Consider the following 57,671-nt stretch of genomic DNA (forward strand, 5'->3'; position numbering starts at 1 on the left):
TGATGCTCACTGGCCAGATGTCGGTGTCGCTGTTGTTGGTGATCGTGTACTCGAACCGGATGATATCCCCCGGGTACACTGGCTTCCCATTTCCCGGGGCTGCGCCTGTGGTCAGGTCCGTCACTGTCCCCGTCGCAGTGAAACACCCCCTCACACCCGGCAACTTATCGCAACGTGTCACCGACGAGGGCCCGAAACGAACCCCTGCCGATGCCGGCGCCGCACCCGCGACCGCCACCAGGACGGCGAGACCAACGACGACCAAACCAGCCCCTACCCGGCCCCGCACGCCCCGGTGGCGGGTAACGCCGGGCAAATTGCTATGCGCCGCGAACCAACCCATCCACTCACTCCGATCACTCCACTCACCCACACAAACCGCCACTGGCTGTAACAAGACAAAGACAGCCGCCCACCCAAATATGACGGAACGGGTGGCGAAAGGCCCCGGTCTGCCGGGTGAAGTTCGGGTGTGAAGCGGATGCTCTGTCGTTGAGGCGGGCCTGCGGAAGGCGGTTCGCAGAAGGCCGACGATGAGCCTCCCTTCACGCATGGCACGGTCTCCGATGCGGACCTGCACCAGACCTGTACGCAACAAACCCGGCTGACGCTAACCGATATATGCGAACTTGCCGAGATGGCCTCCGTTCGTGTTAGGTTCCGATTCGCCAACTTGAGGGGTAGCTAGGTGAGTGACGACGTAATCGATGGCCTTGCGTCATCTGGGCGCCTGATGAAAACGGACACGAGCGGCGTCCGCTCGGGGCGGCGCAGTCCTGGAAACTGTGAGCGGAAGAGATGACAGGTGATCGGCCCGACCCTTTGTCAGACTTCGTTTCAGTCGCATGCGGCGATGCGAACCCAGCACTCTTCTTCTCTGAGCGTCCAAGCAAGATCGCTCAAGCAAAGGCGTTGTGCGGAACTTGTGCTACACGTTTGGCGTGCTTGGCATGGGCGTTGGGCAACAACGAACGATTCGGGGTCTGGGGCGGCCTGTCGGTAGAGGAGCGAGATCGCCATACCAGGGAACTGGTCGACCGGGGCAGGGCCTTGGACACTCTGCGGGATAGGAGATCTGCCCGCGACTCAAGCATCCGGCACTTGAAGGAGTCAGGGCTTTCAACCAACGCGTTGGCATCAAGATACGGTCTCAGCGAACGCACGATTCTCCGCATCTCGACGGCGGAGTTGACGCAATAGGACAACTCATGTCCTCCCCGGGCACCGGCAAGGCGCGGCCACCCGGCTCAGTCGTGGGCCTGTTGCCCTCAGCGCGAACCCTCTTCGAGCTTGCGAAGTTCGGACCGCAAACGAGGAACCCGTTCTGAAGCGACGTCACGTACTTTTGGGGCTACGAGGGGAGGAAGTTCCCTGGCCGACGGTAACTGCGTCACGGCATCCACGATAAAGCTGTTCACCCAGTCCCGTGGGGGTGAGTCCGCCGTCCAGGGCTCTGGTCGCCATGAGGGATCCGCCAGTGGATCGAATCCGAACCGGGTGACCCGTTCCTCAGCTGCAGCTTTGCCAGCCTGGTCATTCAAATACTTCCAACGTTCGAGCTCTCCCAGCTTGGCATGGTCCTCGTCGCGCCATTCGGGATGCCGCAGTGAGAGAACCTTCCCCCAAACAATGAGGACAAGCCCGAGGGCAAGAGGGACTACCGGCCATTCGAGACCGAACCAAGGGTGGCCTCTGCCGAAGAGCGCCCCAACACCCATGATTAGGAAGAGGATCGCTGCCACGACGACCAACACAACCGCGCCTAGGTACACCGACGATGTGGCGCGAAAGGCAAACGTGGGCTTGCCGTCCAAGTGGACGCCTGTCGCGAACCGCCGTTGCTCGTCTTCGGTGATGGCGTCGAATGCTCGTTGACGTTCGGCCTTCCAGACCGCTTCGAACTCCGATGTCTTCCGGTCGTACGCATCAGCGTGGTCGAGCGCACGAACCATCCACGCGTTGAAAGCTTCTCCGTCGGGCGTCTGTCTCCACAACGCGAACGTCGCGCGCCGTTGCTCCTGAAGTGCTTGCTCTTGCAGATCTCGCGTTTGTCGTTGAGCTGAGGCGGATTCTTCCGCGGCGCGGGCCGCTCGCTGTAGCTGATGCGCTCCTTCGCGTTGCCATTCGGTGGCGCGGGCGGCTTCATGCATGGTTCGCTCGGCCGCTTCGCGCGTCTTGCGGATGTTTCGATGATGCTCGGATTCGACCACGGCTGCCCCTGGATTGCCATCGGAGAGTTGCTCTTGCTAGTCATCAATAGCATATGAAACTTTCGGCTGGTGGACTCACATCCAGGGAAGGTGAAGCGTTGACATGTGCCCGGTTCCGACGAGATTCTCCGCCGCCTTGCCGTGCACGTACACCGGATTCGTCTTGAACGTGGGTTGTCCCAGGAGAACTTCGCGCACGAGCTCGAGCTGCATCGGGCCTACTTGGGCTCAATCGAGCGAGCGGAACAGAACGTCACGCTCAAGACTCTTGCCGTCCTCGCGCATCGACTGGGAGTGGACCCCGTGGAGTTGCTGAAGCCGATCGGCTGACCCGGCATTTCAGCGTTGCGGTTGCGGGGTGTTGAGCGCTCGCCTGGAGCTGTGACTTAGGGGGGGCTGCAAACGCCGGGGATGCGACCAGGGCTGGCCGCTTGCTGAGAGCTGCACCGTGCGTGTGGTGAAGGCGGACTCACCTGAATCTCCATTGATCCCTTCGGACGCCTCCGCGTCGATCGCTCGGGTCAAGACCGCAACTTCATCTGGTCATTGCGCAGGCGGCGCAGTCGTTCTACCGAGAGTACGACTCTTGCGCGCTGAAACCGCTGTCCTTGAGCGCGCCTTGACCCAACGTCTTGAGGAATGACGCGAGGCGTACCGCCAAACTCCATCTGCACAATACGGCCATCGAGTGCGATGGCAGCGCCATGGCGGGACGAGACCGGGCTGCTGGGAATCGGCGGATCCCGATCCCGGCGAACACGATCAGGTAGGCGCCGATCGGGACGATGGTGCACCGTCGTCGCTCGTCCACGCGGCCGTGCTCTGCACCGCGGTGAACAGCGTCATCAGGGCGCCGACAGGTGTCCACTTCGCGTTGTTCGTGAACGTGTCGCCGAAAACACCGGAGACGCCGAGGGTGCGGAGCAGGATCAGCACGAATGTAGCGCATGCGCCCCACGGCGTTGACCGCGCCGGAGAACCGCCTGCGCGAGCCCGAGGAACCAGTGAGACCCGACCTAGACCCGATCAAGTTCGCATGGATTCGAACAGAAGCAATGTCGCTCAGCCGAGATCCGCTGAGCGAGAGGCGAGTTAGACGCGGGTGGTGGGCGGGTGAGAAATTGCCGTAACGCAAAACTGGAGAAGATTCTGACTAAAGATCAGTTCACGATTGGGGAGCACTCATCTGCGTTCCGGTTCTGCCTAAGCGGGGGAATGAGTGGTCGTCAACTGTGAAAGGGCCTAGGAATGATGATAGCGAAAGCCAGTTCGGTTCCACCGCAGTCTGACCTTAGGTTCCGTGTTGACCACGTCGGCTTTCGTTCAGTTGTAGCGATGGCAGCGACGGCTGGCGTGGCAGCGGCGGCAGCAACGATCACCTGCACGGTGCTCGCCTATCTTCTCTTCCGCGCCACCGGGCTTCTTCAGGCGCTCGATCAACTGTTCACCACGCTTAGCGGTGAACCCGCAGATCTCATGAGCGACAGATCCTTGTTTGTGTTCGTTGGGATCGGAGCCCTCACCGGAGCAGGCGAACTCGCGGCTGCTCTTGTCTGCGGTGTCATTGGTTGGGTCGCACTGCGGTTCTTTGGGTCATCAACAGGCGGACTTCCTGTGCGATTCGCGCGCTACGGCAGTAGTCGAGAGAAGATCTGAACACCGAAGCGGTAGGAAAGCGAGAACATCAAATGCAGAGAGCGGACCCGGGACGGGGTCCGCTCTCTGCTGCGGTCAGGCGATCTGGAACGCCATCGCACCGCATTAGGCACACGAGACAAAAAAACTAGTGTGCCCGCGGTTGCAACTGCTCTGGGTAACAGGCAACGCGCTTGGTAAGACTCCACCAGACCGCGGTAGGCGTCTGGCTGACTTGATGCAACATCGCCGGTCAGCTAGTTCTCGGATCACCTCTAGATCACCCGCGCAGATCCCCCATGTCACCGGTGCGGACCCGTAGGGTCGCGGAGTGAGCCAGTGCAACCTCGGGGGAGGCGTGCTGGCCATGCTTAGGCGAGACGCTGAGGCTCACCAGTCAGAGGGAGCGTTCGCTTTGTCTGCAGCGCACTAAGCAGGATGGGGAGGAACCTGAATGGTGGATGATGATGATCCGTATGATCCGAACGAAGCTCTGTTTGAGCTCAACTCGGCCATTGATGCCGGCGACGGTGATCGAATTGGCGTGGTTGCCGAGAAGTATGTCTGGGTGTTGACGACCCACCACTATGATCGGCTTCTTGACGCGTTCGAGACAATGCCGATAAGGGTGCTCGAGCGGCATGACGTTCTAAAGCTTGTTCATCCGATGGCGGCTGCGATGTCGCGAGCAAATCCTCAGGTCGTACCAGGTCAGAGCATTCTCGATCTCGAGAGCATGACCGATCGTGAGCTTGACGAATATCAGTTTACGCAAACGATATCGAGACGGTTGAACGGAGATATACACGCGGCAACTGAGATAGCTGCTCGATTGGATGAGCGGCTAGTCTCGTCAAAGCGTCCGGCGGCTCCTCGCGGGGCATGGCCTGTTCCCCAGTATCGCTTTCAAATCGGTCTCACATATCTTCTGAATGGGCAGATCGACCGGGCGCTGTCTTGCTTCAGCACTGCTCGACAACTTGCAGAGTTGGACACGGAGAACCACGTTCAGCGGGATGCGTCGGCAAAGGCAGCGATCGCACATGCGTTCCGTGGCTCCATCGAGCAAGCTGAACGGGAGCTGCATCGTTCCAGATCGCTCCCGTTGGCGCCTTTGTTCTTCGCTGGTTCCATGGAAACCTCTGAGAAGATCGCTGATTCTCTCATTCAGGTCGAGAAGATGTCGCCGATCGCGGATAGTGTCGTTGATGCTCTTGAGCCGCTAGACACGCCAGACGAGCTTTGGCCGTTTGTCGCGCTCGCTCGCGCCCGCCTTGATCTTGCTCGCTCGCGACCGGCTGACGCACTAGATTCTCTGACAATTGCTTTCGATACGCATAGGTGGCAAGCGGGAACAATCGCCGATGACATACGGATCGCACTTACGGCTGATGCTTTTCTTGCTCTGGGGGAGCCGGGCGCCGCAGGGGAGATCTGTAGTGAGATGACTGCCGCGATGCAGCTGAGTCGGCTTTCTGATATCCGCGTTATGATCCACAGCGGTGATCTTGCGAGAGCGGCTCGCAGTTGCAGGGCGTTAAGTAGTGCTCGCGATGTTGGCACTGCAGTGCGGATGGAAGCGATGACACTGCTTGCTTGGATTAGCGTTGAAATCGACGGTTCAGTTGACGAAAGTGCGGCCCGCATGATCGCTCAAATCGCGGACGGGGCACAACATCAACGTATATTCACGACAGTTCCGGCAACGTTGATCGATTCGGTAGCGGCTGCGCTTCCCGAGAACTTGGCAATAGACTTTCGATCAAGCGTGGCTGGGACCAGGTTCGGCCATGAACTCCCGAGTAGGCCTAAATTCACGCCTAGTGAGGCGAAGTTGTTGGCGGTGATAGGGCAGTACGAGACTACTGCGCAGATCGCGAATGTGCTGTTTCTGTCTCCAAACACGGTGAAGACGCAGTTGGCCTCGATCTACCGAAAACTGGGTGTCAACAACCGAAGTGACGCCGTTGCAACGGCAACACGGATGAACCTAATTCCCGTTGTTTAGAAGATCTGCAAAGCCGCGAAGGAGTAGGTGAAGTACGGTTGGGGCTCAACTCGAGCTTTGACTTGCGTTTGGCTTGCTGAGATAGTAGTGAATCCGCGTAACCAAGGTAAAAGGACAGGGCATGGACATGAACGAGACATCGGCCTTTATCATCCTGTGCGAGATGTGCCGTGATGTTTGATGCCAAGTTCTGTCCTCCGAGGAAGCGCGCCGGGCATGTATCTCGGTCTCGATGCATCGCCAGAGCGAATGCATCAGGCGCGCAGATCGTGACAGTTGTAGCTCCTGTTGGTTTCGGCAAGTCAACTCTGCTTTCAGAGTGGTATGAGTCCGAACCTCATTCGCGTGGCTGGGTTCGCCTTGAGCCCGTGGATGACGACCCAGCGGGCCTACTCAGCATCCTCGTATCAGTGTTCGTGGGAGCGACAGGCTCCGCGATGCAATCGTCGTCTCTCTTGATTGACGGCGCTTCGGATCCACTCGGCGTTGGAGCGCCCTTGCTCGCGGCCGCATTCAGGCGAGCGGATCAGAGCTTCTCCATCTTTGTGGACGACGTTCACGTTCTCAGGGATCCAGGCTGCGCTGATCTACTTGATATCATCTTGGATTCGGTCCCTGAAGGATCCAAGTTTGTTCTCGCAAGTGAGAGTGAGCTGGCCTTTTTGAGCCGGCAAAGACACGAGGGGCGCACGTTCGACATGCGCTTCTTTGACTTGCAACTTGACAGGGCGGGTGCGCGAGTAGTTGCCGAGAGCCATGGCCTTGTCGTTTCTGAGGGAATCCTTGACGGGTGGGTGTCCCAGTGCAACGGTTGGCCCGCGGGCATCTTTCTACGTGCGCTGCTCGAGGCGAAGGGGCAGGCGAGCGACCCCGAGGACGGTGGGGGAGAGGTTGCAGGCTATCTCTTCCGCTCGTATCTGGAGGGTTTGCCTGAAGGCTGTCAGATGTTCCTCATGCGTACAGCTGTCCTCACGAAGCTGTACACCGACGTATGCGACTTTTTGTTGGAGTCAACAGAATCGTCGAGGTGGTTGAAGGAGGCCAGCGAACGCGGCTTTTTCGTTACTCCAGTGTGCGGTGAAGACGAGGTCTTCCAGTGCCAGGATGCGTTTCGTACGTTCCTTCTCGAAGAGCTCATGTTCAACGACCCACAATCGGCGGACAAGCTCCATCTTCGCGCTGCCGGCTGGTTCGCTGCACGAGCGGAGTACGCCGTCGCGATCGAGCACGCCCTGCAGGCTGGTGAGGATGTGTTCGCTGCGAGGCTCGTAGCGAAGACTGCGCTGCGTGCGTACCAACGCGGCGAGGTCGCGCGGCTCGAACGGTGGCTCGCGCGTCTGAGCGATCGAGTTCTGCGAGAGTCACCGTGGACAACGGTGGTTGCGGTCTGGGTGGCGATCCTTGAAGGAGATGTCGACAATGCACGGCGGCGGGCGACCATTCTCTCGGAAGTGGTGGGAGACTCGACGGGGATCGAAGTGGCCGCGCTCCGCTCTCAGCGGGCGATGCTAAGGGCAGCAACACGTATCGAATCGATTGAAGCGGGGCTTGAAGCCGCGGCCTTCGCTGCTGCCTATGAACCTGAGACAAGCGCTTGGCGTGACCAGGCGATCCATCTGCACGGCGTGATGTTGCAGCTATCCGGTGATTCGGATGCGGCTCAATTGGCGTTTGAGAAAGCACTTTCGGTCGCCGGCCGCATGGACAACGCCTACGTCGTTCTTCTCGCATCATCTGATCTTTCGATGCTCGCCATCGCTCGTGAGGATTGGGACGCTGCTCGAGACCATGTCGCAGTAGCTATCGGGACAGTGGCGAGCCATGACATGAATGGCTATGGCCTGAGCGCACTTCCGATGGCGATCGCTGCTCGGATCGCCGTTCAGCGAGGCGCGCACGCGGACGAGCTCATCCAGCACAGCATGCGCGTACGCGAGCGAACGACCTTTCTACTGCCTGTTCTGGCGGTGCAGGTCAGGCTCCATCTCGCGTACGCGCTCATCGGTCTAGGCAATGTAGCCGCTGCGCACGCGATGCTCGACGAGATCGTCGGAATCCTGCAATACCGGCCTCAACTCGGCACACTTCGAGACGACGTCAGAACGCTGATGGACGTTCTGGTGGAATGCACGCCAGACGATGGTGGAGCACCGCTAGATCCCCAAGAGCTCCGCCTCATGCCTTACCTCCAGACGCATCTCACACTCGATCAAATCGCCGGCCGTCTCCGCCTTTCTCGTACCGCCGTGAGCACGCAGATGGCATCCATCTATAGGAAGTTGGACGTCAGGACGCGTTCTTCAGCCGTCGAAAAGGCCAAACAGCACGGGATGCTTGGCGGTTGAACCACGCTCGACCAGCCCCGTATGGCAGCAACCAATCGGGCAGAGACGGGTGACAATCGGGTGACATTTCGCACGCGCCAGCTGGCCGCACCGGACGTGGCTAACGTTGATCGCTGTGAGTCCCCAGGACTGTCGTGGGTGTACGCATCTTCGCGTTTCGCACCATGCTGCCAACACGGTTCCAGCTAGGCACAACACCGAGCGATTCATGGACCTGCCGCCAAGCGGCATGCAGGGACCTCATCGAGACGACATGGGCCACAGCTAAGGAGTGACGTTCTTGGGTGAGCACTCAAATCTCTTGATCACATCCCTTGAGCATGCAAGCGCCACCGAGCCTCTACGTGCTGCGCGGGTACTGTCATGGCGAAGTTCGCCGACGGGGACACGTCCGGTTCAATTCCTGGCAGTGGATTGGCAGCCAAACCGGTCGATGCGCTTGCGTATCTATCAGGGAGGGCAACTCACATCGAGGTGGGGAAAGGCTGTGCTCGAATCGCCTATATCAGGCAGGCCAGTAACTGGTTCCTCGCACGACGGACCTGGAACTGGCTTGCCGACGTTCCCAGCTCCAGGAGACACCGCCGACGACGCACGTCGACTCCTGAGGCAGTATGGTGTCTCGGGCCAGCTGGAACCTCAAGCCCTTCTTCGATCGATTGCCGAGATCTTCAACCACTGGACCCTGACAGACGAACAGCACCGTCACCTGCTGGTTCAGATCCTGACATGTGAAGACATCCAAGTACTCAATTGCGATATCGATGCGCTTGGCCGTGAGGTGCTTCGCCTGGGCGTGGAAGAACGCGGGTACCGTCCAGGCGGCGCCATCTTGGTTTCGATGCGCACCCATCGCATCGTGGGCTATGAGCTCGTCCGGCGTGTTCGCCGTTACAGCCGTCCAAGGCTCCTAGAGTTTCGGCTCTGGGGCTGGTCGTGACCATGCGTCCGTGGCCTCGGGCGAGCAGTTGAGGTAGCTGTCCACCGATGTGTGATTGTGTCATCCCCTGAGTTTCCAACACGACCAGACAGACTTCACGAAGTCGAGCTAGATCTAGGGTGGCGGCCAGAGCTTCAATGGGTGATTGGAAGGTGAACTTCGATGTCGTTCCTTGCCCGCGCTCCCGGACGAAGTAACGTCAATTTCGGGAACTCAGTGTTCCACGGTGAAAGTCAAGAGGGCCCCGAGCCGCTGCATTCCCTCCCCGGCAGTTCGCGGCTCGGGGCTCTCCAATGACCGATGGAGCTCCACGCAAGACCTCCCTTCGCGGCTTGTACAGCACTCATGAAGCGCGGCGTGGCGGCCTGGGTCGCAAACACTATCTCGGTGAGGGAGCACTGCTGCTCCTCTCCCGGCGCGGTGGACAGGTATCAGTTGCTGCGTAGGCAGGGGCGATCCAACTCCTCAGGTGACACCAATTTGGCCTGAATCAGGTGATGCCCGATCTGAGTAGGAGGCCTAGCTTGGGTTCGCCGCGTTCAAGGGGAGCGCGGAGTAGCGGGAACGCTCCAAACCTGGGTTGAAGCAGGAGCGGATCTCGCAACGGAGTCGTGCCACCCGAAGCGCACGACCCCTACCCTCATCCGTCGAACCCGCAGGCGGGTGGTGAGAGGACAACACCGTGCCCATCCAAGTTCTCAAAGACCTCGAAACCGCGCGAAGGCAGCTGAAAGACGCGCTTGCCAGCGGGCAAGACGACCTGATTGCCGCCGTAGCAAGTGAGCACGCGTGGACTCTTCTCGTCCACGACTACGAGCTTTTGAGCATCGCCCTTGAGCGGATACCAATCGGCGGTATCCATCAAGACGACGTCCTGTTTCTTGTGCATCCCGTAGCCTCCACGCTCGCTCGAGTACATGTGGGCCAAGACACATCGAACCGGGGCACCATACTGAAACAGAGTGCGCTCACCGACGCGCAGATCGACGAGAAACTCACGACGCAGATGGTCGCTCGACGACTGAGAGGCGACGTGACCTCGGCGGGCGAGCTGGCCGCGCGCGTGGAAGAGCGAATCCTCAATCCACGTCCGTCGCGGCAGAAGGACGACGGCCCGGTGCCGCTGTTCCTCTTTCAAGCCGGCCTCACGTTTCTGCTTGCGGGCCGAGTCGACAAGGCTCTCAAAACCCTCAGCATCGCCCGTCAACTTGCCGAGCATGACGGGCAAAACCACGTACAGCGGGACGCCGCAGGCAAACTAGCGGTCGCGCATGCCTTCAAAGGCTCGATTCATCTCGCAGAGATCGACCTCGCAAGGTCACGTGAGTTGCCCTACGCGCCCCCGTTCTTCGCCAAGTCACTGGAGCGCACTGAACGCACAGCGGATGCGATGATCGAGGTAGAGAAGCACAGCCCAGGCGCCGAGGAACGAGTCGAAGCACTCGAACCCTTTGACACCGCAGACGAGCTATGGCCATTCATGACGCTGGCACGTTCGCGCTTCGAACTTGCCCGCGGTAATCCAATCGACGCGCTTGACGCCGTCACCCTCGCATTCGACACACACGTCTGGCAGAGCGGCTCCCTAGCCGACGACATCAGAACCTCGATAACCGTTGACTCGTTCGTCGCACTCGGGGAAATAGGTAGCGCGGCCGCGGCATGCCGGGACATTAACCCACGAATGGTTCTTAGTCGCTTGGCCCGCATCAGAGTGCTCTTGCAAAGCGCCGACATAGTGAAGGCAGCACGAGAGTGCCGCGCCCTTTGTGCGTCATCGGTGATATCTGCTGCCGAACGGGACGAGGCGATCGTGCTGCAAGCGTGGAGCAACATCGCGATCGAGGGGACCATTGACGAGGGGCATGCGCGAACGATCCTCCAGATCGCGACCACCCGCCAACGTCGGAGAATCTTCGCCCACGTACCTGCCTCGGTGCTCGCCACGATGACGTCACGGCTGAACGCATCCGAGGGGGCACGGTTTTGCGAAGCAGTCTCAGACCTTCACTCCGCACCCGAAGGCGTTGCCCGCCCGAAACTCACCCCCGGAGAGCTGAAGGCCCTGCGGGCTCTCCGTGAAGATCTGACAACCGTRCAGATTGCCGAAGCGCTCTTCCTGTCCCCCAACACCATCAAGACGCAGCTGTCCGCCGTTTATCGGAAGCTGGGCGCCACCAACCGGATGGACGCAGTCGCTCGAGCGGCCCGGCTGAACCTCTTGGAATGATCGACATCGGCTCAACACCCCACTCGCGGGCGGCCTCCCTATACGCGGCGGCCGCCCCACTGCGGTGGCTGCCTGTTCCTAGTGGCCGAGAATGCCGCGGAGATGGATGTCATTTCTTGCTTCGCGATGAATCGCCACAATAGCGGACTTCAGCGCATGATTGGGCAATTCGACTCTGTCGTACTGGATAACAAAACCGTTCTCGTCAACAGCTGAAATGCTCACGAGCGAGTTGCCTCGTTTGGGGAGGGCGGCGCTAGGTCGGGGAGCGCGAGAAGGTCTCATGTCGAGATGGTATCCGTTTGCAAGGTCCTCCTTCGTCAAGAGCTGGTGCGCGTCAAGGTGATGCTCGGGCTTCTCGAGGATGAGATCTCCGGACCGCTGCGTTCTGATGCTGGGTTCAACAGGGTGATCTTCGGGTGATATTGGGGCAATGATCTGATGCCGGTTCGGCGAGCGTTAGTGTCTTTCGAGGGGAAAGCAGCGTCACAAAGGGGATGCGGTCGCGACTATGAGTATTGCCCACGCAACGACCCATCGCCGGGCGTCGGTAAGAAGCGTGATTGGCGAGATTCTGCTCACCGTCGGCGTTATCGCGATCCTCTTCCTGTCGTGGCAACTTTGGATCGGTGACGCGCTCATGAGCGCCGCCGCCAATAGTCAGGGAAAGTCGATCAGTGAGAAATGGGCCCAAGGTCAGGCTCCCGCCCTACCTCCCATCGTTAGCAAGGCCAGTTCCGCAGGCGAGTCGACTCGAGGCTCTGCRGTTGAGCCCCTTCAATACTCGCCACCAGCAATGATTCCGCCTGAAAATGGTATTCCGTGGGGTGCGCAGATGCACGTGCCGCGCTGGGGTAGCGACTACAACGTGCAGATAGCCGGCGGCGTGACCAAAGCGGACACACTTGATCATGGCTGGATCGGCGTCTATCCAGGGTCGGGGATGCCGGGGCAGCCAGGCAACTTCACTATGGCAGCCCATCGGACGACATGGGGCAAGCCGTTCAATCAGCTTGACAAGCTGCGGATCAATGACGCGATCGTGATTGAGACTGCGCAAGGCTGGTATACATACCGATTCCGTACACTGGAATATGTTACGCCCGACAGCGTTGAGGTCCTGAACCCTGTGCCTCAGCAGGCAGTGGCATCACCGAATGGCACCTACATCACGATGACCGCGTGTTCACCGATGTACTCGATGGCAGAGCGTATCGTTGCATTCGGGGTGTTCGATAGCTTCCAACCGCGCGCATTAGGCCTGCCGTCCTCGCTGAAAGACCCGGTGCAGTGATGTACGCCGCGCTTTGGCGAGCTCTGCCTGGCCTATGGCCGTTGAAGCTTATCCTGACCGTGCTGCTTCTGGCAGTGGTTCTCTACTGCCTCTATGCCTTTGCCTTTCCATGGGCTGCCGCCTACTTCACTCCCGACGATGTCGGACTAACGCCATTGCCCACGCCATGAAGATCAGACGTCGTAACCGGGTGGTCGCACCCGTCGCGTTAGCGATTCTGATCATCGGAGCGGCGAATGGATGCACGGCAGCAGACCCTCCGCCGCCGTTTCCGTCAACACAGTCTGGGCCTCAGCCCCAAACGCAGACGCCCACTCAGGCGCCGAGTGAACCACCACCGGTCAGCCTTCACCCGGAAGGAACATCCAGCGAAAACTTGCCGTTCTTCACGGCGATCGTCAAGCACGTGTGGGCATCCAATAAGGCAGAAGATGGAGATGCGTATGTTGATGCGCTCGCCACTGCCGGATTCCCGCGGTCCGACATGCAAAGGACTTCCGACGTCTCGACCGTCGGTAACCCTGCGGAGAGCATGATGATCTCTGTCCGCTGGATCGATGGCCAGTGCCTGCTCGCGCAGGTGGGGCCCTCAACCGGGGAGCCCGTGACTGCTGTTCTACCAGTACTCGCAGATGGGAGCTGCCTTGTCGGCCACACAGCGGCGATCGGATAGCACTTGTTTGCTGACAAGTGTACCGACGACGTGGAGCCATAAACCCGCATCGTCTCAGGGGCCCACCGCAGCCTGCTGTGTGACGAATCGAAGACGCTTCGACGAACAGAGCGGAGCCGACTTTGCGCGTACTACGATATATCGGGGGGCCTAATAGGGTGCCGAGCCGGTAGGCGCGGCACGCTGGACTCACGAGCTAGCGACAACGGAGTTGCATGATGCCTCAACCAGAGGACGAACTGGGCACCCTCCTCATCGAGAGCAGGACAACTGCACCGGCATTCAAACCGGAGCACGTTCGTCGTACGAAGTTGATCGATGACCTGCGCGTCACTCGGTCGCGCATGGTGACCATCGTCGCACCAGCCGGGTACGGCAAGACATCTCTGCTCGCAGAGTGGGCTGAGCGCGAAGACCGCCAGACAGCATGGCTCACCTTGAAACCTGGGGATGACGATCCTTCCGAACTGATCAGGATGGTCGCTCGATCATGTGCGGGCTTGGATCGGGGGCATTCCTTGGCGTTCGAACAGATCGTGGCATCAGGCGGCGATGCCCTGTCGAGAATGGCTCCCGCGGTCGGGATGGCGCTGTCCGATACAGCGCAACCTTTCGTGCTGTTCATCGATGACACCCATGTTCTCAACGATGAACGAAGCGTCGACGCCCTGGGCATTGCGCTGGCAGGGGTGCCGGACGGCTCCCAAGTTGTCCTCGCAGGACGACACCGCACCCCGGCGTACGCCCGATGGAGACTCGCATTGTCATCCGCGCATGTTGGGATCGAGCAACTACGCATTGATGTCGAAGGGGCAGCGCTGATCGCAAGAGAGGCCGGCGCCACCACTGATGAATCGGTACTGCGCGAATGGGTGTCGAGATGTGAGGGGTGGGCAGCTGGGTTGCACATGTGTGCGCTACTTGCTGAAGAGAACCCATTCGCGGCGGTCCGGGATGAGGACCTTCTTGCTGACTACCTCTACCAAGAATGCATGAATGGTCTGCCTGGCGAAGCGCGAGACTTTCTCCTTCGAACCTCGGTCCTTCAAACCCACATCCCGGATCTCTGCGATGCCGTCCGCGGACGAGACGACTCCGCAAGGATCCTGCGTGAACTCGAAGCTCGGCAGATGTTCGTCACCGCGGACCGTGCTCACCACACATATCATCTGCACCCGCTGTTCCAGGAGTACCTTCGAAACGAACTTGACCTCGATTCTCCGACAGCGGCGTCTGCGATTCACTATAAGGCCGCCGTTTGGTTCCAGGAACGGGGCCAGCTCACCGAAGCCATTGATCATGCCATCGCTGCGAACGAGTTCGACCTCGCAATCGCGCTCGTCACCGCGGTGGGACTGGGCACCTATGAGGCTGGTCAGGCGTCTCGGCTCGGACGATGGTTGGATCAAATCGGTGATGCTCGCGTACTGGCGAATCCGGCCGCTGTCGTCGTCATCACTTGGTACTCGGTGCTTGCTGGATCGGACAAGGACGCGGAGAAATGGAGCACTTTGCTCGGAAGCCTTCCCGATGAAGCCGAAGCTGCGGGAATGAATGTGGCATCAGCCAAAGCAATGATCCGAGCGATTTCGATGAAGGGCGGCTTTGATGCAGCCCTCTCGGATGCTGACTTCGCGTGCTCCATAGAGGGTATTGATAGTCCATGGCGTGATCCAGCGCTTCAGATACTAGGCAGCACGCTGCTTCACGCAGGTCAGACAACACGCGCGATCKAGGTGCTCACAGCCGCGAAGCATGTCGCGGATGCGCGAAACAACGCTGCGTCGCTTGCGATCTGCGAGACGGACCTGTCGTTTCTCGCGATCGAGGCCGGAGAATGGACGGTGGCCGCGGAACGCACCGCAACCGTCCTTCGAGCCATTCAAGATGCAGGAATCGAAGACTACGTGATGGTCCCTTACGCGTGCTCCGCAGCGGCCTGCGCGGAGTTGGCAGATGGCCGTCGTTCTGAAGGCATGGGACACCTAGCTTGGGGTATGTCAGAGCGGCAACGCTGCGGAAGCGCGGTGCCACTGCTGGGTATTCCTACAAGACTCCTGCTGGCGCGAGCTAACCTGATGGTCGGTGACGGGAACGCAGTGAAGGTGCTTCTCAGTGAGATTGACGCCATGAACCCGCCTCCGGAAGGCCGGGGTGTGTTGGACGCTCGTATCGAGTTCATGCGCGAGGCGCTACAAGATTTCGAGCTGCGAACGGGGATCCGTAACCGATCTATGGCGCTCACCGCAGCGGAACAGAGGCTACTGCCATACCTTCAAACGCATCTGACGCGCGCTGAGATCGCGCAGCGGCTCTTTCTGTCACCCAATACCGTTGGCACGCAGATGTCGATGATCTTCCGGAAGTTCGGAGCCACGACGCGAGCAGAGGCCGTTCGTACAGCTTTCGAGCTTGAGCTCCTCGGCGGCATCCCCGACCTCTCCCACACCTCATAGGGCGCGAGGGAGGTCGGAGCGTGCCCACTGCGGTTCGGCATCGCCGTGCCGCAAAAACTGGATAGCCCGGAACGACCTCAAACTGTTGCCTGGCCGGCTTCGAGCCGGCGAACAGGCGGCCCATGTTCGTGAGCCTCGATGATGAGAGCAGATCAGGGGCAAGGTTCCTCATGTCGAGAAGGCGTGATGAGGGCTGGCGCGAACGAACCTACCCTGTGGCCTTCGCGATCGCGAAAGCGTCACGGCGGCGATGCTGCTGATCGACGTCGGGTGACTTTCGGGTGCGGGACGTATGAAGTTGTCGGCACCGACGGTCTGCGGAGAGGACACGCTTCTACGTTGAACCAGGCCGGTGATATCGGTCGACGCGTTCGGTCGCCCTCGTTCCAGCGAGAGCGCGGAGGAGTGGATCAATGGTATCGAGGCGTAGGGAGGAATGCATCAAAGAGGCACCTGAAGCATTTTGTTACAGTTTTGGCCGCCCAGGTCGCGAACTAGGACATTCTCCCTCCAGCAGGTCAGCGAGAGCAACATATTCGATGAAGGATAGCGCGCGTCTTGCTAGAAATCAGTAGAACCCCGCACTAAATACAAGACCAGGAAGACAGATGACTGACATCAATGATCCCTACGCTGCGGCCGACGTACCCTCGACATTCCCACGTCGGACTGTCGTAAAAGCCGCTGCTTGGAGTATCCCGGTGATTGCCGCGACTGCGGCTGTTCCCCTTGCCTCGGCCAGCACCACCTGCGTGATTGTACCGCTTGGAAGTGTCGAGCTCGGGCTTGGATCACCGTACTTCACCCCCGCCGCAGCCAGCGAGACCGCGGGTGGCTCGAATGGTGCAATCAACACCGCGTTCGCACACGACGCAAGAGTCACCTGGACTTACAAGGTGACGAACACTGGATCTACCATCATTCCTGCGGGGGACCTCAGCATTGTGATTGTCATTTTGGGGAACGCCACCCCTTGGGTGGACCCACAGGCCACTGCAGCGCCGACGGGATGGCATCTCGACGGGGTGGGTAACTGGATAAACAACACGCCAAACGTTGCGGAAGCGAAGTGGACAAGCGTAGCCCCCATCGCCCCAGGCGCCGAGTCTGAGTTCTCCTTCACTGCGACGATGCCGCCCGAGTATAATGGCCCGAATGGTCCGGGGCCCTCGGCCGTGCATGCATATTTGCTTCGGAATACATATCAGTGCGATGGGGCGACGAGGTGGGAAAACCGAACGGCCGCATTGAACACTGGCAACTCGGGTTATGATGACAATAGAATCTATGGTAGCGACTGGACATTCCACCCATGAGGACTACCGTGAACTGATCGACGTGGAGCCTTCTCCCTTTGTCGGTCCGGGCCCGCTTGCACGGGCCCGGACCAGATCGAGTACCGCAAATGGATCCCCTAATGAGCGGGAAGAAGCTCCATCGGGGATCCGATGAAGGGGCTGGGCGTGACATCGATATCTGCCTGTCCGTGGCTTCATCAGGAGGAGGAGTCCCGCGAAGGCGATAGTCGCGACGATGGCGGTGCCCGAGGGCATGCGCCAGCGCGGGCCGGCTCAGGTCACAGCGGTGCGGTCTGCGTCATGACGCCCTCCTCGAGGTGCGGGTCGTAACCTGTCATCAGTGACGACGTGCGCCCAGGCGCCGCACTACGATCGTTCGCGACCAGGGACAACGACAAGGAGATCGCCAACTAGAGCCGGGCTGCGGTCTCCACGTGGCGGAATCGCCAAGGACTACCATCGAGTATCGACAGGAAGAGCCCTCACCGACTTGGCGATCCGACGTCGCCACGAGGGAGCCCGAGGCCTCAACGATGCCTAGGTAGGCAATCTTTTCGGCATCTAGTCCATGCGTTCACTCCGGCGTAGCTTTGATGGCCACCTCGTCAATGACCACTCTGTCCAGGGCAGGGCAGGGCAGGGCCGCAGAGCTCGAGCGTGATCAACCTTCTCGACAATTCCCGCAACTATGCGGCGGAGGCGCGGCTCCTCGACCAGCATCGCCGCATGGATCCAACGTCGCTGGAAGCGTGATCCGCAGACTCGGTGGGGACGGGGCCGACGACGGGCGCACCGGCTCGCTCGTTGAGCGCCCTCTCAAGAACACCGCTGGCGAGCAACACCGCAGACAGATTCGACACTCGTCGCCCAATCCCCGAGCCGGCATGGTCCGAGTGCTCATGACCAGCGTCAGCACTCAAGTCCTGGGCCCYGATGAACAGCATCGTGAGCTGTAGTTGAAGCGGCCGGCGTCCCGTACTCTTCCCCGGGAGCCAACAGCTGCTGAGTGCCGTCCCAGTACATCAGTATCAGTCGTCAGCTCGGTATGAGCCGCCGCAGGACCATCATTGTGTGCGCCCATTGTCTGATGAGGAGTTCGCTCGCGGCGCATGGTCATGCGGTTCAACGTGTGGCCACTTTGATGGCCTCATTGCGTCCGAGATGGCTTGATGATGGCCTGGATGGACCAGGGGCGACACGTAGATTCCGGGGGCCGATCCCAGTATTCTCTAGGTGAGACGCGGGTGTGGGATTGCTTGACTCCCTAGCGTGAGGTCGCGGGTTCAAGCCCCTCTCCTGCTACTTCAAACGCCTCCACGCCCGCAGAATTACGCAGACGCTGTGGAGGTGTTGTCATGCAGCTTTGTCGCGACGACGCCAAATGTGGCCCTCGGCCCAAATCGGCGAGTGGCTCTCCGTAGCTGCCCAGCTGGCCGAGTTCTACGGGATCGCGCGGAGCGGGCGCCATCACCCCGATGCTGCGCTTGTGGTGGACATGGATGCGACAACCGCAACGGGACCTGGCGACACGCGCCTGCTTCAAAGGCGTGGCAGCGGAGAGCATCGGGTTGCGCCCGGCTTGGCGTGCGACGTCGACAGCACGATCACGTGGTCTTGACGACGGGATCCTCGTGTTCTATCTTTACTTCACGACTTAACAAAGGAGTGAAGTGGCGAATGCACCGCGATCCTCGGCCGACGTCAATCGCACGGCGGTCCTCGCCCATCTCGGGGTGCACGGTCCGGCCTCGCGCGCTGACCTGGCCCGCAGCCTCGAGGTGTCTCCTCCGCTGATCACCCAGCTGACCCGCGATCTGCTCGCGGACGGCCTGCTGCAGGAGCTCGCCGAGTCCTCCCATCGTGGGGGACGGCCGGCCCGCCTGCTCGGACTGGTCTCGACCGGGCTCGCGGCGATCGGCGTCAAGGTCGCGCCCGATCACATCGCCCTCGTGGAGGGCGGGATCGACGGATCCGTGCGACGCTCGCGCTCCGAGTCCTTCGACGCGCGCTCGCCGATCGCCGTCGCCGTGCTCGGCGAACTCATCGCCGCCTTCACGGCCGATGCGGACGCGGACACCGTGGTTCTCGGTGTCGGGGTCGGACTTCCCGGATCCGTCGCCCGGCAGGACGAGGGGATCGTCGACTCGACCCAGCTCGGCTGGAATCAGGTCGCGCTGGGGGCGTTGCTGCGTCGTGTCCTGGATCTTCCGGTCGTCGTGGAGAACAACGTCAACGCCCTCGTGATCGCCGAGAAGCTGTTCGGCGAGGCGCGCGACCTGCGTGACGCCCTCGTGGTCACGATCGGCGATGGCGTGGGGGCGGGGATCGTCGCGGAGGGGCTCCTGCTGCGCGGACGCGCCGGGGGCGCCGGCGACTTCGGACATGTGCCGGTCCGCGAGGGCGGTCCGCTCTGCCAGTGCGGCAACCGCGGATGCCTGGAAGCGGTGATCGGGCAGGGGGCGCTCGTGAACGATGCGCGTTCGATCCGGCTGATCAGCGAGGACGAGGGGATCGACGAGGTCCGCGCCCTGGCGGACTCCGGCGATACAGATGCGCGCGAGATCTTCGCGCACGCCGGCCACCAGCTCGGTCGCGCGCTCGCCGGGATGATGAACGTCCTCGATCCCGAGCTCGTGGTCGTGCACGGCGAGGGGGTGCAGGCATGGGCGCATTGGGCGACCGCTTTCGAGGCCGCCCTGCGTGGGGCCCTGGTGCCGGGCAAGCGCGGCATCCCGGTGCACGTCGAGGACTGGGCCGACGAGCGCTGGGCGCTGGGCGCCGCCGCGCTCGTGCTGGCCACCCCGTTCGACGCCGACGGCGTATCGGGGGAGCAGGGGCGGCTGGTCCGCGAGCGCCTCGTCGCGACCTCTCCGGGGCGCTCATGACCGGCACATCCGCGCCGGCACCGCGGCGGGTCCGCCGTAGCCCGCGGTACTACGCCGTCATCGCGCTGTTCCTGCTGCCCAGCCTTGTGCCCCTAGTCGCGTTCTCTCTGGCGCCCATGGTCTCCGCGCTCTGGACGAGCTTCCACCGGTGGAATCTGATCGGCCCGATGACCTGGGTCGGGCTGGACAACTACGCGCACCTGTTCAGCGACCCGAAGACCGGCGCGGTGTTCCTGCACACCCTGTTCTACATCCTCGGCGTGCTGCCGCTGACCTATGTCGGCGGCCTGGTGATCGCCCTCGCGCTGAACTCCCGGATGAAGGGACGCACGCTGTTCCGCGGCATCTACTTCCTGCCGGTCATCACCAGCTGGGTGGTCGTCGCGCTGGTCTGGCGCTGGCTGCTGAACCCCTCGAACGGGGCGGTCAACGCGCTGCTGGGGTTCTTCGGGATCCATGGCCCCGGATGGTGGGCGGATCCCGCCTGGTCGATCCCCTCCGTGATCCTCGCCTCGGCGTGGAAGGACGTCGGGTTCACGATGGTGATCCTGCTCGCGGGGCTCCAGGCGATCAATCCGGACCTCTACGAGGCGGCAGCGCTGGACGGCGCGGGCTGGTGGCGGCGTTTGTCCAGCGTGACGCTGCCGATGCTCTCGCCATCGACCTTCTTCGTCATCATCCTCGGCCTCATCAACGGCTTCCAGGTGTTCGACCAGGTGTATGTGCTCACCGCCGGCGGCCCGAACGACTCCAGCAGGGTCGTCGTGCAGCAGGTGTACGACCTCACCTTCCGCTACGGGCAGGCGGGGATGGCCTCGGCGCTGAGCTGGATCCTGTTCGCCGTCATCCTCGTCATCACGCTCATCCAGTTCCTCGGGCAGAAGAGATGGGTGCACTATGCGTGACCGCGTGAAGCGCACCGTGCTCTGGACCGTCATGGCGCTCGGGGCGCTGGCCATGCTGTTCCCGTTCGTGTGGACGGTGGTCACCTCGATCTCACCCGGCGCGAGCCTGACGGCGACCCCGAAACTGATCCCGGACAATCCCTCGCTCTCGCCCTATCTGGCGCTGTTCACCGGGGCCAACTTCGGCACGGCGATCCTGAACTCGCTCGTGATCGCGGTCRCCAGCAGCGTGCTGCAGGTGCTCACCAGCGCCATGGCGGCCTACGTGTTCTCGCGCATGCCGTTCCGAGGGCGGGGGGCGGTGTTCCTGCTCTATCTCGCGACCATGATGATCCCGTTCCAAGTGCTGATCGCTCCGCTGTTCGCCGAGATGAAGGCGCTCGGGCTGATCAACACCTATCTCGGCGTGCTGCTGCCGACGGTCGCCAGCGCGTTCGGCGTGTTCCTGCTGCGTCAGGCGATGGGCTCCGTGCCCATCGACTTCGATCAGGCCGCGACGCTGGACGGCGCGGGGCACCTGCGGATCTTCTTCCAGATCCTGCTCCCGCTCGTGCGTCCCGCGCTCGCCACGGTCGCCGTGTTCGGGTTCCTGAACACCTGGAACAGCTTCCTCTGGCCGCTGATCATCCTGCGCGATCCGAGCATGCAGACGCTGCCCGTTGCGCTCACCAGCCTGCAGGGACAGCACTCCACGCAGTGGGACGTGCTGATGGCGGGATCCGTCGTCAGCATCCTCCCGATGCTCGCGCTCTACGTCTTCGCGCAGAAGTACATCGTGCAGGGCGTGGCCGGCGCAGGGCTGAAATGACGTCTCGCAAGACCCATCCCGTACCACCACCCGAAACACGCACACCAGGAGTCGAATCAATGAAGAAGAAGTCTCTGCTCGCCGGCGCAACGATCGCGCTCGGCGCTCTCGTGCTCGCCGGCTGCTCCGCGACCGGCGGCGCCGCCGATGACGGCGGCAAGGTCACGATCACCTACTCGAACTTCATCTCGAACGGAGGCAACGAGAAGAACCTCCAGAAGATCGTCGACGCGTTCCACAAGGCGAATCCGAACATCACGGTGAAGATCGCCACCACCGACTACGCGAACTACTTCACGAAGCTGCAGACGGATCTGTCCGCAGGCACCGAGGCCGACGTCTTCGACGTGGACGCCGGATCGTTCCACACCTATGCCGATCAGGGCGTGCTGGCCGAGCTGAAGAACGTCGACAAGGGCGCCTATCGCACGTCCGTGCTGAACACCTACGCGGTGGACGGCAAGCAGTACGGTCTGCCCACCTCCTTCTCCGACGTCGTGCTGTTCTACAACAAGGACCTGTTCGCCAAGGCCGGCGTCTCCGCGCCGACAGCGGACTGGACCTGGAAGGACGAGCAGGCCGCCGCCGAGAAACTCACGGCGAACGGCGTCTGGGGCGACTACCAGCCCGTGAGCTATTTCGAGTACTACAAGGCGCTCGCGCAGGCCGGCGGCAGCTTCCTGTCCAAGGACGGCAAGAAGAGTGCATTCGACAGCCCCGAGGGCATCGCCGCCGCCGAGTGGCTCGCGAACAAGTCCGGCAAGACCATGCCGACCGCGGCCGACGGCGCAGGCACCCCTGATTTCGACACCAACCTGTTCAAGAGCGGGAAGCTCGCGATGTGGCATTCCGGCATCTGGATGTTCGGCCTGCTCGGCACTCTGCCGTTCGGATGGGACGTGGCGGTCGAGCCCGGCGACACCACGCACGCGAGCGCGATGTTCTCCAACGCCGCGGTGGTGTCCGCGAACTCGAAGCACGCCGCCGCTGCGCAGAAGTTCGCGGCGTTCCTCACGACGTCGAAGGAGATGGTGCAGACCCGTCTCGACGCGGGTTGGGAACTGCCGGCGATCTCCGACGAGTCCGCGCTGAAGCCGTATCTCACGCAGACGCCGCCGGCCAACCGTAAGGCCGTGTTCGACTCGCTCGACAAGGTCGCTCTGAACCCGGTGCTCGGCCCCAACGCGCAGCAGATCCAGGACGCGGTCACCAATGCGCTCGGTGAGATCGCCGCGGGACGGCAGAAGGCCGCCGACGCGATCCCTGCGCTCGCGAAGACCGTCGACGGACTCCTGGCCCCGTAACGCCCCCATCGGATCGGGGCGGCCGGCCGGTCGCCCCGACCCTTACCCACGAAAGCACCCCGTGACCGCACACCCTGTCCTCGTCTCGGACGAGCGCCTGCGCGCTCTCACTGCCGAGAGCATCCGGCTCATCAACGACCTGCAGACGCCTGAGGGCGCCTACCCGGCCAGCCCGACCTTCTCCGCCTACCTCGGCTACTCCTGGCTGCGCGACGGCGCCTTCATCGCGGACGGTATGTCGTCGGTCGGCGAGCACGCCTCGGCGGAGCGCTTCTTCGACTGGTGCGCGGGTGTGATCACCGCGCGCCGGGAGCAGATCGAGACGATCGTCGCGCGCGCACACGCCGGAACCCCGGTCGCCGACGAGGAGATGCTCGCGACCCGCTTCACGTTCGCGGGCGAGGAGGGGCGGGACGACTGGTGGGACTTCCAGCTGGACGGATACGGCACCTGGATCTGGGCCATGGGCGCGCATCTCGCCCGGTCCCCGCAGCCGGTCGAGCGCTGGCGCGAGGCGATCGAGCTGACGGTGGACTACCTCACCTCGTCCTGGCGGCGGCCCTGCTACGACTGGTGGGAGGAGCACGCCTCGCATGTGCACGGCTCGACGCTGGCGGCCATAGGAGCCGGTTTGCGGTCCGCGCTCTCGATCGGAGCGATCGACGGGCCCCGGGGGCAAGAGGCCAGGATCGCCGCCGACGCGATCGACGACGTCGTGCGTACCGCGGGCGTTCATGACGGACATCTGGCGAAGTGGCTCGGAAGCACGGCCGTGGATGCCTCGCTCGCCTCGGCGCTGGCGCCGTTCGGCCTCGTCGATCCGTCATCGGCGATCGGCGCGCGCACGCTCGACGTGCTGGATCGGCACCTCACCGTCGAGGGCGGCACGCACCGCTACCTCGGCGACACGTTCTTCGGCGGAGGTCAGTGGCCGCTCCTGAGCTGCTTCCTCGGCCTCGCACATCACGCGGCCGGCAACCTCGACCGCGCCAGAGAGCTGTGGCTGTGGGCCGCCTCGACGGCGACCGATGCTCTGGAGCTCCCCGAGCAGGTGGATCGGCACCTGCTCGCCCCCGCGATGACCCGGGAGTGGATCGACCGCTGGGGCGCCTCAGCCACCCCCTTGCTCTGGAGCCATGCCATGTTCCTCCGCCTGGGCGCGGAGCTGGAAGGAGATGCCCGATGATCCGCCACCGTCCCTTCGGATCCGGCCACCCGTACTCGACCGACACCGAGCAGCGCTCCCCGGTCGTGCCCGAGGCGGGTGGGTCCGTATCGCTCGGCGTGCGGGCCGACGCCAGGGCGATCGCGGTCCGCTGCGAGCTCGTGTTCCGCGCCGACGGCGATCCGGCGGCAGGCGACGAGGCCGTGCTGCCCCTCGACCGCGTCGCGCAGACCTCACGCGGGAGAACGATCGACGGAGGTCATCTCGCCTCCGCCGCCGGGCGGCTCGCCCGCAGCCAGGGTGGCTGGGGCGTCCGCATCGACGATCTGCGCGACGGCGGCGCCTATCGCTACCGCTTCGTCGCCACCCGTGAGGACGGATCCGAGGAGCGCACCGGCTGGCACGAGTTCCGTGCGGCGCGGTGGGTGCCGGCACCGGACGCCGTCATCGTGCGCGGCGCGTCGCGGCGCACCGACGCGGTCCCCGAGGTGCTGCACGACGGCGAGCGGGCCTGGCACGCTCGCTTCGCGCTGCGCCTCGAGGCGAGCGAGCACGTGGCCGGCTTCGGGGAACGCTACGACCGGCTCGACCAGCGCGGTGCGGACCTCGACGCCGTGGTGTTCGAGCAGTACAAGAGCCAGGGCGCGGAGCGCAAGACCTACCTCCCGATGCCGTTCGCGCACGTGGTCGGTGGATCCGGGTGGGGCTTCCACGTCGACACCACCCTGCGCACCTGGTACGCGGTGGGCACAGCGGCCGGCGCCGGCGCCGGCGCAGACGCGGTGCTCGGTATCGAGGCCGAGACCGGACCGGACGGCACGCTCGAGATCCGCTTCTTCGACGGCGATCCGACCGCCGTGCTGACCGCCTTCCTGGACCGTGCGGGACGAGCGAAGGAGCTCCCGGACTGGGTGTTCCGACTCTGGGCCAGCGGCAACGAGTGGAACACGCAGGCCGAGGTCATGCGGCAGATGGATCTGCACCGCGAGCACGGGGTCCCGGTGGGATCCGTCGTCATCGAGGCGTGGAGCGACGAKCGCACCTTCACGGCGTTCCGCGATGCCGAGTACGCGGTCGCCGAAGACGGCGCCCCGCATCGCCTGAAGGACTTCACGTTCCCCGGGGACGGTGCCTGGCCGGATCCGAAGGGCATGGCCGACGAGCTGCACGACCGCGACATCCGGCTGCACCTGTGGCAGATCCCGCTGCTGAAGATGCGCCCGCACCCGCGCGGCCAGCTGGCGGCGGACGCGCGCAGTGCGATCGCGGAGGACGTGCTCATCCGGGAACCGGACGCACGCGGGAACTTGCGTCCCTATCGCAACCGCGGCTGGTGGTTCCCGCTTTCGCTCATGCCTGACCTCACGGACGCGAGGGCGGCGGCCTGGTGGACCGAGAAGCGCCGCTACCTCGTGGAGGAGATCGGCGTCGACGGCTTCAAGACCGACGGCGGAGAGCACGCGTGGGGCCGCGAGCTCGTCTACCTCGACGGGCGGCGCGGTGACGAGAAGAACAACACCTTCCCGGTCGCGTACGCGAAGGCATACGGCGACCTGCTGGAGTCCGCGGGCAAGGCGCCGGTGACATTCAGCCGTGCCGGATTCACCGGATCCCAGGCGCACGGCGCGTTCTGGGCGGGGGACGAGAATTCGACCTGGGAGGCGTTCCGGTGGTCGATGATCGCCGGTCTCTCCGCCGCCGCATCCGGAATCGTGTACTGGGGATGGGATATCGCGGGCTTCTCCGGCGAGATCCCCGAGGCCGAACTCTACATTCGAGCCATGCAGGCCTCCGTCTTCGTCCCGATCATGCAGTACCACTCCGAGTTCAACCACCACCGCTCGCCGTCCCGCGACCGCACCCCGTGGAACATCGCGCAGCGGACCGGGGACGATCGGGTGCTCCCGCTGACCCGCGCGGCCGTCGAGCTCCGCGAGCGTCTGGTGCCGTATCTCGTGGAGGCGGCTCGCGTCGCCGTGACGGCGGATCGGCCGTTGATGAGGCCGTTGTTCTTCGACGCGCCGCATGACCCCACGGTGTGGGATGCGCCGATCTCCTGGTTGCTCGGCGACGACATCCTCGTCGTGCCGGTGCTAGAGCCTGGGGCGACGACCGCGGAGGTGCGCCTTCCGTCCGGCTCCTGGCGCGAGGTGCGCACCGGGGCGGTGCATCCGGGGGAGTCGACGATCCACGTCGAGACGCCCATCGAGTCGATCCCCGTGTTCGTGCGGGACGGCGCGAAGGTGGGCGACCTTCTCACTGAGCATCAAGGATCGGAAAGGCGCCGAGGGCACCTCGCCTAAGCAGGCCGTCGTAGCCCTGACCCGCCGCCGCATGACCGGGGTGTCCCAGGGCGGCCGAACTCCCGGCCGTAGGCGTTCTCCGCGAGGGCTCACTGAAGAAACTCGGCCGTGCCAATGCGGAGCGCTCGATGCTGCTGCAGACGCCAAACGATGGCACCAACTGCAGCCCAGCCGATTCCCGTGAGCAGGCAGAGGGCAAGCGAGAACCACGCTGAAGACGTCGCCCCGGACGTCATGAACTCTCGCGCAGCGGTAGTCCCGTGCGACAGCGGCAGCACGCCAAGGGGCGCCTGAATCCACGCGGGAAAGAGGGTCAGCGGAGCCACAACGCCGCACAGGAGCGGCAAGAAGTAACCCGCAAGGTTCGCGGCAACCAGGGAATCGCGAAGCGACAGGCTCAGTGCTGCAAGAAAGTACCCCAGGCCCACACTGCCGAGGACCGCTGCGGCCACCGTGAGGAGCGCCAGCGCCCACCCGCTCGGTGAGATGGCTGTTCCGGATACCAGAAGCAAGGAGACGGAAGTGATGGATCCGGTGACAATGCCAATAGCGGTAGGCACGGTCAATCGGCCCGCCGACAGCATCATCGGAAGCCGTGGGGCGGTGAGATGAAACGCTGACGTTCCTTCGAACCGATCGGTCGCCAGGAGCGAGCACGTTGCGACCGTCGCCTGGATCGCGCCGACAGCGAGAGACGCCGCGAGTGCATCGGCCGGGCGCAGCACTGATGTCCCCCCGGTCGCGAGCATCACGTAGAAGAGCGCGGTAAACAGCGGGACCACAACAAGGCGAACGAGAGTTGTTGCGACAGTCCTTGTCTCGGGCAGGGAGTTGATGGCGATCCTGGCGCCGATCGTGAAGGCGCCGATCATGACATCGCCAACGTGCCGTCGACACGCGCCCGCTTGATCGCGACGCGGAGGCCAAACCCGGCGAAGACGAGATAGACGGCCGATACCGCCAACGAAATGCCTGCCCATCCCAGGGCCGCGACGATGTCAGGCTGTCGCGAAGCGAGCGTCGCCGAGGTCAGAGGGTGGGCGAGAGCGAACGGCATGAGCCACGGAGGGAGCGCCGCAAAGGGCACCACGATTCCGACGAGCATCCACACCGGCGTCAGGATCAGCGGCTCGAAAGCTCGGGCGGACACGCTGACGACGAAGATTGCGGAAAGCACCGCTGCCGAAGCCACGCACGCGACCGTGGCGGCGAACAAGCCGAGCAGCACCGAGAACGACAGATCAACATCATGGGTCAGGATCAGCTGGAGAAGCCCCGCAACAGGAACGCCGATCAGACCGATCAGAGCGGCCGCCGAGGTCAAGGGTCCGAACACTACGCTAGGCGGGCGAACGGAGAAGACCTGAAGCTCAAGCGTGCCCTGGAACCGTTGGAATCCAATGAGCCCGACAGCGGTGGTGGTCGTGGCCCACATGCCTGCAGCGCTCGCGTCAAACCATGCGAGTCCGGGCAATAGCGCTCCGGAGTTCAGCGCCCCCAACGCACGCATGAGCAGGAACGTTACGGGCGTGAGCAGAGCCGTCTGAACAAAGAACGGGATCCGGAGAAGCTGACGCACGTGAAAGACGGCGATGGACGCGTACGCGATCATGCGCTCTCATCCGATTGGGGTGTAGTTCTCCGGTTCTCGAGGAAGGCGAGATAGGACTCCTCCAGCGTTGGCCGGCGTACGCCAACGGGCTCGAGGTCCCAGGCCTCGGCGAAGTCCGAGTGAGGAGACACCCGGCTCCATGCGAGGTCGATCTGCCAGCCGCCGTGGCCCTCCGATGTCGCCACTGTCGCAACGCCTTCGAGCGCTCGCAGCGCTGCATCGAGTTCGGGAGTAAGCGTCCTCGCTCGGAAGCTCGATACACCCGTGAGTTCGGCTTCCACAGCGATGTCGGCGACATTGCCAGACGCGACGACAGTTCCGGCGTCGATCACCACGACCCGATCCGCGAGTTCCTCGGCTTCTTGCATGTAGTGGGTGGTGAGGAGGATTCCCGTGCCCGTGGAACGGAGATCGCGAACGATATCTCTCAACTCGCGTGCGCCGTGAGCGTCGATTCCGATCGAAGGCTCATCCAGGAGGATCAGTTCTGGCTCGGAGAGTAGTGCGCGGGCGATGTGAAGCCGCTGGCGCATTCCGCGGGAGAAACGCTCGACCGGCTCAGCAGCGTGATCGGCCAAACCCACCCGCTCCAGCACCTCGGCGATACGTTCTGCGCGCCCCTTACGGGGTACAGCCTGAAGCTCTCCGAAGAAGTGGAGGTTTTCGGTCGCGGAAGAGCGCATGTAGAAGCCGCGGTCGCCTCCAAGTACGAGTCCGGTTCGCTCACGAGCGAACTTGGGGCGGGAGACGATATCGACCCCGGAAAGCTCGATTCGTCCCGAAGTTGGCTCCAACAGGGTCGCGATCATCTTGATCGTCGTGGTCTTCCCCGCGCCATTCGGCCCGAGCACGCACACGATCTCGCCTCGATCGATCTCGAACGACACATCTCTGACCGCGTGTGTCGTCTTGCGCTTCTGGTCGTACGTTCGCGCTAGTGACTCCACCTTCAGCAGCGGGCTAGCGCTCTGTGCTGGCGACGCGGTCATGCGACAATCCGATATCGATCGATGCCGGCAGGGTCCCGTTTCAACTGGTCAAGAAGAACAAACGCCTTATCATCCCTGCCCTGCACGTGGAAGGTGGCGATCAGGGCCTTACGCACGGCCGACAGCTGCGTAGGGGCGCCTTCGAGCTCGAGCCGGGAGATTGCTTCGGCGAGATGCGCTTCCGCGACGCCGAGGTTGTTGGACCTGTACGCCAGGTATCCGGCCAGGCTAAGAGCTTCGGTGACGGAGGTCGGATCGGATGTGCGTGCCCATGTGAGGTGCTCTTCGGATGCCTCGTGGGCTTTGTCGAATCCGTCCCGCATCGCTTCGAGTTGGATCTGATTCACGGTCGACTGAGCGTAATAGCGGTTACGCTCGCTGGCCCCAACGCATACCAGTCCGTCTGACTGCAGCGCGGCCCTGGCAAGGTCGAGGGAGGCGTTCGCTTCCGGAAGATTCTTGCGCTTCGTCCAGATCAGAGCTCGAAGGTTGTGCCCAACACCTTTCATCACCTCGCCGTCTCCGGGGCTGACTCGGCGCTCGTGGACGAGCGTATCGATCCGAGCTTCCCGCTCACCGAGGAGCGCCTCGCCGGCATCGAGGTCATTCGCGCGCTTGATGAGCCATGCAGCCAGCCGGATGGTCGCCATCGACCACGAGAAAGGTGTGGCGGCAGAATCGACGGCTTGCGTGAAACCATCTTGTGCGCCTGGGTTCTTTACTGCGGAGAGCGCCGCCGCTGCATAGGTCAATTCACCGGTGGCATAGCGCTCCGACTCGGCAAGCAGAGCGGGGGCGATAGTCGACACAAGCGTCCACTGCCCGGCGAAGTTGAGAAGCGCGTCGAGAGTCGCTTCAACGTAGCCGGCCGTCTCGCGATTCTCAGCGATCACATGCAGGATCCGCTCAGGGGCGAGTCGCTCGAGATAGGAGTCGACGTCGATTCCCTGCATTGAACACACTTCGCGCAGGTACACCTCTGCATCGCTGCGTGTACGGACCCCAAGGTCTGAGGCGAAGTTTGGGGCAAGCGGTGTCCGCTCGCGCGTCGTACTTGTGATGGACGCGATAAGCGCCCGATCTCTCATCGAATCTGGCAGGCCATCCGTGCCCAGGAGGGCAAGGGCGAGTTCGGTGACGGGTGTCATCGTCTGTTCCTTCGCGTTGTCCGAAAGAAGGGGGCGCCAGGCACTGGCGCCCCCTTCCGACCAGCTATGCGCCGTGGTTCCAGGTCCAGCCGATTGAGCTGACGTAGAGCGGCAGGTCGTTGACCTCATCCATGATGTTCTCGATGGCGCTCATAGCACCCTCCTTTTTTCTCGACAATGAGATGCTCGAACGAGCCCCCCAGTCGCACGCTACGTTCAATGGCAGCCGGAGCCAAATTGGACTGAGTTGAATAATTGGTGTACTGGGGCAGTCGCGGGCCACTTCACATCTGAGAGGCCCGCAGGATGGCCGGAATAGCCTGATGCCTACCCGTAGCTTCGGCGATCGAAGCGCCCGCTTCTTTTGAAAAGTCGCGTGTGCGTGGGGGCATTGAGCCCGTAGCGTGAGGTCGCGGGATCCACCCCGTTCCGGTTAAGGCCACCTCACGCTTCCACCCGCACTCATGTGCTGGTCCGCACGATCAAACTCGGCGCGAGTTCCATCCGCTGGATCGATCTCGTCGGCTGGGCGATCGTGTCGATCAGCATCTCGAGGGCGAGCCGACCCGACTCCTCGAAGGGCTGACGGACGGTGGTGAGATCGAGGGCCTGGGCGAGGGGACCGTCGTCGAAGCCCAGGATCGCCACGTCACCAGGGACCGAGAGTCCCTCGGCGCGCAGGCCGTGCCAGGCGCGGGCGGCGAGCTCGTCGTGGTTGGCCATGATCGCGGTCGGTGCGTCGGGGCCGGACAGGACCTCGCGCAGGCGTGCGGTGGGATCCGCATCGAGCTCGCACACGATCGGGGTGATCCTGACGTGGTCGGACAGGCCGCGCATGCGCAGCTGTCCGGCGGCGATGTAGTCGCGCGAGAGCAGCGGCTCGCCCAGGTAGGCGACGTGGCGATGGCCGCGCGCGCGAAGATGCTCGCCGGCGAGGCGTCCGCCGGCCTCGTCGTCGAGGAGGACGACCGGCGGATCCTCCCCGACCGGACGGGCGCGGCGTACGTCCACGAGGATGAGGGGGAGCGCGGCATCTCGGCTCGCCCGGAGCGCGGCACTGCCGAGCGGGACCCCCATGACGATGAGTCCGTCGATTCCGCCGCGCGCAGGCAGGGCGTCCAGGAGCGGTGCCTTGGCGCTCGCTGCGGACGGGAGATCGTGGGCGGCGAGCTCGATCGCGGTGTCGCGGGCGCGCAGGAGCATCCCGGCGAAGCGCCGGAGGTAGGTCTGGTAGGTGGTGAACGGCGCTGCGACCGCGATCCGCATCCCCGCGACGGGACGACGCGCGGAGGTCGTGCGGTAGCCCAGCGCGCCTGCCGCGGCGACCACCCGCACGCGCGTCTGCTCGCTCACGCGATGCGGAGCGTTGATCGCGAGAGAGACGGTCGAGATACTCACCCCCGCGCGCTCGGCGACCGTGTAGATGGTCACCTTCGGCGATCCGCGCAAGATCTTGTCCTCTCCGTTTGCGAAGTTCTTCATCGAAGTACTTCGATGCGAACACAATAGTCCGGAGACCGAGGGAGATCATCAGGATGGCGCGGAAAAGGCCGCAGGTGGACGCATTCGTCAAGGCTGTCGAAAGGCGGCTCGCGCCGCTGCAGCCGCCGCAGGGGAAGACGGCGCAGGAGCGACGGCGCAATGCGGCCGCGTTCGACCCGGTGATGACCGCCGAGCTCGGAATCGCGCCGGTTCCCGCCGCCACCGAGGAGCACACGATCCCTGTGCCGGGGCATCCGGATGCGCGGCTGCGGGTGTATTGGCCCACGCCGGTACGCGCCGCGGCGGATGCGGGACTGCCCGTCCTGGTCTACTTCTTCGGCGGAGGTTTCGAGCTCGCGGGGATCGACTGGGTGTGGTGGGATGCGATGTTCCGCGAGCGCGCCAGGGACGCGGGCATCATCGTCGTGGCCGGCGAGTACTCGCACGCGCCGGAAGTGACCTACCCCGCCCAGCCCGAGCAGTGCTGGGAAGTGTTCGAGTGGGCGGCGACGAACGCCCGAGAACTGGGCGGAGATCCCGACCGGCTCGCGCTGGGCGGCGGATCGGCCGGCGGCAACCTCGCCGCGGTGACCGCGTTGATGAACCGGGACCGGAAGAACCGGCCGGTTCGACTTCAGGTGCTGGAGATGCCGCTGCTGGACACGACCGGCGCGCACCTCGAACCGGAGGCGCAGTCCTCGCTCGTGCCCAAAGCCCTGTTCCGCCGGTTCGCGCGCGGCATCGTCGCCCAGTACCTCGGGAAGGATCCAGCGACCGCACTCCAGCCGTATGCCTCGCCGCTGCGCGCCCCGTCCTTGCGGGGGCTGCCGCCCGCTGTCATCTATACGGCCGAGCTCGATGCCCTGCGCGGGGACGGGGAGGCTTACGCCAGGGCGCTCACCGATGCGGGGGTGCCGGCGACCTGTCTGCGGGTGATCGGACAGAGTCACGGATCGGGGACCTATCGGGGTCACGTCCCCGCCGCGGATCACCTGCACCGCGCGCTCGTGGCCGTGCTGCGGACCCTGCACGACGAACCGGTCGTCTACCCGGACGTCGAGCGATGAGCCTGCCCTCCGAACTCGCCCTCGATCCCGGCATCCTCGGGTGGGTCACCCGCATCGAGGAGCTCTCGCCGGGGCTTCCCGGACTGACGAGCCGGGACCCGCTCCTGCGTCGGGCCGCCGAGCGCCGGCTCTCCGATCTGCTGGCCGTCGACGCGGTGCTGCCGGTTCCCGACGGCGTCGAGCGAGAGGACCTCGTCGTTCCCGGGCCTCGCGGGCCGTTGCGCATGAGGCGCTACCGCCCTGACGGCGCGACCGGCTCCCTCCCGTCTCAGCTCTGGCTGCACGGAGGCGGATTCTTCGGCGGTGCGGTCGACGAGCAGATCAATGAGCGCCTGTGCGCGCGTCGCTCTCTGGACAGCGGGGTGCAGATCTTCTCCCTCGAGTACGCGCTCGCGCCTGAGCATCCCTACCCGGCCGCCAGCGACGACGCGGCTGCCGCGCTCGAAACCCTGATCGACGGCGGTGCACGACTCGGCGTGGATCCGGCACGGGTGGGGATCGGCGGCAATTCCGCGGGGGCGGCGATCGCGGCGAGCACCGTGCTGCGGTTGCGCGGGAGCCTCCCGCTCGTCCACAACGACCTCGAGGTGCCCGCCCTCGCGCTGCGCGCCGTGGGCCAGGCCGCGGAACAGGCCGGTGGATCGTGGCAGGAGGAGTATGCGTGGGTGGCGGGGCTGTACGTCGGCCCTGACGGACCCGCGGACCGCGATGCCTCCCCTCTCGACGCGGATGACCTCTCCGGCTTCCCGCCGACGCTGATCTTCGTGGGCGCGCACGATCCGCTCCGCGATGCCGGGATCGCCTTCGCCGCACGGCTGAAGGAAGTCGGTGTCGAGACGGAGCTCGTCGTCGGTCCCGGACACCTGCACGGCACGCCCGGCCTCACGGCCGTCTTCCCCGGTGCGCGTGCGTGGCAGGCGCAGCACGCGCAGGAACTCATCCGCGCCTACCGATCCGCGCCGTCTGCGGTCTGAACCGATCCTGAGGAGAGACGATGACGTCCCCCACCACACTCGAGCCCGCGGATCCTTCGGGTCCGGCCGTCCAGGACGACATCCCCGGCTCGCCGCAGCCCCGCGGCTTCCTCGTCGCCTTCGTCGCCGCCTGGTTCGGGCTGAGCATCGTGCTCGGCACGCTCATCGGCGCGTCGATACCCAAGATGCTCGCCTTCGCCGACGAGGGCGCCAAGGGCGTCGAACTGTCGATCGTCGCGGCCGTCGGCGGCGTGGTCGTCATCCTGATCACGCCTCTGTTCGGACGCCTCAGCGACCGCACGATGTCGAAGTGGGGTAAACGGCGGCCGTGGATCCTGGTCGGTGCGATCTCCGGGCTGGCCGGTGTGCTGGTGCTGGCCTTCTCGACCGAGCTCTGGCAGATCGTCCTCGGCTGGGCGATCGCGCAGACCGGATACGGGGCGGCCAACGCCGCGGTGCATGCCCTTCTCGCCGACCAGATCCGCACGGGCATCCGCGCACGGGTGTCGGCGGCCGCGAGCGCGGCGAACGCGATCGCCCTCGTCGTCGGCGCGGCGCTCGTCGCCGCATTGCCCAACGATGAGCAGTGGACCTGGTTCGTCGTCCCCGGCGTCATCGGCACCCTGCTCTGTGGAATCCTCTTCTTCTGTCTGCACGACATCGTTCGCACCGACCGGCCTCCACGCTGGCGGTGGTCCGACGTGCTGGCGACCTACTGGCTGAATCCGGTGCGTTACCGCGACTTCTTCTGGGCGTGGGCCTGCAGGATGCTCGTGACCATGTCGATCCTGACGGTGTCGACCTATCTCCTGTTCTTCGTCATCGACCGTCTCGGGGTGCCGAAGGAGAACGCCTCCGGGCTCTTCGCGATGATCGTGCTCATCTTCACCGGCGCCAGCATCCTCACCACCCTGGTCTTCGGCTGGATCTCCGACCGCACGGGCCGGCGCAAGGCGATCGTGTGGGTCTCCGCCCTGCTCTCGGCCGCGGGGTTGGTACTGGCGGCCGTCGCGCCGGACCTGCCGGTCTTCCTCGTGGCGATGACGCTCGTGGGCGCGGCGCAGGGCGCGTTCGTCTCGGTCGACATCGCGATGATGACCGAGGTTCTGCCCACATTCGAGGAGGCCGGGAAGGATCTCGGCATCGTGGCCCTGTCGTATCAGGTGCCACAGGTCCTCGTCCCGGTGCTCGCCATCCCGTTGCTCTCCATCGGCGGGGGCGGTCAGAATTACACCGCCCTGTTCATCGCGGCGATCGTCTTCGGTGCCCTGGGCGGACTCGCCGTGCTCCCGATCAAGGCCGTGCGCTGAGGCCGGACGTCACGGCGCTTAGGCTCAGGGCATGACGGACGACGTTCGCAACGTGCACGAGGCTCTTTCGGCGGTCGCGGAGCATTGGCAGCCGCATCGGCTGACCAGCATCAACGACTACGACGTCAAGGTGGTCAAGCTGAAGGGCGAGTTCGTCTGGCACTCGCACCCTGACACCGACGAGTTGTTCCTGGTGGTGAGCGGGCAGCTCATCATCCAGCTCCGTGATCGTGATGTCGTCTTGAATCCGAATGACGTGTTCGTCGTGCCCCGGGGCGTCGAGCACTGCCCGAAGACTGAGGGCGAGGTCCACGCGATCCTGTTCGAGCCGAAGGGCACGATCAACACCGGAGACGCCGGCGGCGACAGGACCGCGGAGCTGCGCGAGCTGGCATAGCGGGCGCGCTCGGAGCGCTCCGGGTCGCGGGGATCAGCGACGCGCGGTGACCACGAAGGCGCGGATCGGCGTGCGAATGGGGCCGGGGCCGAACCGCTGCGCGAGCAGCTCGGCCGCGATGGCCTCGATGCGGGCGCGGGTCTCGTCGCCCAGAAGCTCCAGCTCTGCGCGCATCGGGCTGCCACGCGGGATCGCCGCGGCCGCGGCGGCGGCCGACTCGGCGCCGCCGACCAGCTCCACGGCTTCGACCGTCTCGACGATGAGCCCGCCCGCTTCCGCGTCCGCACGGATCGTGACCGGGTCGTGGTAGCCGTGCGCGACGCGGGTGATCACGTTCGGCGGCGCACTCGGGAGCACCCGGCGGTAGGCCTCGTCGACCGCGCGGGCGACGGCGTTGGTCTCGATCGAGTCCCAGGCGGAGAACAGGTAGGTGCCGCCAGGGCGGAGCACGCGCCGCGCCTGCGCGTGCGCGGCCGGCCGATCGGGGAAGAACATCACCCCGAACTGGCACACGACGAGGTCGAAAGACGCGTCTTCGAAGGGGAGCGCCAGGGCGTCGGCGGTCCGCCACTCGACGTCCGGTGCGCCCGCGGGACGGGGCGCTCCGCGCGCCTCGGCGACGGCGAGCATGCCCGGATTGAGATCGGTGGCGACCAGCACGCTCTCCATCGGCAGCGCAGCCGCGAGCCCGCGCGTCACCGCCCCCGTCCCCGCGGCGAGCTCGAGCACCGCGGACGGACTCCGCGCCACCATTCGAGCGACCAGGTCGTCGGCATAGGGCTGGAACATCAGCGGCACCATGAGCTGCTCATAGGCGTCCGGAACCCCACCGCGGAAGAGCCTTGCTGCGGCGTCGTCGGTCATGTCCGCCCCCGTCCTCTGCCGACTGTTGTACGCCGGTCCTGGGGCGCTGTCCAGTTTGCTCGGGAGGAAGCGGCGAGCCGCCTCGCGGGAGGTCGTGGACCCGGCACGCGTCAGCCCGGCCAGACCTTTCCTGCCCAGGGGTCGTAGTCGGCGAGCAGCGGCTCCTGCGCCGGACGCTGGTCCTCCGGGACGTGCTGGAGGTTGACGCGCACGCGGTACCAGAGCGAACTCGTTCCGCGCATCCCGTCGACCAGGACGTCGGCGGGATGCAGCAGCGACGAGACGGACGCATGCGCTTCGCGCCACTGCTCGAGCGCGGTGAGCGCCTCGGGCTTCGTCTTCGTGCGTGCGATCTCGATGAGCGGCATGGTCGAGGCCCTGCGGCCGGATCCATCGGACCCGCGCGGCGGCTTCTCAGCCGGTCCCAGCTGATCGGCCAGCGCGAGCAGCGCCGACAGCGACCCCGCCTCACGATCGATGCCCTGATGGGGGTCGCCGATGTCCGCGAACCGTGCGCGCACGGTCGCAACGGTGAACTCCTCCGGACGCCGCAGCCGCACCTCTTCCCAGGCGAGCGGGGTCGACACCCGTGCATCCGGCAGCGGCCGGATCGAGTACGCGGAGGCGACGGTGCGATCCTTCGCGTTCTGGTTGAAGTCGACGAAGACGCTCTCGCCGCGCTCCTCCTTCCACCAGCGCGCGGTCGCGAGCCCCGGTGCCCGCGCCTCGACCTCGCGCGCGAGCGTCTCGGCCGCGAGGCGCACGGCCGCGAAGTCCCACTCCGGCCGGATCCGGACGAGGATGTGCATGCCCCGCGATCCGCTCGTCTTGGGCCAGCCGACGAGACCGCAGTCGTCGAGGACCTCGCGCACGACGAAGGCGCTGTCGACGATCTGCGACCACTCGACGCCGGGCATCGGATCCAGATCGACCCGCAGCTCGTCCGGGTGCTCGAGGTCCGTGGCGCGCACGGCGTGCGGGTTGAGGTCGAGGCAGCCCAGGTTGACGATCCAGGCGAGCCCCGCGGCGTCGTCGAGCACGGCCTCCTCTGCCGAGCCGCCCGACGCGTAGCGCAGCACCGCTGTGCCGATGAAGGGGGGATGCTCCGGCACCCACTTCTGGAAGAACGGTTCGGCGTCGATGCCCTTCACGAACCGCTTGAGCACCATGGGTCGGCCGCCGGCGCCGCGCAGCGCGCCGTCCGCGACCGCGATGTAGTACTCGACGAGGTCGAGCTTGGTCAGCCCCGCCTGCGGGAAGACGACCTTGTCGGGGTGCGACACGCGCACCTCCGCGCCGTCGATCTCGATGAACGTCTCGGCTCGCCCTGCCATGGGTCCACGTTAGATCTCACAGGTCTACCGTGGCGAGAGGGGCCGCGAAGCCCGGTCACGGCGCGGTGCGATCGCTCGGGTGCCTGGGTGCGGCACCGCCCTTGTGTTCCGCACGTCGAAGCCGTAATGTACAACCGATTAGTTGTATTTGAGAGCTCGGAGGATCCCATGGCCAACGAGGCCGCAGCACGCGCAGTCATCACGCACACGGTAGGGGAGGGCGAGGATGCGATCACCTACGACGTGCACGGCGACCTCGCGACGGCGACGGCGGAGCGCCCCGCGCTGTTCCTGTTCGGGGCGCCCATGGATGCGACGGGGTTCGCGATCCTCGCCTCGCATTTCGGCGACCGTCCCGTCGTCACCTACGACCCGCGAGGGGCCGGGCGCAACCCGGTCGGCACCTCCGACATCACGGCGCAGCGGCACGCCGACGACCTGCACCGCGTGATCGCCGCACTCCGCATCGGGCCGGTGGACGCATTCGGGAGCAGCGGAGGAGGGGTGAGTCTGCTCGCGCTGCTCGCCACTCACCCGGACGATGTCGGCATCGCGGTCGTGCACGAGCCGCCCGTGGCCGGCTTCCTGCCGGATCGGGATGCTGTGCTCGCCGTGACGGCCGATCTGAAGCGCACCTTCGCGGCGGAGGGAGATGGGCCGGCGCTGGCGAAGTTCATCCAGTTCGTGATGCTCGACGGTCCGGTGCCCGGCGACTACCTCGACCGTCCCGCGCCCGACCCCGGCATGTTCGGGCTGCCGACCGCGGACGACGGCGGTCGCACCGACCCGCTCTTCCGCAACATGCCGTCGACCATCGCCTACCTGCCGGAGATCGCGGCACTCCAGGGGCTCGGGCAGCGTCTCGTGATCGCCTTCGGCGCCGAGTCCGGCGAGACGATGCCGGCGCGCGCCGCCCGTGCCGTCGCGGCGGCTCTCGGGGTCGAGGCGACGGAGTTCCCGAGCAACCACGGCGGCTTTACCGAGCAGCCGGGCTTCCCGAGCGATCCGATCGGTTTCGCCGGCCGGCTTCGCGAAGTGCTCGACGCACGGCACTGATCGCTGAGCGCGCCGAGCGGATCGCGCTCGGCGCGCGGGCCTCCAGTCCGTACTCCGGTCATGAGGCCTGAGGAAGGATCCGCAGCGCGACCAGCATCCTCGTGAGGGCGCCTGCGCGGCGAGCGGGGATGTGGAAGTCGGGATCGACGTCGATGCGCGGATAGATCGCGGCGCGCCGTACTGCGGCGTCCTGCGGCGCGGGGCGGTGGTCCTGCATGTCGGGGGTCTGGGGCATCATCGCCTCTTCTCTTGGGTAGTATTCCGAATAATGGAATTGCTCTATCGGATAATGAAATCGTAGGATGATCCGGTTCAAGGGTCAAGAGTTCCCTCCTGGATGTGCCGGATTGTGGCTCCGGTTCCCAGCCGATTGACAGGAATCCGGTATTCTGGCTCGGCAATCCAGGGTGCGCCGGCCGGCGTGCGGGAGATTCCGCCCTCACCCTCGACCTGACAGAAAAGGCATTCGAAATGACTGGTACTGCTGGAAAGGCGCTCGCCGAGGCGATCTCGACATTCCTCTTCGTGTTCAGCATCATCGGCGCGATCAACAGCAAGAGTCCGCTGACGCCGCTGGCGATCGGCCTCGCGCTGACGGTTCTCGTCTACGCCGCGGGTCACATCTCCGGCGCGCACCTCAACCCCGCCGTGTCCTTCGGCGCGCTGATCCGCGGCGCCATCGGCGTCACGGACTTCGTCGCGTACATCGTGGCCCAGTTCGTCGGCGGCGCGCTCGCCGCCCTCGCGAGCTTCGCCGTGTGGCCTGCGGCCACTAAGCCGGCAACGCCCGAACAGTTCAACGTCGGCGCGGCCTTCCTCGTCGAGGCGCTGTTCACGCTCGCCCTCGTGTGGGTCGTGCTGAACGTCGCCACCTCGAAGGACAACGACAACAACTCCTTCTACGGCCTGGCCATCGGTGGCACCGTCTTCGTCGGCGCCGTCTCGGTCGGCGGCATCTCGGGCGGTGGCTTCAACCCGGCCGTCGCGCTCGGCCTCTCCATCAGCGGCCAGTTCGCCTGGAGCAACCTGTGGCTGTACGTCGTCGCGCCGCTGGTCGGCGCCGCGATCGCCGCGATCCTGTTCCGCGTGCTCAGCGGCAACGACAAGAAGGCCGCTGCCTGAGTCGTCTCCTCCGGATCGCCCCGTGCTCGCTCGAGCGCGGGGCGATCTGCTTTTCGGGCCGGGTCGAAGGATCCGTCGTCGAAACTCTGCAGGACGTCTGCAACTCTGCAGGACGGATCCGCGGATCCTGTCCTGTGGAGTTGCAAGGATCCTGCAGGACGGAAGGGGTGCGGCGAAAGCAGGGCAGCCGGCGGATCCGTCGCGTCGGCCGGAATGCGCCCGCTCAGCGCGCGCGGAGGCCGTCGAAGATCACCCGGGTGACATCGTCGACCAGTTCCTCGGGGGTGAGCGAGGTGTGCGCGGGGCGATACCACTCGATGATCGAGTTGATCATGCCGAACATGAGCCTCGTCGTCACCGACGGGCGGATGTCACGGCGCAGCGCCCCCTCCTGCTGCGCCTGTCCGACCAGGTGCGCGACGCGCTGGTCGAAGATGCGACGGCGCTCCAGAGCGGCCCGCTCGATCTCGCTGTTGCCGTGCACGCGCAGCAGCAGCGTGACCTGCGGCAGTCTGCTGGTGAGCACGCGCACGGCTCCCGCGATCACCGTCACCAGCCGCGTGGCGGCCGTGCCCTCGTCGGCCAGGGCTCCGTCCAGCACCGACTCCAGCCCTCCGAGCGCATCGTCGAGGGCGATCTCGAGGATCTGCTCCTTCGACGCGAAGTGGTGGTACAACGCCGCCTTGCTGAGGCCGAGTTCCGCAGCGAGCGAGGAGACGCTCGTCCCGTCGTAGCCCTGCTCGTTGAAGAGGCGCACCGCGATCTCGAGCACCTGCGCACGGTCGTACCCCGGGCGCCCGCGGCGCGCCCGAGGCGTCGGCTCGCCGGCCTGCGCCTCCTCGGAGGCCTCGGCGATGCTCGCTGTCTCGCTCGCGTGCGCGGATCCCGTGCTCATCCGCATCATTCTCCCCCATCGGACTTCCGAGCGGACTTGCCCGGCGGGGATCCGTCTGTCATCCTTTTACTGAACGATCGGTCGGGAAACAGTTTCGGGTCCCGGATCCCCGCACCCCGTCGACGAAGACCCCGGGAGGACGAGCATGTCGGAGGCCTACCTCATCGGCGGTGCGCGCACGCCGGTCGGACGATACGGCGGCGCCCTCGCCACGGTCCGCCCCGACGATCTGGCCGCGCTCGTCATCCGGGAGGCCGCGCAGCGCGCCGGCGTTCCCGATGACGCCTTCGACGAGGTGATCCTCGGATCCGCGAATCAAGCGGGGGAGGACAACCGCAACGTCGCCCGCATGGCCGTGCTGCTCGCCGGCTTCCCCGATGCGCTGCCCGCCCTGACCGTCAACCGCCTGTGCGCCTCGGGGATGTCCGCCGTGGCGCTCGCGGCGCAGGCGATCCGCGCGGGCGACGCCGACGTGATGATCGCGGGCGGTGTCGAGTCGATGACGCGCGCGCCCTGGGTGCAGGCGAAGCCTGAGCGGGCCTGGGCGAAACCGGGCGAGACGTTCGACACCTCGATCGGCTGGCGGTTCACGAACCCGCGTCTCGCCGCACGGGACAAGGCCACGTTTTCGATGCCCGAGACCGCCGAGGAGGTCGCACGCCTCGACGGCATCACGCGCGAGGACGCGGACGCGTTCGCCCTACGCAGCCACGAGCGGGCGATCGCCGCGATCGACGCCGGCCGCCTGGCCCCTGAGATCGTCGCCGTCCCGACCCCGCGCGGCGGACTCGTCGACACCGACGAGGGGCCGCGCCGCGACACCACGCTCGAGGTCCTCGCGGGTCTGCGGCCCGTGGTCGCGGGCGGTGGCGTCGTCACCGCGGGCAACTCCTCCTCGCTCAACGACGGGGCCTCGGCGATCGTCGTCGCCGGATCCGCGGCGATCGAACGGCACGGGCTGACGCCGCGTGCGCGCATCGTCGCGTCCGCCTCGGCTGCACTCGCCCCCGAGATCATGGGGCTGGGTCCGGTGCCGGCGACCGAGAAGGCGCTCGCGAAAGCGGGTCTCACGGTAGCCGACCTCGGCGCGGTCGAGCTGAACGAGGCGTTCGCGACGCAGTCGCTCGCCTCGATGCGGAGGCTGGGCCTCGACCCCGACATCGTGAACGCGGACGGGGGCGCCATCGCGCTCGGCCATCCGCTCGGCTCGAGCGGCAGCCGGATCCTGATCACCCTGCTCGGCCGGATGGAGCGCGAGGGCGCCCGCTACGGCCTGGCGACCATGTGCGTCGGCGTCGGCCAGGGCACCGCGATGATCGTGGAGCGGGTGTGATGGCCGACGCATCGACGGCACGGCGCCTGCGCATCGAGCGCGGCGAGGACAGGATCACCGCGACCCTGGACCGGCCGGAGACCCGCAACGCGATCGATCAGGCCATGATCGACGAGCTGCACGCGCTGTGCGCCGAGCTCGAGGAGGATCCGCGGATCCTGATCCTGATCGGATCCGGCGGGATCTTCGCCTCCGGTGCGGACATCGCCCAGTTGCGCGACCGCCGAGCGCAGGACGCGAGGGCCGGCATCAACACGACAGCGTTCCGACGTATCCGCCGGTTGCCCATGCCGGTGATCGCCGCGGTCGACGGCTACGCGCTCGGCGGCGGCGCCGAGCTCGCCTACGCCGCCGACATCCGCATCGGCACGCCCGGTACGCGCATCGGCAACCCGGAGACCGGGCTCGGCATCATCGCCGCAGCCGGGGCAACCTGGCGTCTGCCGCAGATCGTCGGCGAGGCGCGGGCGGCGGAGCTGCTGCTGACCGGACGGCAGTTGAGCGCGACGGAAGCGCTGGACTGGGGTCTGTTGTCGTCGCTGCACGAGCCCGACGACCTGCTCGCCGCGGCGCACGCGATCGCCGACCGCATCGCCGCGAACGATCCGCTCGCCACGCGGCACACCAAGACGGCCCTCCTCGCCGCGCCCGACCGGCATCCCGAGATCGAGCTCGAGCTGCAGGCCGAGCTGTTCGAGAGCACCGAGAAGCACCGGCGGATGACCGCCTTCCTGGAACGGAGGAGCCGCCGATGAGCAGAGACGGGTCGTTGAGCGAGCCTCAGGCGAGACCAAACACGGCGCAGACCAGCTCTGCGGCACCGGAGCGCGTCGGGGTGCTCGGCGGCGGACGCATGGGCGCGGGCATCGCACACGCCTTCCTGCTCGCCGGATCCCAGGTCGTCGTGGTCGAGCGCGACGAGGCCGCGGCGGCCGCGGCGGGGGAGCGCATACGCACGAGTCTGCTGCGCTCCGTCGAGCGCGGCAGCACCGACCGCACGATCGCGGCGCTCGAGGGTGCTCTGGAGACGAGCACCGATGCCGCGGTGTTCGCGGATGCCGGGCTGGTCGTCGAGGCGGTGCCGGAGGACCGGGTGCTGAAGGTCGAGAGCCTGCGCCGGATCGAGGCGGTGGTCGCGCGCGGTGCGGCGATCGCGTCGAACACGTCCTCGATCTCGATCGACGATCTCGGCGCGGAGCTGGCTCACCCCGAGCGTTTCCTGGGCCTGCACTTCTTCAACCCCGTGCCCGCGTCGGCGCTCGTCGAGGTGGTCGTGGGCGCCTCGACCAACCAGGAACTCGTCGACGACGCCCGTGGCTGGGTCGCGGCCCTCGGCAAGACGGCGGTCGTGGTCGCCGACGCACCGGGGTTCGCATCGAGCCGGCTGGGTGTCGCGATCGCACTGGAGGCGATCCGGATGCTCGAGGAGGGCGTCGCGACCGCCGCCGACATCGACGCGGCGATGGAGCTCGGCTACCGGCATCCGACCGGTCCGCTGCGCACGACCGACATCGTCGGGCTCGACGTGCGGCTCGGCATCGCCGAGGAGCTGGAGGCGAAGCTCGGCGCGCGGTTCGCGCCGCCGCAGCTGCTGCGCGACCTGGTCGCGGACGGACACCTGGGCCGCAAGACCGGCCGCGGATTCTACGAATGGAGCGAAGGACGATGACCGAACTGCTGCCCAGCTACCTGCAGGGTGCCTGGTGGACCTCCCCCTCCCAGGGCGGGACCGTCGTGCGCGACGCCTCGACGGGGGAGGAGATCGTCCGGGTCGACTCCACGGGCATCGACCTCGCCGGCGCCGTCGACTACGCCCGCACGGTCGGCCAGCAGAGCCTCGGCGCGCTCACCTTCCACCAGCGGGCGATGCTACTCAAGCAGATGGCCGTGGTGCTCACGGCGCACAAAGAGGAGCTGTACGAGCTCTCGAAGCGCAGTGGATCCACGGTCCGCGACTCCTACGCCGACGTCGACGGCGGCATCGGCGTGCTGTTCACGTACTCGTCCAAGGGCCGTCGCGAACTGCCGAATGCGAAGGTCCTCCTGGACGGCCCCGTTGAGCCGCTGTCGAAGGATGGATCCTTCCTCGGCCGGCACGTCTACACGCGCCTGCCCGGGGTCGCCGTGCAGATCAACGCCTTCAACTTCCCGATGTGGGGTGCGCTGGAGAAGTTCGCCCCGGCGTTCCTCGCCGGCGTGCCCTCGATCGTGAAGCCCGCGACCCCGACGGGCTACGTCGCGGAGGCCTGGGTGCGGATCCTCACAGACTCCGGACTGCTGCCGGACGGAACCCTGCAGCTGGTCAGCGGATCCCTCCCCGGGATCTTCGATCTGCTCCGCCTCGGCGACCTCGTCGCCTTCACCGGCAGCGCCTCGACCGCGGCGGGGCTGCGCGCCCAGACCGCCGACGGCGTGCGCTTCACGAGCGAGACCGACTCGATCAACGCCTCCGTGCTCGGCCCCGACGCGACTCCGGAGACTCCGGAGTTCGACGCCTACGTGAAGCAGCTCATGATCGAGCTCACGACGAAGGCGGGACAGAAGTGCACGGCGATCCGCCGCGCGATCGTGCCTGCGTCGCTCGTGGAGCCGCTCGTTGCGGCCCTGCGGACGAAGATCGCCGAGCGGGTCGTGATCGGAGACCCCCACGCCGAGTCCGTCACCATGGGGCCGCTCGTCTCGACCGCGCAGCGCGACGAGGTGCTGCGCCAGGTCGCGGCGCTGCGCGAGGCCGGCGGGGAGCTGCTCCTGGGATCCGTCGACGCGCCCGACGTCGTCCACGCCGACGGCACGACGGGGCCCGCTCCGGAAGGCGCATTCGTCACGCCGATGCTCGTCGGCTTCGCGGACACGACCTCGCCCGCCGTGCACGAGATCGAGGCGTTCGGGCCGGTCTCGAGCGTGCTCGGGTACTCGACCGTGGCGGAGGCCGCGGAACTCGTCGGACTCGGCGGGGGATCCCTGGTGACGAGCGTCGCCACGAAGGATCCAGAGGTCGCGACCGAGCTGCTCACGCGCATCGCCGCGTACAACGGCCGAGTGCTGTTCCTGAACCGTGACGACGCGAAGACGTCGACCGGGCACGGCTCCCCGGTGCCGCACCTCGTGCACGGAGGCCCTGGCCGGGCAGGCGGTGGCGAAGAGCTCGGCGGGATCCGTGCGGTCAGGCACTTCATGCAGCGCACCGCGATCCAGGGCACTCCGGAGATCCTCACCGCGATCACGGGCGTCTGGCACACCGGCGCCGGCACGGACCACGCGGTGCACCCGTTCCGCAAGTCGCTCGCCGAACTGCACCTCGGAGATCAGGTCGAATCGGGGCTGCGCGAGCTGTCGCTCGAGGACATCGAGGCGTTCGCGCACTCCACGGGCGACACCTTCTACGCGCACATGGACGAGGAGGCCGCTGCGGCGAACCCGTTCTTCGGCGGGAGGGTCGCGCACGGCTACCTGCTGGTGTCGTGGGCGGCGGGGCTGTTCGTCTCACCCGAGCCCGGCCCCGTGCTTGCCAACTACGGGCTGGAGAACCTGCGGTTCGTGACGCCGGTGAAGCCCGGCGACGCGATCAGGGTCACCCTCACGGCGAAGGAGATCATCCCGCGCGAGACCGATGAGTACGGCGAGGTGCGCTGGGACGCGGTGATCCACAACCAGCGCGACGAGATCGTGGCGACCTACGACGTGCTGACGCTCGTGGAGAAGCAGCTGACGCCGGCGGGGTGAGCGCCGGCGGCGGTGCCGAACTCAGTCGATCCCGTGCTCTTCGCCGGATTACAAGGCGGAACAGCCCCGGATCGACTGAGTTCGGCACAMCCGCCGCCGTCAACGCAGGTCGTACAGCCGCTTGTACTTGCCCTCGCTGCGGGGCAGGGACCCTGGTTCCTCGACCTGCACGTCCACCGAAGTCCCGATCGACGTCTTGATCCGCAGCTTGAGCACCTCGGCCGCGGCGAGGGCGCTCGCCGCGTCGATGTCGGGGTGCCGCTCGATCCGCACCTTCAGCGCGTCGAGGTGGCCCTGCCGGGTGAGCTCCAGGACGAAGTGCGGGGTGAGCGTCTCGATGCCGAGCGCGATCTCCTCGATCTGCGTCGGGAACAGGTTCACGCCGCGCAGGATGATCATGTCGTCGTCGCGCCCGGTGATCTTCTCCATCCGCCGCATCGCGGGGAAGGCGGATCCGGGCAGCAGACGGGTGAGATCCCTGGTGCGGTAGCGGATCACCGGGAACGCCTGCTTCGTGAGCGAGGTGAACACGAGTTCGCCGGACTCGCCGTCGGCCACGGGCTCGCCGGTGGAGGGGTCGATGATCTCGGGCAGGAAGTGGTCCTCCCAGATGTGCGGGCCGTCCTTCGTGGCCGCGGCCTCCATCGCGACGCCGGGGCCCATGACCTCACTGAGCCCGTAGATGTCGACGGCGTCGATGTCGAGGCGCTGTTCGATCTGGAGGCGCATCTCGTTGGTCCATGGCTCCGCGCCGAGGATACCGACCTTGAGCGAGGTGGAACGGGGATCGATGCCGGCCTGCTCGAGCGCGTCGGCGATCGTCAGGAGGTACGTCGGGGTGCACATGATCGCATCGGGCTCGAAGTCGTGGATGAGTTGCACCTGCTTGGCGGTCTGCCCGCCCGACATCGGGATCACGGTCGCGCCGAGACGCTCGATTCCGGCGTGCGCCCCCAGACCGCCCGTGAACAGGCCGTAGCCGTAGGCGTTGTGCACTTTCCAGCCGGGCTGCACGCCGGCCGCGCGCAGCGAGCGCGCGATGAGGTCGGCCCAGTTGTCGAGGTCCGTCTGGGTGTAGCCCACCACGGTCGGGCGGCCGGTGGTGCCCGAAGACGCGTGGATGCGGCGCACATCGGCCATCGGCACCGCGAACATGCCGAACGGGTAGTACTCGCGCAGGTCGTTCTTGGTGGTGAACGGCAGGCGTGCGACGTCCGCGAGGGAGCGGATGTCATCGGGGTGGAGGCCCGCTCGCTGGAACGCGAGGCGGTAGAACGGCACGTTCTCGTACGCGTGGTGCACGGACCACTGCAGCCGCTCGAGCTGCAGGGCGCGCAGCTCGTCCGGGGTCAGGGCGGTGGCCGTGTCGTTGTGCGCATCGCCGACGGCCACGACGGTCATGAGTTCTCCCCGGGGAAAGGACGGTTCGTGGTGATCGAGCGGCCGCGGAACTCGGCGACGATGTCGCCGGTCTCGTCGGTCACGGTGACGTCGTAGAGGCCGGTCCGGCCGTTGCGCGCGCGGCGCACCCCTGACGCGGTGAGCACCTGCCCGGCGCGCGTGGACTTCAGGAACGTGATGTCGGCGCCGGCGGCCACCGTGACCTTCTCGTCCTCATTGCAGACGATCGCGAAAGCCGTGTCGGCGAGGGCGAAGACCAGCCCGCCATGCGTGATGTCGAAGCCGTTCAGCATGTCCTCGCGCACGGTCATCGAGACCACGGCGCGGCCGGGCTCGTCCACCTCCACACGCAGGCCGAGGGCGGATGAGGCGCGATCGCGGCGCATCATCGGACGCAGGTCGGCGACGGGGTCGGTCATCAGTTCTCCTTCGAACGAAGAGGCGCGGATCCGGCTGCGGTGCCGGTTCGGGAAGGTCGTCCTTCTGCGAACGATACGAGTGTGCCATAATTACTGTACGAACGGTAGGTAATTCACTCAGGAGTCGACGATGACTGTTTCCCCCGTGGCCTTGGCCGAGGATCCGGACGCCCAGACGATCTTCGACGAACTCGTCGAGAACGAGCAGCGCATCGAGCCGCGCGACTGGATGCCGGAGGCGTACCGCAAGACGCTCATCCGGCAGATCTCCCAGCACGCGCACTCCGAGATCATCGGGATGCAGCCGGAGGGCAACTGGATCACCCGCGCTCCGAGCCTCAAGCGCAAGGCGATCCTGATGGCGAAGGTGCAGGACGAGGCGGGGCACGGTCTCTACCTCTACTCCGCCGCGCAGACCCTCGGCATCACTCGCGACGAGATGATGCAGCAGCTCATCGACGGCAAGGCCAAGTACTCCTCGATCTTCAACTACCCGACGCCGACCTGGGCGGACATGGGCGCGATCGGGTGGCTCGTGGACGGCGCCGCGATCTGCAACCAGGTGCCGCTGTGCCGTGCCTCCTACGGTCCGTACGGACGCGCGATGGTGCGCATCTGCAAGGAGGAGTCGTTCCACCAGCGCCAGGGCTTCGAGATTCTGCTGACCCTCATGCAGGGCTCTGAGGAGCAGCGCGTGATGGCGCAGGACGCCGTGAACCGCTGGTACTGGCCGGCGCTGGCGATGTTCGGTCCGCCGGATGACCAGTCCCCGAACTCGGCGCAGTCGATGCAGTGGAAGATCAAGCGCTTCTCGAACGACGACCTGCGCCAGCGCTTCGTCGGCATGCTCGTGCCGCAGGCCGAGATCCTCGGCGTGACCCTGCCGGATCCCGAGCTCCGCTTCGACGAGGAGACGGGGCAGTACGCGATGGGCGAGATCGACTGGGACGAATTCTTCGAGGTCGTCCGCGGCAACGGCCCGTGCAACGCCGAGCGGCTGCAGCGCCGGCGCGACGCGCATGCGGAGGGCGCCTGGGTGCGCGAGGCGGCGGCGGAGTACGCCCGCAAGCAGGCTCGGCAGGAGGCGGTGGCATGACGACCCCCGGAGCATCCCCCGAGGAGAGCTGGCCCATGTTCGAGGTGTTCGTCCGTGCGAACCGCGGCCTCAGCCACGTGCACGTCGGATCCCTGCACGCTCCCGACGCCGACATGGCGCTGCGCAATGCGCGCGACCTGTACACGCGACGCAACGAGGGCACGTCGGTGTGGGTCGTCCCGGCCGATGCGATCACCACGAGCGACCCCGACGACAAGGGCGCGTTCTTCGAGAGCCCCGCCGGCAAGAACTACCGCCACGCCGTGTACTACACGGCCTCCGAGGGGGTGCCCCACCTGTGAGCGCCCACGATCTGGACGGTGCGATCGACCCGCACGGCGACGTCTCGGTCGACGAGCTCGCGCTCGCCGCGGAGCTCACCGGTTCCGGCGAGCGCGCGGCCTCCGCCGACATCGCCGAGTACGCGCTCTGGCTCGGCGACGACGCCCTGGTCCTCTCCCAGCAGCTCGGCGCCTGGATCACCTACGCCCCGGAGCTCGAGGAGGACGTGGCGCTCGGCAACATCGCCCTGGACCTGCTCGGGCATGCGCGCTCCTTCCTGCGCTACGCCGGATCCTGGGACGGGCGCAGCGAGGACGACCTCGCCTACTTCCGCGACGAGGCCGAGTTCCGCAGCTCCTGGCTCGTGGAGCAGCCCAACGGTGACTTCGCGCAGACGATCGCGCGGCAGTTCCTGGTGAGCACCTACATGCTCGAGCTGTATTCGGCTCTGCGGCGCAGCACCGACGCGACGTTCGCGGCGATCGCCGAGAAGGCTGTCAAGGAGGTCGACTACCACCGCGACCACGCCGTGCAGTGGGTGCTGCGCCTGGCCGGCGGCACAGAGGAGTCGCGCGCCAGGATCATCCGCGCCTTCGCGGACGTCTGGCCGTACGCGGCCGAGCTGTTCCGCGACGACGAGCTGATCGACCGCCTCGGCGACGCCGCGGTGCGTCCCTCCTCTCTGCGCGCGGGCTTCGACGCCGTGATCGACGCCGTCTTCGCCGACGCCGACCTGGACGACGAGTTCCGGTCCGTCCTCGCATCGAAGGGCAGCTCGGCCGGCGGAGGGCGCCACGGATCCCATGCCACCGGACTCGGGCATCTGCTGTCCGAGATGCAGGTGCTCGCCCGCCGTCACCCGGGGGCGACCTGGTGACCGGGCTGCGCGAGCGCGCCTGGGAGGCGGCCGCCGCGGTGAAGGATCCCGAGGTCCCGGTGCTCACGATCGAGGACCTCGGAGTGCTGCGCGAGGTCGCCGTCGACGGCGACCGGATCCGCGTCGACATCACCCCGACCTACAGCGGCTGCCCCGCGATGGACACGATCCGCGACGACGTCGAGCTCGCGCTCATCCGGGCCGGCTTCGGCGAGGTCGAGGTGCGCCTCGTGCTCGCGCCCGCCTGGACGACGGACTGGATGAGCGACGAGGGCAAGCGCAAGCTCACCGAGTACGGCATCGCCCCGCCGAGCGGACACGCGGCCCTGCGACAGGCTCAGGGCCCGGTGCGCATCTCGCTCGGCGTCCGCTGCCCGCGCTGCGGGTCCCTGGACACCCGCGAGCTCTCCCGCTTCGGCTCCACCTCGTGCAAGGCGCTCTACGAGTGCCGCGCGTGCCTCGAGCCCTTCGACCACTTCAAGGTGATCTGATGACGCTCTGGCATCTGGGAACCGCATCGCCCGCTCCTGCCGCCGAGGAGCGTGCCACCGAGCGGGTCGCCGGGGCGCTCCTGAACAGCGTGGTCGGAGGCCCTTCGGCAGGGTCAGGGACCGCCGCGTCGCCGCGTCGGCGCACTCGCTTCCACACCCTCGCGGTGCAGGAGGTGCGCCCGCTCACGGACGAGGCGATCGAGGTCACCTTCGCGGTGCCGGAGCAGCTCGCGGGGGAGTTCGACTACCTCGCCGGGCAGCATGTCGCCCTGCGCACCGAGCTCGACGGCCACGAGGTGCGCCGCTCCTACTCCCTCTGCCGGCCGCCGACGCGGGACCTTTCGACGGGTTCGGGGACCATCAGCGTCGCGATCAAGCGCGACCGCGGAGGCCGCTTCTCCACCTGGGCGCAGAGCGAGCTGCGCGCGGGCGACCGGATCGACGTGATGAGCCCGCAGGGCACCTTCACCTCGGCGCTCGCCGCGCTCGACGAGGCGCACGTCGTCGGCATCGCCGCGGGGTCGGGCATCACGCCGCTCATGGCGCTCGCCGCCACCGTGCTGGCGCGCTCCGGGACCAGCCATTTCACGCTCGTCTACACGAACCGCCGGGCGACCGATGTGATGTTCCTGGACGACCTCGCCGACCTCAAGGACCGCTATCCGGCGCGTTTCGCGGTGCACCACGTGCTCACCCGCGAGCAGCGCTCGGCTCCGCTGCTCTCGGGCCGCATCGACGAGGAGCGCCTGCGCGGCATCCTCGACGCGCTCGTGCTACCGGCGACGGTGGACGAATGGTTCCTGTGCGGGCCGTTCGATCTCGTGCAGCTGTGCCGCGACACCCTCGCCGACATCGGCGTCGAATCCGCGCATGTGCGCTACGAGCTGTTCACGACGGGGGAGCCGGGGCAGGAGCGCCCGGAGGCGGGCCGCCCGATCGAGGTGCGCGAGGACGAGCCGGTGCGCACGATCGAGTTCACCCTCGACGGCCAGTCCGGATCCGTGGACACCCCGGTGTCGGCGAACGAGTCGATCCTGAACGCCGCGCTCCGCGTGCGTCCCGATGTGCCGTTCGCGTGCGCGGGCGGCGTCTGCGGCACGTGTCGGGCGCGGCTCGTGGACGGATCCGTCACGATGACCGAGAACTATGCGCTCGAGCAGGACGAGCTCGACCGCGGCTACGTGCTCACCTGCCAGTCCCACCCGACGACGGATCGCGTCGTCGTGGACTACGACGTCTGAGCGCTGCAGGAGCAGCCCCTTCGACCGGTTGCTGAGCCTGTCGAAGCACAGGGACCAAGGAGGAATCATGATCGACCTCGCGATCGACGGCGCCGTCGCGCACATCACGCTGAACAACCCCGCCAAGCTCAACGCCCTCGACGAGCAGGCGGTGCGCGACCTCGGAGAGGCCTACGCCGAGGCCGAGCGCGCCGGGGTGCGCGCCCTCGTGCTGACCGGCGAGGGCAGGGCGTTCTGCGCCGGGCGTGACATCTCCGGCGTCGACCCCCGCGACGACGACGTGATGGGCTACCTCGATGCGATCGTCACGCCCGTGCTGCAGCGCATGTCGTCCTTCCCCGCACCGACCTTCGCGGCTGCACAGGGAGCCTGCCTCGGGGTGGGCCTCGGGCTGCTCATCGCGACCGATGTCGTCTACGTCGCCGACACCGCGAAGATCGGATCCCCGTTCGCCGCTCTCGGCGCGACGCTGGACTCGGGCGGGCATGCGCTGTTCGTGGAGCGGCTGGGCGCGCACCGCGCGCTCGACCTCATCTATTCGGGCCGTCTGATGACCGGATCCGAGGCGGTCTCGGCGGGGCTGTTCTCTCAGGCGATGCTCCCCGAGATGGTGCACGAGGCGACTCTTGCGGCGGCCGCGCGTGCAGCGCAGGGTGCGACCGCCGCGTTCGTCGCGAGCAAGCGCCTCGTCGCCGCCCTCCGCGACGAGCGCCTGGGGCTGTGGCAGTCGATGCGTCAGGAGAACGCGGCCCAGGCGGCGCTCTGCGACACGGACGACTACCGTGAGGGCTTCGCGGCGTTCCAGGAGAAGCGCCCGCCGCTGTTCGAAGGGCACTGAGTCGGCCGCCTTCGGCGCGGGGTCTCGTCCTGGTGGACGGGCGTGGATCGTCCTCCACAAGAGGTCTTCCCGGAAAGTTGTGCATGGGTTTCGTTCTTTGCTCTGATCTGGGGTTCGAATGTCGGTGCTCCCCTGTTGAATGGGGGTATGACATCGACGCCGACCGAGATCCTGCAGCAGGTGGACTCGATTGGATGCCGTGMTGACGGGCCTGAGCGGGCAGGTCATCGACCGAGACGCGCGGGTGGCGTCCGAGCGGCTATCCGCGTCGGTGGGTTGTCACGATGCGACCGAGCTGCTGCAGCGGGCGCTGCGCACCGATGCGAGCACGGCTGCTCAGTTCGTCCGTGCCGCCCGGGCCACCCACCGAGACGTGCAGCTCTCCAGCGGCGACCTCTCGCCGGCCCGATACCCGGAGATGGCCGAAGCCCTGCGCGACGGGGTGGTGTCGGTGCCGGGGCTGCTCGCCGCGACAGGGCCGGTGGAGCGGAGCGGCACGCGGATCACGGTCGATGAACGGGAGGCGGTGGACGGGCTGCTCGCATGCACGGCCCGGGGTGCCGACCTGCCCGATGAGCACGGACGTCCGGGCCCGGCCCCGTCGACCGCCGAACTCGCCGATTACGCCCGCGCGCTGATGCTCGCGCTCGACCCGGACGGCGCGGAACCCGACGATACCGCCGCCGAGCGCTCCCGCGGCTTCTGGATCGGCAAGCTGCGGCGAGGCACGCATCGAGTCGGGGGCGAGCTGCTCCCCGAGGTCGCCGGTCAGTTGCAGCGGTTGTTCGACGCCGTCAACAACCCCGCCGCGGGGTGCTCACCCGCACCCGGCGCGGTCGCCTTCTCGATCGCGGACCCGGATCCGGATCCGGAACTCCTCGACTCTCTCCCCGTCCCGGAAGACCTCCGCACCCGGGCGCAGCGCGACCACGACGACCTCGCGATGATCCTCCAAGCCGCCGCGGCGTCCGGGGGATTGCCTGATCTCGGCGGCGCCGCCCCGACTCTGGTCGTGTCCGTCACTGCGGCGGACTACGCCTCCGGACGGGGCCGGGCGTTCATCGAAGGTACGGGCGACGACGTGCCCGTCTCCGTCGCCCGGCACACCGCGTGCGCAGGCGGGGTCCAACGGGTCCTGTTCGACGAGCACGGGAAGATCGTGTCGATCGGCACCACAGCCCGCATCTTCACCGCGAACCAGCGGCGGGCGATCGTGCTCCGAGACCGGGAATGTCTGATCCCGGGCTGCCATGTCCCCGCGACCTGGTGCGAACTCCACCACGTCCAGGAATGGGCCGACGGAGGCCCGACGCACACCAGCAACGGCGTCGCGCTGTGCTGGCACCATCACCGCACCCTGGAAAACTCCGGATGGCGGATCCGCATGCGTCGCGGCGTGCCCGAGATCCGTGGGCCGCACTGGTGGGATCCGTTCGGCGCCTGGCACCGCCCGCGCGGCCGCGGCGGCGATCCGCATCGCGTCCGCCGCATCCTCGCCGACGCGCTCGCCCCACCCCGATGACGACCGGCTGTTCCCGCAGCCCTGGATGTCATCAGCGGTCGGGGAACCGCTTCCGCCGAGCTCAGCGGCTCGTCGGCACCGTGCTCCCCGGCTCGGGCGAGACGCGCCCCCGGATGAAGATCAGCAGCACGAGACCGGTGACGATGACGGCGATATTGCCCATCCCGGCGATTCCACCGAGCGCACCGTGCGCGGGGTACAGACCCTGCATGAAGATCGACGGATCGGTCGACGCATGCAGCAGGATCGGCCAGATGAGGTTGCCAGTGACGCGCAGCGCGAGGTACATGCAGAGACCGAACGCGAAGGTGTACACGAGCTGGATCAGCGTCGCGAACAGCGACTGGCCGCCCAGCAAGTTGCTCGCGTGGAGCAGCGCGAAGAGTGCGGCGGAGACCAGGGCGACCGTGATCTCGCGGTGGCCGCCCTTGCGCATGAGGTTCACGACGAGTCCCCGGGTGACGGTCTCTTCCGCGAAGCCGATGAACAGCCCCGCCACGAGCCACGCGATCACGACGGCCGACCCTGCCTTGCCGTAGTCGATGGAGGCGAAGTGGAGCACGTTGAACAGCAGCACCACGGCGACCGCGATCCACATCCACCCCTTCCCGCGGATCGGCTGCGGGCCGAACAGCTCGCGAAGCCAGCCCACCGAGAGGGCGAACACGACGATGAGCACACTGGCGAACGCGATCGGCACGGCGTAGCTCACGATGACGGAGAGCGCTGCGTTCGACTTCGGGACTCCGGCGATCAGCGGGCCGAACAGGAACGATCCGCCCTGGTACAGCACCAGGTACACGACCACGAGCAGCAGTGCGCGCCACCAGCCGCCCTTCTCCCAGAATCGCTTCCAGCCCGATGCGCTTTGCTGACCTGTCATCGCCGGTCCTTTCCGGCGACCGAGGCCGTCACGGTCTGCCGGGACGAATCTATCGTTTGGCCACACGCGGCAACCATCGCCGCGCCCCTGGCTCGGTGGGGCGGTGGCGAGGCGCGACTACGCTGGACGGTGCTGCTCCGCCAGGAACGGCGGACAGGAGCGAGCGTGGTCGAGGGTGCCGTCGAGCGGATGCGAGGGCCGCGCGCCTACGCGTCCTTCATCGGGATCGGGCTCGCCGCGGGGCTCCTCTCCGGTCTCTTCGGCGTCGGGGGCGGCACGGTCATCGTTCCGCTGCTCGTGCTGCTGCTCGCCTTCGACCAGCGGCTGAGCGCGGGCACGTCGCTCGCCGCGATCGTGCCGACCGCGCTCGTCGGTGTCATCTCGTACGCCGTCCACGACTCGGTGGCGTGGATCCCGGCGCTGATCCTCGCGGTCGGATCCGTCGTCGGCGCGCAGATCGGCACCCGGCTGCTGCCGCGGATCTCCCAGACCGCGCTGCGCTGGTGCTTCGTGGGCTTCCTCGTGATCGTGATCGTGAGCCTGTTCCTGGTCATCCCGTCGCGGGGCGCCGTGCTCGAACTGAGCTGGGTGACCGGCCCGCTGCTGCTCGTGCTGGGCCTCTTCACGGGAGTGCTCGCGGGCCTCATCGGGGTCGGCGGCGGCATCGTGGTCGTCCCGGCGCTCATGCTGGCGTTCGGCACGAGCGACCTCATCGCGAAGGGCACGTCGCTGCTCATGATGATCCCGACCGCGATCTCCGGCACGATCGGCAACCTGCGCAATCACAACGTGGACCTGGTCGCCGCGGGCCTCGTCGGCCTCTCCGCGTGCACGACCACGGCGCTCGGGGCCTGGCTCGCGACCCTCATCGATCCGTTCGTGGGCAACGTCCTGTTCGCGGTGTATCTGGCCTTCATCGCGGTGCAGATGGCGCTCAAGGCGCTCCGCAGCCGCGCGCCCCGCGCCGTCTGAAAGCCCCCTCGGCGAGGGACCGGCGCCGCTCGATAGGATCGAGGGGTGCCCGTGAATCCTGAACTGGTCGGCCGGGAGTTCCCGCCGACGGCCCCGTACCTCGTCGGCCGCGAGAAGGTGCGCGAGTTCGCGCGCGCCGTGTTCGCCGACGCCCCGCAGCACACCGATGTCGCGGCGGCCCAGGCGCTCGGCTTCGCCGACGTCGTCGCCCCGCCCACGTTCGCGATGGTCATCCAGGACCTCACGCTGCAGCAGCTGCTGGGGCTGGAGGACTCCGGGATCGTGCTGTCCCGCACGATCCACGCCGAGCAGCGCTTCGCCTACACGCGCCCCATCGTGGCCGGCGACGCGCTCACAGCGCAGCTGACCGTCACCGGGATCCGCGCGATGGGCCCGGCCGCCATGATCACGAGCGACGCAGAGATCCGCGACGCCGCCGGCGCGCACTTCGTCACCGCCACGTCGGTGCTGCTCGTGAGCGATGCCCCGGCCGAGAACGAGGAGGCCGCCGCGTGAACGTCGGAGACATCATCGCCGAGCGCACCGTGCACCTCACGCGCGAGTCGCTCGTGCGCTATGCCGGAGCATCCGGAGACTTCAACCCGATCCACTACCGCGACGACATCGCCGCCGAGGTGGGCCTGCCCGGCGTGCTCGCGCACGGCATGCTCACGATGGGTGTCGCCTCGTCCGTCGCGGTCGCAGCCCTCCCCGGCACCGCGCGGATCCTCGATTACGGAGTGCGCTTCGCCCGCCCGATCGTGGTCGACCCGCAGACCGGCGCCGACGTCGCGATCACGGCCAAGGTCGGAGCGATGGACGAGACGGCGGTGCGGATCGACCTGACCGTGCGGTTCGCCGACACCACGGTGCTCGTCAAGGCTCAGCTGCGCGTCGCGGCGGACTCGCTCTGACATGGCGGAGATCGATCCGATCCGCCTCGCCGCGCTGACCACCCTGCAGACCGGCGCCGCGCCCGCGCGCATGATCGATGCCGAGACGGAGGACGAGCTCGTCGCCGTCCTCCGGGCGGTGTGGGCGACCCGCGACGAGTGGTTCGTGCTGGGCGGAGGATCGAACCTCTTCGCGGGAGACGTGCCCTTCGACGGCACGGTGATCCGCATCCGCACGAACGGCATCGAGGAGCTCCCGTCGCCGCACTCCGGCCGGATCCGGCTGCGCGCGCAGGCCGGGCACGACTGGGACGCGCTCGTCGCCTACGCGGTCGAGCACGGCTATGCGGGCATCGAGGCGATGTCGGGGATCCCCGGCACGGTCGGCGCCGCCCCCGTGCAGAACATCGGCGCCTACGGGCAGGAGATCCAGGAGACCCTCGTCGAAGTGGAGCTGCTCGACGAGCACTCCGGCGACGTCGTCGTCGCGCCCGCATCCGAACTCGGCCTCGGCTTCCGCACATCGGTGCTCAAGCACCACTACGGCTCGGTCGCCGAGCGCCGCGCCGTGATCCTGTCCGTCACGCTCGACCTGGCCGTCACCGGCGATGCGGGGCGGGTCGTGCGCGGCGAGCAGCTGCGCCGCGCGCTGCAGCTCACGGACCACGACCCTGTGCCGCTGACCTGGGTGCGCGAGCGGATCCTGGCCACCCGCGCCGCGAAGGGCATGCTCTTCGATCCGGCCGATCCGGACACGCACGGCGCCGGATCCTTCTTCCAGAACGCGATCGTCTCCGAGGCCGTGGCGCGCACGCTGCCGTCCGAGTGCCCGCGCTGGCCCGTGACACCCGACCTCGACACGGTCACGGTGATCCCGCTCGACTCGTACTACGGCCTGGCGCCGAAGCCCGAGACGCCCCCGAGCGATGTGAAGGTGAGCGCCGCCTGGCTCATCGAGCACGCCGGCATCGGCAAGGGGTTCACGCTTCCG

51 protein-coding genes (1 of these 51 running past the window's edge) are annotated in these 57,671 nt (G+C 66.3%); 37 read left to right on the forward strand and 14 right to left on the reverse strand.

Annotation, left to right across the window (positions count from 1 at the left end; translation table 11 throughout):
- The first annotated feature begins 798 nt into the window (after window positions 1–798).
- Window positions 799–1,200 carry a WhiB family transcriptional regulator gene (locus AC1DG4_RS16695; RefSeq protein ID WP_477420477.1) on the forward strand — a complete coding sequence of 134 codons (402 nt, stop codon included), beginning with the start codon at window positions 799–801 and terminating at the stop codon, window positions 1,198–1,200.
- A gap of 68 nt (window positions 1,201–1,268) precedes the next feature.
- On the opposite strand, the gene AC1DG4_RS16700 is transcribed toward AC1DG4_RS16695, so the two are convergent.
- The gene (locus AC1DG4_RS16700) at window positions 1,269–2,210 is read right to left on the reverse strand and encodes a hypothetical protein (RefSeq protein ID WP_477420475.1); all 942 of its coding nucleotides are present in this window, start codon (window positions 2,208–2,210) and stop codon (window positions 1,269–1,271) included.
- Window positions 2,211–2,315: 105 nt separating this feature from the next.
- On the opposite strand from AC1DG4_RS16700, the gene AC1DG4_RS16705 reads away from it, so the two are divergent.
- On the forward strand, window positions 2,316–2,540 hold the full coding sequence (locus AC1DG4_RS16705) for a helix-turn-helix domain-containing protein (RefSeq protein WP_477420473.1): 225 nt from the start codon (window positions 2,316–2,318) through the stop codon (window positions 2,538–2,540).
- Between the two features lie 432 nt (window positions 2,541–2,972).
- Here the strand turns inward: AC1DG4_RS16705 and AC1DG4_RS16710 are convergent, their stop codons facing one another.
- A complete protein-coding gene (locus tag AC1DG4_RS16710; RefSeq protein WP_477420471.1) occupies window positions 2,973–3,146 on the reverse strand; it encodes a hypothetical protein in 174 nt (57 codons plus the stop codon).
- A gap of 315 nt (window positions 3,147–3,461) precedes the next feature.
- On the opposite strand from AC1DG4_RS16710, the gene AC1DG4_RS16715 reads away from it, so the two are divergent.
- The 14 genes from AC1DG4_RS16715 to AC1DG4_RS16780 all read left to right on the forward strand — a co-directional run bounded on the left by AC1DG4_RS16715 (window position 3,462) and on the right by AC1DG4_RS16780 (window position 26,459).
- Entirely contained in the window at window positions 3,462–3,866 is a 405-nt protein-coding gene (locus AC1DG4_RS16715; protein WP_477421359.1) for a DUF3566 domain-containing protein, read from the forward strand.
- Window positions 3,867–4,299: 433 nt separating this feature from the next.
- Complete coding sequence (locus AC1DG4_RS16720; protein ID WP_477420467.1) at window positions 4,300–5,853, forward strand: helix-turn-helix transcriptional regulator; 1,554 nt, start codon at window positions 4,300–4,302, stop codon at window positions 5,851–5,853.
- A gap of 368 nt (window positions 5,854–6,221) precedes the next feature.
- Window positions 6,222–8,198 carry a helix-turn-helix transcriptional regulator gene (locus AC1DG4_RS16725; RefSeq protein ID WP_477420465.1) on the forward strand — a complete coding sequence of 659 codons (1,977 nt, stop codon included), beginning with the start codon at window positions 6,222–6,224 and terminating at the stop codon, window positions 8,196–8,198.
- 1,622 nt (window positions 8,199–9,820) lie between these two features.
- Window positions 9,821–11,368 carry a helix-turn-helix transcriptional regulator gene (locus AC1DG4_RS16730; RefSeq protein WP_477420463.1) on the forward strand — a complete coding sequence of 516 codons (1,548 nt, stop codon included), beginning with the start codon at window positions 9,821–9,823 and terminating at the stop codon, window positions 11,366–11,368.
- A gap of 559 nt (window positions 11,369–11,927) precedes the next feature.
- Window positions 11,928–12,662, forward strand: a complete 735-nt coding sequence (locus tag AC1DG4_RS16735) for a class E sortase (RefSeq protein WP_477420461.1) — start codon at window positions 11,928–11,930, stop codon at window positions 12,660–12,662.
- A gap of 166 nt (window positions 12,663–12,828) precedes the next feature.
- On the forward strand, window positions 12,829–13,335 hold the full coding sequence (locus AC1DG4_RS16740) for a DUF6993 domain-containing protein (RefSeq protein ID WP_477421360.1): 507 nt from the start codon (window positions 12,829–12,831) through the stop codon (window positions 13,333–13,335).
- 218 nt (window positions 13,336–13,553) lie between these two features.
- The gene (locus AC1DG4_RS16745) at window positions 13,554–15,791 is read left to right on the forward strand and encodes a winged helix-turn-helix domain-containing protein (protein WP_477421361.1); all 2,238 of its coding nucleotides are present in this window, start codon (window positions 13,554–13,556) and stop codon (window positions 15,789–15,791) included.
- Between the two features lie 608 nt (window positions 15,792–16,399).
- Window positions 16,400–17,107 (forward strand): hypothetical protein, encoded by a 708-nt coding sequence (locus AC1DG4_RS16750; RefSeq protein ID WP_477420455.1) that lies wholly within the window; start codon window positions 16,400–16,402, stop codon window positions 17,105–17,107.
- 1,652 nt (window positions 17,108–18,759) lie between these two features.
- A complete protein-coding gene (locus tag AC1DG4_RS16755) occupies window positions 18,760–19,974 on the forward strand; it encodes an ROK family protein (RefSeq protein ID WP_477380243.1) in 1,215 nt (404 codons plus the stop codon).
- Entirely contained in the window at window positions 19,971–20,879 is a 909-nt protein-coding gene (locus AC1DG4_RS16760; RefSeq protein ID WP_477380241.1) for a carbohydrate ABC transporter permease, read from the forward strand. Before AC1DG4_RS16755 ends, AC1DG4_RS16760 begins: the two co-directional genes overlap by 4 nt.
- Complete coding sequence (locus AC1DG4_RS16765; protein WP_477421362.1) at window positions 20,872–21,687, forward strand: carbohydrate ABC transporter permease; 816 nt, start codon at window positions 20,872–20,874, stop codon at window positions 21,685–21,687. The genes AC1DG4_RS16760 and AC1DG4_RS16765 overlap by 8 nt, the downstream gene beginning before the upstream one ends.
- 59 nt (window positions 21,688–21,746) lie before the next feature.
- Entirely contained in the window at window positions 21,747–22,991 is a 1,245-nt protein-coding gene (locus AC1DG4_RS16770) for an ABC transporter substrate-binding protein (protein WP_477380238.1), read from the forward strand.
- A gap of 61 nt (window positions 22,992–23,052) precedes the next feature.
- On the forward strand, window positions 23,053–24,177 hold the full coding sequence (locus AC1DG4_RS16775; RefSeq protein WP_477380236.1) for a glycoside hydrolase family 15 protein: 1,125 nt from the start codon (window positions 23,053–23,055) through the stop codon (window positions 24,175–24,177).
- The gene (locus AC1DG4_RS16780; protein ID WP_477421363.1) at window positions 24,174–26,459 is read left to right on the forward strand and encodes a glycoside hydrolase family 31 protein; all 2,286 of its coding nucleotides are present in this window, start codon (window positions 24,174–24,176) and stop codon (window positions 26,457–26,459) included. The genes AC1DG4_RS16775 and AC1DG4_RS16780 overlap by 4 nt, the downstream gene beginning before the upstream one ends.
- Before the next feature lie 89 nt (window positions 26,460–26,548).
- Here AC1DG4_RS16780 and AC1DG4_RS16785 read toward each other — a convergent pair whose 3' ends face one another.
- The 5 genes from AC1DG4_RS16785 to AC1DG4_RS16805 all read right to left on the reverse strand — a co-directional run bounded on the left by AC1DG4_RS16785 (window position 26,549) and on the right by AC1DG4_RS16805 (window position 31,690).
- The gene (locus tag AC1DG4_RS16785; protein ID WP_477380232.1) at window positions 26,549–27,331 is read right to left on the reverse strand and encodes an ABC transporter permease; all 783 of its coding nucleotides are present in this window, start codon (window positions 27,329–27,331) and stop codon (window positions 26,549–26,551) included.
- Window positions 27,328–28,071 carry a hypothetical protein gene (locus AC1DG4_RS16790; protein WP_477380230.1) on the reverse strand — a complete coding sequence of 248 codons (744 nt, stop codon included), beginning with the start codon at window positions 28,069–28,071 and terminating at the stop codon, window positions 27,328–27,330. Before AC1DG4_RS16790 ends, AC1DG4_RS16785 begins: the two co-directional genes overlap by 4 nt.
- The gene (locus AC1DG4_RS16795) at window positions 28,068–29,060 is read right to left on the reverse strand and encodes an ABC transporter ATP-binding protein (protein WP_477380229.1); all 993 of its coding nucleotides are present in this window, start codon (window positions 29,058–29,060) and stop codon (window positions 28,068–28,070) included. The genes AC1DG4_RS16790 and AC1DG4_RS16795 overlap by 4 nt, the downstream gene beginning before the upstream one ends.
- A complete protein-coding gene (locus tag AC1DG4_RS16800; RefSeq protein WP_477380227.1) occupies window positions 29,057–30,208 on the reverse strand; it encodes a hypothetical protein in 1,152 nt (383 codons plus the stop codon). The genes AC1DG4_RS16795 and AC1DG4_RS16800 overlap by 4 nt, the downstream gene beginning before the upstream one ends.
- A 462-nt stretch (window positions 30,209–30,670) precedes the next feature.
- A complete protein-coding gene (locus AC1DG4_RS16805) occupies window positions 30,671–31,690 on the reverse strand; it encodes a LacI family DNA-binding transcriptional regulator (protein ID WP_477380225.1) in 1,020 nt (339 codons plus the stop codon).
- 74 nt (window positions 31,691–31,764) lie between these two features.
- Here AC1DG4_RS16805 and AC1DG4_RS16810 point away from each other — a divergent pair, with 74 nt between their 5' ends.
- From AC1DG4_RS16810 to AC1DG4_RS16825, 4 genes are read left to right on the forward strand one after another with little or no spacing between them, the layout of a single operon-like run.
- Window positions 31,765–32,757 (forward strand): alpha/beta hydrolase fold domain-containing protein, encoded by a 993-nt coding sequence (locus tag AC1DG4_RS16810; protein WP_477380223.1) that lies wholly within the window; start codon window positions 31,765–31,767, stop codon window positions 32,755–32,757.
- Window positions 32,754–33,731, forward strand: coding sequence for an alpha/beta hydrolase (locus AC1DG4_RS16815; protein WP_477380221.1), 978 nt, complete (start codon window positions 32,754–32,756; stop codon window positions 33,729–33,731). Before AC1DG4_RS16810 ends, AC1DG4_RS16815 begins: the two co-directional genes overlap by 4 nt.
- A 20-nt stretch (window positions 33,732–33,751) precedes the next feature.
- The gene (locus AC1DG4_RS16820; RefSeq protein WP_477380219.1) at window positions 33,752–35,041 is read left to right on the forward strand and encodes an MFS transporter; all 1,290 of its coding nucleotides are present in this window, start codon (window positions 33,752–33,754) and stop codon (window positions 35,039–35,041) included.
- A gap of 31 nt (window positions 35,042–35,072) precedes the next feature.
- Window positions 35,073–35,438, forward strand: a complete 366-nt coding sequence (locus tag AC1DG4_RS16825) for a cupin domain-containing protein (protein ID WP_477380218.1) — start codon at window positions 35,073–35,075, stop codon at window positions 35,436–35,438.
- A gap of 33 nt (window positions 35,439–35,471) precedes the next feature.
- On the opposite strand, the gene AC1DG4_RS16830 is transcribed toward AC1DG4_RS16825, so the two are convergent.
- Together AC1DG4_RS16830 and AC1DG4_RS16835 are read right to left on the reverse strand one after the other, a co-directional pair.
- Window positions 35,472–36,302 carry a class I SAM-dependent methyltransferase gene (locus tag AC1DG4_RS16830; protein ID WP_477380216.1) on the reverse strand — a complete coding sequence of 277 codons (831 nt, stop codon included), beginning with the start codon at window positions 36,300–36,302 and terminating at the stop codon, window positions 35,472–35,474.
- Between the two features lie 110 nt (window positions 36,303–36,412).
- Complete coding sequence (locus tag AC1DG4_RS16835) at window positions 36,413–37,636, reverse strand: DNA polymerase domain-containing protein (protein WP_477380215.1); 1,224 nt, start codon at window positions 37,634–37,636, stop codon at window positions 36,413–36,415.
- 168 nt (window positions 37,637–37,804) lie between these two features.
- Between AC1DG4_RS16835 and AC1DG4_RS16840 the strand changes: the two genes are divergently transcribed.
- Window positions 37,805–38,692 carry an alpha/beta hydrolase gene (locus AC1DG4_RS16840; RefSeq protein ID WP_477380213.1) on the forward strand — a complete coding sequence of 296 codons (888 nt, stop codon included), beginning with the start codon at window positions 37,805–37,807 and terminating at the stop codon, window positions 38,690–38,692.
- Between the two features lie 58 nt (window positions 38,693–38,750).
- Here the strand turns inward: AC1DG4_RS16840 and AC1DG4_RS16845 are convergent, their stop codons facing one another.
- Window positions 38,751–38,927, reverse strand: a complete 177-nt coding sequence (locus AC1DG4_RS16845; protein WP_477420453.1) for a hypothetical protein — start codon at window positions 38,925–38,927, stop codon at window positions 38,751–38,753.
- A 236-nt stretch (window positions 38,928–39,163) separates the two neighbouring features.
- Here AC1DG4_RS16845 and AC1DG4_RS16850 point away from each other — a divergent pair, with 236 nt between their 5' ends.
- Complete coding sequence (locus AC1DG4_RS16850; protein WP_477380209.1) at window positions 39,164–39,814, forward strand: MIP/aquaporin family protein; 651 nt, start codon at window positions 39,164–39,166, stop codon at window positions 39,812–39,814.
- Window positions 39,815–40,037: 223 nt separating this feature from the next.
- Here AC1DG4_RS16850 and AC1DG4_RS16855 read toward each other — a convergent pair whose 3' ends face one another.
- The gene (locus AC1DG4_RS16855; protein ID WP_477380207.1) at window positions 40,038–40,709 is read right to left on the reverse strand and encodes a TetR/AcrR family transcriptional regulator; all 672 of its coding nucleotides are present in this window, start codon (window positions 40,707–40,709) and stop codon (window positions 40,038–40,040) included.
- Window positions 40,710–40,854: 145 nt separating this feature from the next.
- On the opposite strand from AC1DG4_RS16855, the gene AC1DG4_RS16860 reads away from it, so the two are divergent.
- From AC1DG4_RS16860 to paaZ, 4 genes are read left to right on the forward strand one after another with little or no spacing between them, the layout of a single operon-like run.
- Entirely contained in the window at window positions 40,855–42,042 is a 1,188-nt protein-coding gene (locus AC1DG4_RS16860) for a thiolase family protein (protein WP_477420451.1), read from the forward strand.
- Window positions 42,042–42,797: an enoyl-CoA hydratase/isomerase family protein gene (locus tag AC1DG4_RS16865; RefSeq protein WP_477380204.1), complete on the forward strand. Its 756-nt coding sequence runs from the start codon at window positions 42,042–42,044 to the stop codon at window positions 42,795–42,797. Before AC1DG4_RS16860 ends, AC1DG4_RS16865 begins: the two co-directional genes overlap by 1 nt.
- Window positions 42,794–43,711 carry a 3-hydroxyacyl-CoA dehydrogenase family protein gene (locus tag AC1DG4_RS16870; protein ID WP_477380202.1) on the forward strand — a complete coding sequence of 306 codons (918 nt, stop codon included), beginning with the start codon at window positions 42,794–42,796 and terminating at the stop codon, window positions 43,709–43,711. The genes AC1DG4_RS16865 and AC1DG4_RS16870 overlap by 4 nt, the downstream gene beginning before the upstream one ends.
- A complete protein-coding gene (gene paaZ / locus AC1DG4_RS16875) occupies window positions 43,708–45,765 on the forward strand; it encodes a phenylacetic acid degradation bifunctional protein PaaZ (protein ID WP_477380200.1) in 2,058 nt (685 codons plus the stop codon). The genes AC1DG4_RS16870 and paaZ overlap by 4 nt, the downstream gene beginning before the upstream one ends.
- Window positions 45,766–45,864: 99 nt before the next feature.
- Here paaZ and paaK read toward each other — a convergent pair whose 3' ends face one another.
- Both paaK and paaI read right to left on the reverse strand, forming a co-directional pair.
- Entirely contained in the window at window positions 45,865–47,166 is a 1,302-nt protein-coding gene (gene paaK, locus AC1DG4_RS16880) for a phenylacetate--CoA ligase PaaK (protein ID WP_477380198.1), read from the reverse strand.
- A complete protein-coding gene (gene paaI / locus AC1DG4_RS16885) occupies window positions 47,163–47,585 on the reverse strand; it encodes a hydroxyphenylacetyl-CoA thioesterase PaaI (protein WP_477380196.1) in 423 nt (140 codons plus the stop codon). Before paaI ends, paaK begins: the two co-directional genes overlap by 4 nt.
- A 130-nt stretch (window positions 47,586–47,715) precedes the next feature.
- Here paaI and paaA point away from each other — a divergent pair, with 130 nt between their 5' ends.
- The 7 genes from paaA to AC1DG4_RS16920 all read left to right on the forward strand — a co-directional run bounded on the left by paaA (window position 47,716) and on the right by AC1DG4_RS16920 (window position 53,932).
- The gene (gene paaA, locus AC1DG4_RS16890; protein ID WP_477380194.1) at window positions 47,716–48,681 is read left to right on the forward strand and encodes a 1,2-phenylacetyl-CoA epoxidase subunit PaaA; all 966 of its coding nucleotides are present in this window, start codon (window positions 47,716–47,718) and stop codon (window positions 48,679–48,681) included.
- Complete coding sequence (paaB, locus tag AC1DG4_RS16895; RefSeq protein ID WP_045272044.1) at window positions 48,678–48,983, forward strand: 1,2-phenylacetyl-CoA epoxidase subunit PaaB; 306 nt, start codon at window positions 48,678–48,680, stop codon at window positions 48,981–48,983. The genes paaA and paaB overlap by 4 nt, the downstream gene beginning before the upstream one ends.
- Window positions 48,980–49,840, forward strand: a complete 861-nt coding sequence (gene paaC / locus AC1DG4_RS16900) for a 1,2-phenylacetyl-CoA epoxidase subunit PaaC (RefSeq protein ID WP_477380192.1) — start codon at window positions 48,980–48,982, stop codon at window positions 49,838–49,840. Before paaB ends, paaC begins: the two co-directional genes overlap by 4 nt.
- The gene (paaD, locus tag AC1DG4_RS16905; RefSeq protein WP_477380190.1) at window positions 49,837–50,331 is read left to right on the forward strand and encodes a 1,2-phenylacetyl-CoA epoxidase subunit PaaD; all 495 of its coding nucleotides are present in this window, start codon (window positions 49,837–49,839) and stop codon (window positions 50,329–50,331) included. Before paaC ends, paaD begins: the two co-directional genes overlap by 4 nt.
- Window positions 50,331–51,572 (forward strand): 1,2-phenylacetyl-CoA epoxidase subunit PaaE, encoded by a 1,242-nt coding sequence (paaE, locus tag AC1DG4_RS16910; RefSeq protein ID WP_477380188.1) that lies wholly within the window; start codon window positions 50,331–50,333, stop codon window positions 51,570–51,572. The genes paaD and paaE overlap by 1 nt, the downstream gene beginning before the upstream one ends.
- A gap of 67 nt (window positions 51,573–51,639) precedes the next feature.
- Window positions 51,640–52,410: an enoyl-CoA hydratase/isomerase family protein gene (locus tag AC1DG4_RS16915; RefSeq protein ID WP_477380186.1), complete on the forward strand. Its 771-nt coding sequence runs from the start codon at window positions 51,640–51,642 to the stop codon at window positions 52,408–52,410.
- A gap of 199 nt (window positions 52,411–52,609) precedes the next feature.
- Window positions 52,610–53,932 carry an HNH endonuclease signature motif containing protein gene (locus AC1DG4_RS16920; protein WP_477421364.1) on the forward strand — a complete coding sequence of 441 codons (1,323 nt, stop codon included), beginning with the start codon at window positions 52,610–52,612 and terminating at the stop codon, window positions 53,930–53,932.
- 61 nt (window positions 53,933–53,993) lie between these two features.
- On the opposite strand, the gene AC1DG4_RS16925 is transcribed toward AC1DG4_RS16920, so the two are convergent.
- Window positions 53,994–54,815 carry a lysostaphin resistance A-like protein gene (locus AC1DG4_RS16925; RefSeq protein WP_477380182.1) on the reverse strand — a complete coding sequence of 274 codons (822 nt, stop codon included), beginning with the start codon at window positions 54,813–54,815 and terminating at the stop codon, window positions 53,994–53,996.
- Between the two features lie 189 nt (window positions 54,816–55,004).
- Between AC1DG4_RS16925 and AC1DG4_RS16930 the strand changes: the two genes are divergently transcribed.
- The 4 genes in view from AC1DG4_RS16930 to AC1DG4_RS16945 are tightly spaced (at most 45 nt apart) and all read left to right on the forward strand, a layout consistent with a single transcriptional unit that may run on beyond the window.
- Complete coding sequence (locus AC1DG4_RS16930) at window positions 55,005–55,787, forward strand: sulfite exporter TauE/SafE family protein (RefSeq protein WP_477380413.1); 783 nt, start codon at window positions 55,005–55,007, stop codon at window positions 55,785–55,787.
- Between the two features lie 45 nt (window positions 55,788–55,832).
- Window positions 55,833–56,303 carry an FAS1-like dehydratase domain-containing protein gene (locus tag AC1DG4_RS16935; RefSeq protein WP_477380180.1) on the forward strand — a complete coding sequence of 157 codons (471 nt, stop codon included), beginning with the start codon at window positions 55,833–55,835 and terminating at the stop codon, window positions 56,301–56,303.
- A complete protein-coding gene (locus tag AC1DG4_RS16940) occupies window positions 56,300–56,701 on the forward strand; it encodes a MaoC/PaaZ C-terminal domain-containing protein (protein ID WP_477380178.1) in 402 nt (133 codons plus the stop codon). Before AC1DG4_RS16935 ends, AC1DG4_RS16940 begins: the two co-directional genes overlap by 4 nt.
- A 1-nt stretch (window position 56,702) precedes the next feature.
- Window positions 56,703–57,671 carry the 5' portion of a UDP-N-acetylmuramate dehydrogenase gene (locus AC1DG4_RS16945; RefSeq protein ID WP_477380176.1) on the forward strand. The gene runs 168 nt beyond the window's last position, so the window shows 969 of its 1,137 coding nt (coding positions 1–969); it begins with the start codon at window positions 56,703–56,705; the stop codon falls past the right edge of the window.

The organism is Microbacterium sp. 05N427 (assembly GCF_056397105.1).

Coding starts and splice junctions, on each gene's coding strand:
- AC1DG4_RS16815 (WP_477380221.1), top strand. CDS start 32,754: ATGAGCCTGCCCTCCGAACTCGCCCTCGATCCCGGCATCCTCGGGTGG.
- AC1DG4_RS16865 (WP_477380204.1), top strand. CDS start 42,042: ATGGCCGACGCATCGACGGCACGGCGCCTGCGCATCGAGCGCGGCGAG.
- AC1DG4_RS16860 (WP_477420451.1), top strand. CDS start 40,855: ATGTCGGAGGCCTACCTCATCGGCGGTGCGCGCACGCCGGTCGGACGA.
- AC1DG4_RS16820 (WP_477380219.1), top strand. CDS start 33,752: ATGACGTCCCCCACCACACTCGAGCCCGCGGATCCTTCGGGTCCGGCC.
- AC1DG4_RS16915 (WP_477380186.1), top strand. CDS start 51,640: ATGATCGACCTCGCGATCGACGGCGCCGTCGCGCACATCACGCTGAAC.
- AC1DG4_RS16835 (WP_477380215.1), bottom strand. CDS start 37,636: ATGGCAGGGCGAGCCGAGACGTTCATCGAGATCGACGGCGCGGAGGTG.
- AC1DG4_RS16720 (WP_477420467.1), top strand. CDS start 4,300: ATGGTGGATGATGATGATCCGTATGATCCGAACGAAGCTCTGTTTGAG.
- AC1DG4_RS16825 (WP_477380218.1), top strand. CDS start 35,073: ATGACGGACGACGTTCGCAACGTGCACGAGGCTCTTTCGGCGGTCGCG.
- AC1DG4_RS16850 (WP_477380209.1), top strand. CDS start 39,164: ATGACTGGTACTGCTGGAAAGGCGCTCGCCGAGGCGATCTCGACATTC.
- paaZ (WP_477380200.1), top strand. CDS start 43,708: ATGACCGAACTGCTGCCCAGCTACCTGCAGGGTGCCTGGTGGACCTCC.
- AC1DG4_RS16740 (WP_477421360.1), top strand. CDS start 12,829: ATGAAGATCAGACGTCGTAACCGGGTGGTCGCACCCGTCGCGTTAGCG.
- AC1DG4_RS16925 (WP_477380182.1), bottom strand. CDS start 54,815: ATGACAGGTCAGCAAAGCGCATCGGGCTGGAAGCGATTCTGGGAGAAG.
- paaI (WP_477380196.1), bottom strand. CDS start 47,585: ATGACCGACCCCGTCGCCGACCTGCGTCCGATGATGCGCCGCGATCGC.
- AC1DG4_RS16770 (WP_477380238.1), top strand. CDS start 21,747: ATGAAGAAGAAGTCTCTGCTCGCCGGCGCAACGATCGCGCTCGGCGCT.
- paaE (WP_477380188.1), top strand. CDS start 50,331: ATGACGCTCTGGCATCTGGGAACCGCATCGCCCGCTCCTGCCGCCGAG.
- AC1DG4_RS16805 (WP_477380225.1), bottom strand. CDS start 31,690: ATGAAGAACTTCGCAAACGGAGAGGACAAGATCTTGCGCGGATCGCCG.
- AC1DG4_RS16750 (WP_477420455.1), top strand. CDS start 16,400: ATGACTGACATCAATGATCCCTACGCTGCGGCCGACGTACCCTCGACA.
- AC1DG4_RS16870 (WP_477380202.1), top strand. CDS start 42,794: ATGAGCAGAGACGGGTCGTTGAGCGAGCCTCAGGCGAGACCAAACACG.
- AC1DG4_RS16785 (WP_477380232.1), bottom strand. CDS start 27,331: ATGATCGGCGCCTTCACGATCGGCGCCAGGATCGCCATCAACTCCCTG.
- AC1DG4_RS16800 (WP_477380227.1), bottom strand. CDS start 30,208: ATGACACCCGTCACCGAACTCGCCCTTGCCCTCCTGGGCACGGATGGC.
- paaK (WP_477380198.1), bottom strand. CDS start 47,166: ATGACCGTCGTGGCCGTCGGCGATGCGCACAACGACACGGCCACCGCC.
- paaA (WP_477380194.1), top strand. CDS start 47,716: ATGACTGTTTCCCCCGTGGCCTTGGCCGAGGATCCGGACGCCCAGACG.
- AC1DG4_RS16830 (WP_477380216.1), bottom strand. CDS start 36,302: ATGACCGACGACGCCGCAGCAAGGCTCTTCCGCGGTGGGGTTCCGGAC.
- AC1DG4_RS16760 (WP_477380241.1), top strand. CDS start 19,971: ATGACCGGCACATCCGCGCCGGCACCGCGGCGGGTCCGCCGTAGCCCG.
- AC1DG4_RS16855 (WP_477380207.1), bottom strand. CDS start 40,709: ATGAGCACGGGATCCGCGCACGCGAGCGAGACAGCGAGCATCGCCGAG.
- AC1DG4_RS16695 (WP_477420477.1), top strand. CDS start 799: ATGACAGGTGATCGGCCCGACCCTTTGTCAGACTTCGTTTCAGTCGCA.
- AC1DG4_RS16845 (WP_477420453.1), bottom strand. CDS start 38,927: ATGCCCCAGACCCCCGACATGCAGGACCACCGCCCCGCGCCGCAGGAC.
- AC1DG4_RS16790 (WP_477380230.1), bottom strand. CDS start 28,071: ATGATCGCGTACGCGTCCATCGCCGTCTTTCACGTGCGTCAGCTTCTC.
- AC1DG4_RS16840 (WP_477380213.1), top strand. CDS start 37,805: ATGGCCAACGAGGCCGCAGCACGCGCAGTCATCACGCACACGGTAGGG.
- AC1DG4_RS16930 (WP_477380413.1), top strand. CDS start 55,005: ATGCGAGGGCCGCGCGCCTACGCGTCCTTCATCGGGATCGGGCTCGCC.
- AC1DG4_RS16795 (WP_477380229.1), bottom strand. CDS start 29,060: ATGACCGCGTCGCCAGCACAGAGCGCTAGCCCGCTGCTGAAGGTGGAG.
- paaB (WP_045272044.1), top strand. CDS start 48,678: ATGACGACCCCCGGAGCATCCCCCGAGGAGAGCTGGCCCATGTTCGAG.
- AC1DG4_RS16715 (WP_477421359.1), top strand. CDS start 3,462: ATGATAGCGAAAGCCAGTTCGGTTCCACCGCAGTCTGACCTTAGGTTC.